Raw genomic sequence first — 57,278 nt, 5'->3', positions numbered from 1 at the left:
AATTTATATTTTTAACCAACAACTCGTATTTTACGCGTTTGGAACTGCGAGACCGCTTACTGAATATGGAAATAAAAGTTGATGAGAATTGTTTCTACACCTCGGCAATGGCCACTGCAAACTTTCTCAAGGTGCAAAGGCCGAATGGCTGCTCGGCTTATGTTATTGGCGGAAAAGGGATTTTTGAAGAACTTGAAAACGCGGATATTAAAATAACCTCTAAAAACCCCGATTATGTCATCATTGGGGAAACCGAGGAATATGATTATGCCAAAATAATCGAAGCAACGCTGCTGATTCAGGAAGGTGCGAAGTTCCTTGCCACCAATCCGGATTTAACCGGTCCCAGCCCGCGTGGTCCTGTACCGGCATGCGGTGCCCTGGTTGCTCCTATTGAAAAAGTTACCGGAGTTGCCCCTTATTTTTTGGGGAAACCCAATCCGGTCATGATGTTTTTAGCACGAAAAGAGTTAAAAGTGCATTCGGCAAACTGCTTTATGATTGGGGATAGAATGGATACGGACATTATGGGCGGTTTGGAATCCGGAATGACCACCTGCCTGGTATTATCCGGTGTAACGGATGGGACAACCATAAACCGTTTTCCCTATCAGCCGGATTATATATTTAATAATCTCGGGGAAATTGATCCGGACACCATTTTATCAAGAAGAGAGATGGTGGAAAAAGATGATATGTTTTCCCCTTTGAAATCAGCTGCTCAATTTCTTTAAAAGGGGGCTATCACTTTTTAATATGTTACAAGTTTCTGATTTGTGATCAAAAACAATGACTGCTTTCCCTGCTTTTATCTTTTCCATAACCTGTGCAACTCTGGTTTCAACAAGGATCTCTCTTTCCCCATAATCGGTTCCATCCCGGGTAACGAATTCTTCGATAACACCATGAAGAGCTTCAGGAGATAATTGCTCATATGGAATTTTAACAGCACTCATTGTTAATCCACCTCATCATTTGGATCATATATTTATATATTTGAATATTAAATCATTCAAAGGTCACCAGCATATCACCGAAATCTTTCCAGAGAGTCTTTTTTCTATCATCACCAGTCTAACGAAAAGCCGTGGGTCCCATTGTCAGCCTTTTCGTAATCTTGGCATGATTCTTTAACATACCCCCCTTGTAATTTTCTCTCTTTTAATTCATATCTGTCACGGCATTGTCCTTTTAAGCCATAAATATTCGAATTGCCGTGGAAAATATCATAAAATGAAAAGAATTAAAATCCATACCTGGCGAAGAGTTATTCAAACAGGTGTTGCTGGCCTTTTTATCATACTTCCCATACTGAATCAGGCCGGGTTCAATTTTATCTGGGGAAATTTTTTAAACATCCATATCGGATGTTTAACATTTTCAGATCCTCTGGCTGCTTTTCAGGTAATACTTAAAAATCATTACCTGCCCATTGGACTTTTGATCGGTGTCGGAATGGTTTTGGCCATTGCATTTTTCCTGGGAACTGTTTTTTGCTCCTGGATTTGTCCCTTTGGATTATTGTCAGAACTCATAAATTCTTTTTCTTCCAGGGTATGGCCTAAAAGATTTAGAAACAAAAGAATTCAAACAAGGGACTTTGCAGTAAAGGCAACTGTCTTTTGCACAGGTTTTCTGGTCTTCTGGTCTTTTTTCAACACACCCATTCTAAACCAGGTGTCAATGCCATTTCAATATTCAAATATTTTTCAATATCTTTTTATGCAAAAAGACCTGTCTCCTGTCATTTGGTTTATGGGCGTCATTTTATTGTTGGAATTTATATTTCAAACCCGTTTGTGGTGTCGTTGGATTTGTCCGCAATCTGTTCTTCTCTCCGTTGTCAAACGGTTCAATCCCTTTGGATTTAAAATTGTTTTTAAACAAAAAAGATGTATCTCAAACAAGGCACCATTCCCCTGCCAGCAGGCCTGTTCCCTAAATCTTGACCCCAAGCACATGGATGGCTGGAGCCTGGCCCAATGCACCAATTGTGGAGATTGTGTGGATGCCTGTGAAAAAACAGGTAAGGCCCTTGTCTACAAATTTTCTCTGGGAAATGAGATGTAGTCTGCCGGACAGTCTTTTGCAATTTAGTTTTGAACTAAATGATACCTAACTCAACTTTCGAGATTGACTGTTTATATAACCGGCACGGCCGGAGCGAGTTATGACTCCGGCCTCAACGAATGATGAAACGCCTTCATTGACAATGCTTTGGCGGGTGTTTCATATAAAATTGCCGGTTGCGATCCAGATTAAAAAGGTTGTCATTATGAAAATTCTCTATATAATCGGCCATCACCTTTACACGGACATACCAAATTATTCGACCTTATTTCTTGAATTAAATTCCATTGTATGTGATGAAATATGGAAGGCATCTGAATACCATACTGCAGCAAATGTTATTCAGAAAAAAGTTATTCTATTAAGGATATGAACTTTGAATTCGACTTCTAAGTGCCCCAAGTGCTCTTTTGTGGGGAACTCTCAATTCACCGAATGCCCCAATTGCGGAATAATAGTCTCTAAATTTATTCTTAAAGAAAGGAAAGATGCGGAAAATCGGTTTCACATAAACCAAATAAACCAGAGTCATGAACTGGCCGGACTTACTGACTGCCGCAAACTGTTTATCCGTCAACGGTTAGAAAGAGCCGAAGTTTGGTTAGGCCTTGAGACCCGGAATCGTTATTCAATCAATTTCAACCTTTTCGAAGCCGCTGAAATGAGCACTTCCATTGGAGCAATCCTGTCCAGGTTGTTTATTGGAAACTGGCGTCCTTTTTCAATGAAAATTCTTAATCGTGAAGGCATTACAGCCCTCACTCTGGAAAGACCTTTCAAGTTCTATTTCCACAAACTCGAAATTTTCCATGCCAATGGAGAACTTCTGGGAAGTGTCCAGCGTTGTTTTAGAATCCTAAGAAGGCAGTATATTGTTTATGATGCCTTTGATCAGGAAGTATTTACTCTTATAGGCCCAATTCTGCATCCTTGGACATTTAAAATTTTCCAGAATGGCATTGAAGATGGCAAAATCACAAAAAAATGGAGCGGACTTTTCAAGGAAACCTTCAGCAAAGCTGATGATTTCGGAGTTGAGTTCCCGGTTAAGGCTGACACCACACAAAAAACCTTGCTGATGGGCGCGGTTTTTTTAATTGATTTTGTCCATTTTGAAAGACCTAACAATTAAAAAAATATAATTTAAGCCAAATGACCTATAAGTCCACCTGGAGAACGCCAGCACAAATGAAAGGGGGCATGGGTTATTTCGAATAAAAAAAACATCTGCTCCTAAACGAGCTATAAGCTTGTTAAGCTCCTAAAACTGTTGCAGATAAGTCAATTTTACCATTATAGAAAAGCCTGTTCAAAAGGGCCAGGAATTGCGCATGAACGATGGAACGTTACGTCCTGTATATCGGACATTAATAAAAATATTGATTGTTAATTATGTCATCACTGTGTTGATGGGCTCCCAGTATATATTCCACTCATCCGGGATTAACAGCTTCCTGAGCCATGGGTATCTGATAATCGCACTTTTGTCCAATTCAGCCATGCAGTATCTGGTCCTTGCAGCCCTGCTCTATACTCTCTTTTTTGTGGTACGCGGCAGAAACGCTTTTTCTATTGTCTCGGCGCTTGTTTTTTCCCTGTTTCATCTCCTCTGCTATACGGACATATCCATCTACAGGATTTTCAAATTCCATATCAACAGCATGGTTCTTAACCTTGTGTTTACCGAAGGTACAGGCGATTCTCTTCACTTTGGTCCCACCATCTTTCTGATGTTCGGTGCTTTGATCCTGGCTGTGATCTCATTCGAGTTCTTTCTTGCCAGATGGCTCTATCAAACCAGTGGCGAAAAGACCCTCTCCAGACGAAGAATGGCCATTGTCTCCCTGGCTGTTTTTTCCCTGATCTTGGCGGACAAGTCGCTCTATGCGGTTGCGGACCTTTACAATGTCAGGAGCGTAACACGGTTTATCAAGGTGTTTCCCCTCTATCAACCCCTGACAATCAAGAAAACCATGAAAAAGCGATTCAATTTCACTGTGGATAACGAAGATCGTATCACGTTCAATACAGAATTCTCCTCAATCCGTTACCCGGCTTCGAAACTGGAACGGAAAAAATTGAAAAGTTACCCCAATGTTGTATGGATTCTGCTGGATGCATGGCGTTATGACATGCTTTCAAAAGAGCTTACCCCCAATATTTACGCATTTTCAAAAAAATCTCAGGTGTTTGGCAACCATTACAGCGGCGGAAATTGTACACGGTTTGGTGTATTTTCCCTCTTCTACGGTATTTATGGATCATACTGGCATCAATTCTTAAGTGAACGGCAGGGCCCGGTGCTTATCGATGAACTCAAGGATCTGGATTACGACTTTAAGATTGTCACCAGTGCCAACTGTTCCAATCCTGAGTTCAGAAAAACCGCCTTTGTGAAAATCCCCGAATCTGTGTCCGATCGCCACCAGGGCCAAAATGCCGAAGTCAAGGATCCGAAGGTAACAGCGGTTTTTCTCGACTGGTTGAACACCCGGGATAGCAGCAAGCCATTCTTCTCTTTTCTTTTTTATGATGCGCCCCACGGTCCATACAGTTATCCGGCAGATTTTGAAAAATTCATGCCCTCAAACAAATCTCCCAACTACCTGACCGTTGGGGAAAAAGATGCGGCAACGCTTAAAAACAGCTACAAAAATGCCATTATGTTTGATGATTTCCAGGTGGGCAGGGTCCTTGATGCGATCAGGCAAAGAGGACTGCTTGAAAACACCATCGTAATGATATCCGCAGACCACGGAGAAGAGTTCTATGAAAGCGGCTATCTGGGCCACAACAGCGCCTTTACCGACGAGCAGACCCGGGTTCCGCTGGTGATGTATCTTCCAGATGCAGGACCCGGGAAAATCGACTATATGACAAGTCATCTGGATGTGGTTCCAACCCTGATGAAGAGGCTTGGCTATACAAGCGACACAGGGCTCTACTCCCAGGGTGAAGACCTTTTTGACGGACGAGGCCACGACAATGTTGTGGTGGCAAGCTGGGATACCTGCTCAGTGACTGGGAATGATAAAAGCTACACAGTCTTCTCACTGGAAACATACAATGCAGGATCCTTTGAAGTAAGGAAAAGGGGATACCATATTGTGGATGACGACAAGGACCTTATGAAAGCCAAAAAACCCGCGTTGATGGCCGTCTTAAAAGGCCTTCGACTGTTTTTAAATTAAAAATGGGGGCTACTCTCAAGCTAAAGACAACCCGATTTCCAGGCTTGAAACTCTGACAGTTTTAGTCTGGACCTGACGATATTCCCCCCATGCAATTGACTAAAGGGCCCTTTGACGCTTCTCTGCTACAATCTTCTCCAGAATCAATGAGCGGTCATTCGTAATTGCTTCAACTTCAATATCATTGACAGAATAACAAAAGCAGTAACAAATCAATTCGTTTTTATCCTGGCTGGTCGGCATATTAATCGGTCTTCCTCAAAAATTTATCCAGGGCCTCTATCATAACCCCGGTCACGGTTGATCCATTTTCTTTGACATACCGTTTGTTAAGATGCGAATACTCTAACGCCTACCCCCCAAATCGTTCGCAAAATACTATAACGCTATGATTAGGGCAGCCCGCCGCAAATACCCCGCCAAATAGAAAATAAATCATACCCCGCTTACCCCGCCGCTTTTACGACAAAATCAATTTTTAGGGCTATATTTTCATCCAGATTTAAATTTGGAGAAAATATAATGGCAAAAAGTTCAAGTGGAAAACGCCCCTGCTGTATTTGCCGCAAATGGTTTAAGCCGGATGTCCGCCAAAAAGGACGACAGACAACATGTGGAAGGTCTGCCTGCAAAACTGAACAGCACCGAAGAAACTGTCAAAAATGGAACAAAAAAAACGGTGAATATTTTAAAAATAACTATCTGGGTAAAAAATTAGAAAAGATTGAGGAAGAATCTTCTAAGGAATTTAAATCCAGCATACCTCCCCATGAACACCCCCCGCCCAACTGCCTGGCAAAGCCCGTATTGCCATATGAAATTTTAGAAAACGAGTATGGAACAAGAAATATGATCGTCATCCAATATGTAGCTTGGCAGATTCTGAATCAGTCATACGATTCAAAAACTGCGTTCAGATAGGGGGGGGGTGTTTATGGATAAAAACCTCGACTAATCGAATCGGAGTTTCAAGACGCATCATAGACTTAACCAACTGTAATTCATTGATATCCCAACAAAGTAATCGACTTAGGGTTTTAAGACGCATCATTAACCTAAACCTCTGTAAATAAAGGAGATACGAACAGACTAATACATAAGGGTGTTTAAGACACAACAGACAAGGATGGGGCTATTATAGTAGTTTAAAAATAGGATTTTTACACCTTGCCTTGAGCTTAAGGCAAAGTGCCTTGATAACCCCGACAAATGTGAGGACTCATGCCAAAAAAATTTTCATCCCAAGAGTTGTTTGAATTAAGAAATTTTATCCCTGTGGAGATGTTGATAAGGGAGCAACTGGAAATGCCATCAAAAATCAGTGAAGGCTTTTTCCGTTTTCTGTGCCCGATCTGTAATGAATTCCAGACAGCCATAAACCCAGCCACCAACCTGGCCCGGTGCTTTCGATGTGAAAAAAACTTCAACACCATCGATCTTGTGATGACTGTTCAGAGAATCGGGTTTAAAGAGAGCGTTCTGTTCTTAAAACGCCTGATGGTCAAAGTTCCGAATCAGAACAAAGATGCCAGACAGGGGTTGCAAAATTTTATCGGAGGCATCGGCCAGACCATGCCGGGAGGATTAGGATAATGGAACAGGATCGGTTGACCCGTCTGGAGAATCTTATTGCCCGTAATCAGAGTCGTTTCCATGAAATAGGCAAAGCTCTGAAAGAGATAAAAGATACCCGGCTGTATAAACTCAATCTTTTCAGTAGTTTTGAAACTTATGCCAGAGTGCGCTGGGATATGGGCAGAGCCCAAGCTTATCGCCTGATAGAATCCTATAAGGTTATCAACAATCTGTCTCCAATTGGAGACATTCTTCCCAACAATGAATCCCAGGTGCGCCCCCTGGCCCCATTGGATCCCATCGAACAGCGTAAAATATGGAAGGCATTTTTAAAAACCGCCATGGAGATAACCGCACCAAACATCAAACAGTTCATTGATTCCGCAAAAGAAAACGACACCGGCAGTAAAGACGAACCTGTGGATTTAACCGATCAGGTCAGCAAAGCCTATATGGATGCTGTCCAGGCAATGCTTGACCAGGTTCGACTGGCCCAACAGGATCACTGGCAAAAGACATCTCGCCAGGCTGGGCTATTGTGGAACCGGGTCATTCGGGAAAAAATATTGACAAGGGAGAACGGCAATGGACACGGATAACCTGAAGGTCATACCTACTCTGACGCTTGATGACCGTTTCAATCTTTTGCTCCATAAAAAGATCATGAACAAAAAAGGCTCGGCCAAACGAGCAAGTAAAAAATATTACAAAGATCAATATCAAAAAACCGGCATTATTCCGGGGCCACTCCTACTTGTGGAAAAGAAGGTTATGGAAGGCCGCAAGTGCAGTGGACGTCCCCGTTCTTTCTCCGAACAGGTCCGCAGACGTTTTATAGAAATGGTAAAAGAGTCGTGTGATCCGTCAAGCCAACGGTTCATCTTTATTACCCATAAGGCAAGAACCATTAAAAATTATCACCACTGGCTTGAGAAAGAGTTCAAAAAGAGGATCTCCATCCATGCCCTCAGGCACTGTGTTTACCGTGAAAACCTCAAATCATATTTGAATAAACCAGATTTCGAGGACGATATTCCGGTCAAAAATAGTTTTAAACCAGAACCGGTGTTTGATCTGATCCAGATGGATGGCTGTATTTTTAGATATTTTAAGATCAGAAACGACAAGGGTCATTGGCAAAAGCCCCAGGTCATAGAATTTTATGATACGGGCTCTCGTTATATGTTTGTCCTGGATGCGTATTTTTCCGAAAGCAGTTGGAACTCCGTGAACCTGTTCACCAAATTTTTACTGGATAGGCCATTTCCCCAAAAAAAGATTCGTATCCGGCCGGATAATGCCAAGGGCTTTTTAAATCTTAAGCGCCCCATCAACGACTTGAATTTGAAACATTCCACCCCGAACGGGTTTTATATGGAACCTGATTTCTCAAGGATCCATGCTCCCAAGGATAAGGCTCACCTGGAATCATCCCACCGCAGCCTTCATAATTTTGAAATCCGAATCATCAAGGCGTTTGAAAAAAGGATCGTAAAGACAGAGCCCGGGTACATCTTCAAAAAAGGAAAACAAGAAAAAATCACCGTTACCCTCCTTGATATAAATTTGGATGAGTTAAAAACAAGCTCACTTATGGAGGAATATCGCCATGAACACAACTGTACACGCCACTATTTCTCTGAAAAAGGAAAAGTCAGTGCCTGGGTGCCGGATAAAAAGCTCACAGACTTTTTTAAAACATTTACCAGCACACTGACCTTTTGTACTGATCAGGTCAAGGAGCACATGAAATATGGATTTAGAAAAACAAAAGCCACGGTATCAAAGCAGAAGACCATCAGATTTGAAAATCAGGATTACTATGTGACCATGGGTGCAGACAAGTTCAGCTCCCATAAAAGTACACCCGTTCAGATATCCAGATACAATGACAAGCTTTTCCTTTTTGAGCCCAGGGAGGATGGTATTTTTTGGGGAGAAGCCCTTGCCCGAAAGCCCTTTGAAAAGCCGTTAAAAGTATTGACCATATTGCCGGACAAAAATGAGCTGGATCAGATCATCGCCTTTTTGGAGCACAACAGCATGGTCGTCGATCGGCCCCTCCTGATTAAAAATTATAAAAAAGGTCTTTCCATGCCCATGGCAAAGCAAATCCTTCAGCATAACCAGAAAAGATACACCACCTATATAAAAAAGATGCAGCAACCCACGAATATAAAAGGGGCAGTGCTGTTCAATGCTTTTATTCTCGATTGTGAAAGCCATTATCGAAGAATCCATGTGGCACCGTATGCGTTTTCTGGAGAAATATGACATGAAACGAAAAGAAGATTTTATAAATGACAAACGCCGCATTTCTTATCTGGGGGCCACATATAACCGAATCTATCGTAGGCAGAGCGTCTTGATCGAGGGTGATTATGGCGTGGGTAAAACCCGTTTCTTGAAATTGCTGCAACCGAAAAAACTTCATGCCGTCTGGGTGGAGTCACTGTTCAACATACATGAAACCCTGGCATCGATTTTAAAGAAGCTAAATTACGACACAATCGCCACCTACCGGCGAACCCCTCAATATTTGGAAATGATATGCAGTCTGTCCAACTGCTTTATTTTAATCGACGAGGCAAACGATCTTGATCCCCGGGTCTGGCCCTACCTCAAAAGGGTTATCGATGCCGGTGTTCCCATTGTATTTGCAGGATTACCAAAGGTGAGGACCTTTTTAACCCGCGAGCATCCAGACATCCTCAGCCGCTTGAAAACGCTTATTCTATACCCGATTGTGGTAGAAGATTTCATTGTCGAGTACAAGGATATTGAACAGGAGGCCATTGAACAGATTTATATGACGACCAAAGGCGATATGAGAAAATTCAGAGAAATTTGTACAGACTGCAGGGACAGAGCAAAGGAGTTGAAATACACCTTTGTTGACATCAATCTTGCCTTGGAATTTCTCTCTGATCTTCCTCCTCAATAACGAACATAAGGCACATGGAAAAATTTCACCAAGAAATAATGTGAGGCCAGAAAGGACTGATTTTGCTGTTCTAAAACTTTAGATCGTCCAGATTAGATACCTCGGACAAGATAATTAAATCAGGATAGACCATTACGCTTTTTTAGCGAATGGTCTATTTTTGTTTACAACTTCTCAAACTTCATTGACTGATTTTTGAAATACACATTCCGTGCAACACTGCTATAAAATAGCATTAACCTACTGTAAAAAATGATATTTATTTGAAGCGTTAGAGTATTTTGCGAAAACACGATTAGGGCCAATGCTATGCAAGTAGCTGATTATAAATGTTATTGAGGCCTTTTTTATAAAAACAGGGCAGATAAAAAGCGTTAGAGTATTTGCATCTTATCAACCGTTCAATCCGCTCAGCAAGGACACAAGGCATCTCAATGGTTAGGCTCTGGGTTGGATCTGCACATTCTTTTACAACGGCTGTGGGTATTAAGCAGTCTCAAATAAAATTGCTTTCCTAAGCCATAGCAGAACAAGCTTGAGGTGGAAACCCGCACATACCCCTTGTGATAGGTTAGATGTTCCCTTTCTCCGGGGGATGTCGATTCCCGGTTCATTCCGTCCTCGCTATATCCTTCCGTGCTGTTAGAGTTCATCAAAAACCGATTAACTGGCAATTTACAGCAAAGAGAGGACCACATGGATCAAAAAACCCACAGACTCATAAATCACGTCATCAACGACATGGCGCTTGAGGTGATGGATCAGGGATCAGAAACAGGAGACATGGTCGTGAGAGATGCCCTCAGGGGTATCAATAATATGCAGATCAGTTACCGCCCTCCCCGTGTGATCCTTGAACAGAAAATCATGGAGACCCCGGATAACTGCATAGGCTGTCACACTGAGTTGCTCAAGATAAATAGACAGTTGGAACAGGGAGCCTTTGCCCTTGACCACACAGGAACCAAGCTCTATTTCCGGGATACCCTGGAGATCGACAACCTGGATAAAAATGAACTTGAAGCCTCGCTGAACGGGGTGAGTCTTGCCCTGATGGAATTCGGGGATCGGCTTATTGAGATGCACAATACCAACCATAAAGAGGACATCAATGCATAAGCGATTATTCAGAATAGGCGAATCAAATATCAATTCCGTCATGGACCAGTTGGAAGACCCCATAAAAATGACCGAACAGGGCATACGGGATCTGGAAAAAGATCTTACCGCAGCCATGGTGAACCTGGACAGGTCAAGGCTATTGCCATCCAAACCCGAAAGGATGCAAAGGCAAAATACCAGATGGCAGCAGACTATGAAAACAAGGCAAAGAAATTGCTCTATTCCATATATCTGCAATCGGATAAACATTGGTGTTGAGTTGAATTTTTGCAACTATCTGCTATTATAAAAAAGATACATTTGCGAAAAGGAGTTCAAATGCCAGAAACAAGCCGTTTTTTTTAGAATTATAATCAGAATGTTTTATGATGATCATAGCCCCCTCATATCCATGCAGAGTATCAGGGCAGTAAAGCAACGTTTGATTTCCATGGAAATATTCATAACGATGATCTCAACTCAAGAACAGCAATAAAACTAGTTCGAGAATGGATCGATTTACATGTTCAAGAGCTCGAACAAGCCTGGGAGGATGCAATAAATTTCAGGAAAATTAGCAAAATCCCTCCTCTAAATTAGGGAGAATAATTATGAGGGATATGAACGAAGTCATCTCAATAAAATATCTAAAAGGATATACTTATCATATTTCCTTTGACGATCACATTTCAGATGAAATTGATTTTTCTGGTTATTTTGATAAAGGACCTATTTTCTCACCATTAAAAGACATTCAGCTGTTCAAAAAAGCTTTTATAGAGGGAGGAACGATTGCTTGGCCAAATGGTGCAGACATCGCTCCAGAAACCCTATATGAAAAATGCAAAAGCAATCTCTCCGTTGAAATGGTTTAAGCACTATGTTGTCTTTGGAAACATTTGACCTTGACGGGCACAATTTGGGTTTATAGATCATATCAAGCGTTAAAAGCTACGCTACGCTTTAAATATGATGAAACTTGACTGTTTTTGACTTATTTTGCATGTTATTTGTTGACCTTTTTTTGAGGGGTATTCTATGCCAAAGGCCCATTTAACAAAACGATTCATTGACAAGACCCCGTTTGCAACTGGAAAAACACCCACTATTATTTTGGGATACTGAGCTGAAAGGGTGTGCTCTTAAGGTGACAACAACACGAAAAACCTTTTTCGCACAAGCCCGTGTCAATCAAAAACTCCGTCGTGTCACCCTGGGGGCCTATGGTGCGTTAACGCCAACTCAAGCTCGAGAGATAGCTAAGGACGAACTCTTCAAGCCTTCAGGGTCTTTCGGGCATGGTGGAATTATGCCAGATCCGAATACAGGGACCCGGCAAACGATGAACCCATATTTACAGAGAACCCGGTTTCTATTTTATCTGAACAAAACTTGTGGAGAAAGGCTAAGCCCCGGGACGGGAAAATTCCTATGAAAAATATATCCAACATACTGATTTACCAAACTACAGATGGTAATGTAAAAATTGATGTCAAGCTTGACGATGAAACGGTATGGCTCACCCAGGAACAGATGGCCAGGCTTTTCGGCAAGGCCAGAACCACAATAACCGGTCACATTGGAAATATCTTTAAAGAAGGGGAACTGATGGAACCAATGGTATGTCGGGATTTCCGACATACCACTCAGCATGGTGCCATAGCGGATAAAACACAGTCCCAATCGGTGAGATATTACAACCTTGATGTAATTATCTCCGTGGGGTATCGGGTAAAATCCATCCAGGGTACCCAATTTAGGATCTGGGCCACTCAACGACTGAAAGACTATCTGGTTCAGGGGTATGCCATCAATAGGCAACGGTTCGTGCAGAACGCCGCCGAACTGCAGCAGGCCCTGGCACTCATTCAAAAGACAGCACACTCACCTGCCCTGGCAACGGATATGGGCAGGGGCCTGGTGGATATCATGGGCCGTTACACCCAGACCTTTCTCTGGCTCCAGCAATACGACGAAGGGTTGCTGGATACTCCGAAAGGACAGGCAGGGGGGAATTTGACACCACACGAAAATGCAATGGCATCCCTGGTAGAACTGAAAAAGCAATTGATGGACCGGGGAGAAGCCTCTGACCTGTTTGCCCGCCCATCCCGGGCGGACAGTCTGGCAGGCATATTCGGCAACCTGGATCAAAGCGCTTTTGGGGAACCGGCTTATCCCACCATTGAGAGTAAAGCGGCCCATCTGCTTTATTTTGTCGTAAAGAACCATCCGTTCATTGACGGCAACAAGCGCAGTGGTGCATTTTTATTTGTGGATTTTCTTCATCGAAATGACCGATTACTGAATCCGGACGGGCAACCCGTGATTAATGAAACCGGCCTGGCTGCCTTGACATTGCTGGTGGCCGAATCCGCCCCCAATCAGAAAGAGACCCTGATCAAACTGACAATGAACCTGTTGTGCGAACCCGGCCATAGAGAGGATTCCAATGTTTAGCCAAATCAGTTAATAGACATCCTAGGCTTTCCATGGGGATAGAACCGGCTTAATTACCCGGGTCGATAAGGTGGTAATCCAGAGCCGCTTTTCCCATGGTTTTTCAATCAGGGATTACCTTACAGGGGAGCAGGAAACTTACCTAAATTCTCAGACAGACGCAATTTTAGACACAATCGTGAAACTCCCAACTAAAAAGGCTTCCAGCGAAAACCGCTAAAAGCCTTTATTATCAATGGTGCCGGAGGAGAGACTTGAACTCTCAAGGGCCGAAGCCCGGAGGATTTTGAGTTCCTTTTGTACAAATCTTTAATTCTCTATTTTTTCAACCCTTAACTGACGCGGCTCTCAGAGCCTTACTTTTGGTTTCATAAGGTTGTCTTTGGAAACGTTTGACCTTGACGGGCACAATTTGGGCACAGTAGGACATCCTATAATCAGAGGACATGATGCCCTCTGGGTTATTTCACCCTGATAATTGAACCCTTCCCAAGCCCGCCTGGAAAACGCGGCACAAATGGAAGGGAGACAAAAAACAAATTGGGTCGCTGCTCTCAAGCTATATACAACCCGATTTCCAGGCTCGAAACTCTGACAGTTTCAGTCGGTACCTGACGATATTCCCCTCATGCAATTGACTTAAAACTTCCATGGCCATTTTTCTGAAGCTTTCTCTATCATGCCCAGGCACCAGTTTCTCGGCAAGTTGCAGAATTTTTTGATCAGATGGTGCTTTGATGCCCCGGACAATCGCCTGCACAACCTGGATCAATGCCTCCCGATAACGTATACGCAAAGGATCCGGCACTCCCATGCTTTTGGTGATGGCAAGATAACGCTGACATGATCTTTCATAGGCCCAGGTAAAGACATCACGAAGAAGATCAATCTTATTTAATTCGTAGACTCCCAGAGTTCCATCAATATAGGATTTTTCAGGAACATCTATAAATGAAAGGGGGCATAGGTTGTTCCGAAAGAGAGGAATATTTGCTCCTAAACGAGATACACGCTTGTTAACATCCTCAAACGGTTGCAGATAAGGCAATTGTACCATTATAAAAAAAGCCTGTTCGAAAGGGTCAGGAATTGCGGACGCTTTCTGCAGCAGCATGCGAAAACAATCTTCCAGGACCTGGGGCATTGCCAGGGGAAGAAAGGTTGAGCCGGAAATATCAACGGGTCTGCGGCGTAACCGCCCACACGCTTCATCGTTTGGAAGCAGGTTTTCTGAGAGTATGGCATGAAGGTTAAAAAACTCAACTTTCGGAGTTTAGTCACTCTAAATTTTAAAAATACAACAATTTGAAATAACTATTAATATTGACGAGATTCACTACCTATGATACGTGTTCTTTACCCCTAAAAAACAACAATCAAAGATAGGAATCTCATCAAAATGCATATTACCTCGACAGAATATCAAAATCAAACCATAAATCCTGAAAAGCTCGGAATTTTTGGTAATTATTTTTCCAAATTAAAAGTTGGAAGCATGCTCAACAATTCAGGTATAGTCAAAACCAAAGGTGCTTCTCCCCTGGAATTGTTCACTATCGTTTTCAATCTGGCGTTTATTGGCAAAAACTTCTTCCAAGGCGTAGTGCGGAATAAAAAAGTGGGAGTCGGAAAAGATGCCGTGTATGACTTTTTAAATTCGCCCACCTATAACTGGAGACGGTTTACAACTCTTCTTAGCAGCCGAATTTATTGTATAATTAAGGGTCTTCTGGATAATTCTTCTGAAGAGGTTCTTATCTTTGATGACTCGCCATACGACAGAAGCCGTTCCAAAAAAGTGGAACTTCTTTCCCGTGTATATGATCATGCAACTCACAAATATCTAAAAGGCTTCAGGCTGCTTACTCTTGGCTGGTCAGATGGTAACAGTTTTCTCGGGATTGATTTTGCCTTGTTATCATCAGCAAACAAAAAGAATCGATACAATGAAATCAATCCAGATATTGATAAAAGAACGTGCGGTTATCAACGCCGCAAAGAAGCGATAACAAAATCCACAATGCATCTGGAACCAATGGTAAAAAAGGCCCTCAAGATTGGTATCAGGGCGAAGTATCTTGTAATGGATAGTTGGTTTTCAATGCCTTCGGTGATTTCGAGCCTTCGCAAGCATATCCACATTATCTGCATGCTTAAGGATCATCCAAAATGGTTTTACGAGTACAATGGAAAGAGACTCAGGTTAAGTGACCTTTATGGAAAATTAAAGAAAAAAAGAGGGAAGGCCAAAGTTAAGGCCAGTGTCCTTGTTCGGTTACCTGACGGGAACAAAGCCAGAGTCATATTTGTCCCCTGTGATAAAAAACGAGGATGGCTCGCCCTTTTATCAACAGATATTACCATAGCAGATGATGAAATAATAAGGCTGTACGGTAAACGCTGGGATATCGAAGTATTTTTTAAAATGTGCAAACAGCATCTAAAACTGGTTAAAGAGATCCAAATCCGGAACTATGATGGTTTGATCGGACACACTTCCCTGGTAATGGCCAGATACAATATTCTGAGTCTGTTCCAAAGGAAAAGCGTTGATCAACGATCATTTGGAGATTTATTCAGAGCCTGCAATGAAGAATTGGCCAACATAACTTTCCTTGATGCACTAACGAGGATAATGCAATTAGCCATGGCTACGTTACGAAAGGTTCATAACTTGTCTGAGAAGATCATAAATTCCATGCTCGACCTGATAATGGGTGAAGCACTTGTATATTTCGGCCTTTCCAATCGGTAAACGCCCCTATTGGAAGGGGAATAGAGATGAATTTACTTCTCAGAAAGTTGAGTTAAAAAAGGTGAACATATCGAACCCTACTTGATCAGCCTCTTCAACAAGCATCTCAATAGCGGCCTTGTGATTCAGGATCATTTGGGTTTCCTGTATGTCTTTACCGACTGCCGCTTGACCGAATTCGATCAAGTTTTGGGTGTCCAGACGATTATAGGTATTCCCTTCAAGACGCGAAGAAGCCCATGAAAGATCAATCAATACCCGGTCTAGAATTTCTCTTGCATAGGTGCCGGCAGGACGTTCGCCTGAAGGCGTACGTCCCATCTCATGAAACTGGGAACGTAGGGACTCGGAGAGATAAAAAGTAACCCCTGGTTTGTATTCCTCCAGAAATAAACGTTGATAACCAATCGGTCTTCTTCGGATCAGTGGTTGCGCAACAGTATCACGGATAACACCTCCCTCAGTAGACACAGGGACGTACAACTCTGCGTCACCTCTGCTTGAGGAATCTATAACCTTGTCTTTGCCCATGGAGTGCTTGTAAACAAGAGCGATACTCTCGCCCTCTGTCACAATTCGTTTTTCTTCTATTAGGGCTTTCAAACGGCGCTGCAAGGTACGACGATTGATGGGGTTGGATAAATATTGCCCCAGCGCTTTTTCAAGCGCTGATATTCCGATCCCCTCGGTGTGCTCGGAAACCACCTGTTCGATCAGGTCTATTTCCTTTGCGGACACTATGCGTGACATGATCCTTTCCTCTATTCCTTCTGAAATACATCATTATGCGCTGTCGCGTGGTAGCGTGACATAATAGCGTGACATAATATGTCATTGTTTTGTGTCGTGCGTCAACACAAAACGATTTGTTGCCATTCTTTTTCGGGGCAAAAGAACACTTTTTATGAATGGGGGCTGGGTGGGGACTGGAAGATTTTTTTATATCAAGAACAACAAAAGGCTTTCAGCCAGAAACGCTGAAAGCCTTTATTATCAATGGTGACGGAGGAGAGACTTGAACTCTCAAGGGCCGAAGCCCGGAGGATTTTGAGTTCCTTTTGTATAAATCTTTAATTCTCTATTTTTTCAACCCTTAACTGACGCGGCTCTCAGAGCCTTACTTTTGGTTTCGGTTGGTTCCTTTAGGAAATTTTTGACCTTGACGGGCACAAATTAGTCACAGCAGGCACAGATAATGGCCAGGAGAGAAACACCCCCCTTGGCCTATTTTACAATGAAATTTTTGCCCTTCCCCAACACATCATTCACCACCTGTCAAACATCCGAAATACATCACCGACCTTTGGGAGTCTTACCGGTGCAATTACATCCCCTACCCTCTTTTCGGAAATAATCTTTTCCAGAATCAATAAAAGATATTTATTTTTTACCGTTGGACTGTGATCCCAGTAAAACTTGACCGGAGTAACCATAGGTGTTACCTTTGAATTATGATTACAACGTTTCGACATAAATGGCTTCAGAGCTTTTTTATCGACGACGTAAATCATAAAAAAATACCTGCTTCAATCCGAGATGTTCTTTTTAGAAAGCTACAAGTCATTGATGATGCAACATGTGATATGGATTTGCGGAGCCCCCCAAGCAACCATTTTGAAAAACTAACCGGGACTTTAAAAGGAAAACATTCCATACGGATTAACAAGCAATGGAGATTAATATTTAAATGGAACGACATACGGGGCGAAGCTGAACATATTTATCTGGACAACCATGATTACAAATCATGAGGTATAAAATGATAACTACAAAAAGAAAACCGGTAAGTGTAGGGGAAATCATAACCGAAGAATATCTTAAACCATTGAAAATCACCCAGGCACAACTTAGCCAGGCAATGGGGGTAAGCCGCAAAACCGTCAATGAGCTATGTACTGGAAAAAGGGCAATAACCGTTGATACCGCACTAATGCTGGCACGAGTATTTGAAAACACACCAGAATTCTGGCTGAACTTACAAAGACGTATCGACATATGGAACGTCTTACACAATCCGGAACGAAAAGCGAGAATAGAAAAAGCCCGCCCCCTCAGAAACGCCTTTGCCTGATTTAAGACTAAAAAGGCTTCCAGCGAAAACCGCTGAAAGCCTTTATTATCAATGGTGCCGGAGGAGAGACTTGAAATCTCAAGGGCCGAAGCCCGGAGGATTTTGAGTTCCTTTTGTACAAATCTTTAATTCTCTGTTTTTTCAAACCCTTAACTGACGAGGCTTTCAGAGCCTTACTTTGGGTTTCGTTTGGAAATCTTTGGGAACTTTTGACCTTGACGGGCACAAATTAGGCACAGCAGGCAGAGATAATAGTCAGGAGAATCAATATAAGAGTCGCAGCATCTTTTTACCGTTTTGACGATGTATTCGCCTGCCTCGAGTCATTGGGTGTAGTCGGAAAAGCCCTGCGCAAACGTCCCTGTTCAACCAATGGATTGAGCTGACTTTGGCGCAAATAATTTTCAGACCTGTCAAGCAGGGCAGCAAGAACCTTAAGTCTCACATTCGACACCCCCAACAGAAAAAAAGGACTATTTTTTGATGACTGTTTTTCTACATGATAAAAGTAAGTTATTCAAATCGCCCTAAGATAAATAATTTTTATTTACTGAATGTAATTTACCCTAGATTTTTCTAATTTGTTTTATTATAATTTGCCAAAATGAAAAACAATACATTGAGGCAATGCATGAAAGAATTACCAGAAATAGATGGGTTTACCGTTCAACATCTTCCAATCATTTCTTCATATGCCCGGAAAATAGGGATAATTGATATAATAAACACCCTGGTCCCCACTGAAATGGGGATTGATGCCGGGACAGTTATTCTTGGAATGGTACTCGATACCTTGACCGGAAGAAGCCCCTTGTACAGACTGAATACATTTTTTAAAAATCAGGACACCGAGCTTCTTTTGGGAAAAAAGACAGACCCCCGAAAATTTTCTGATTATACCGTTGGACGTGTATTGGACAGGATATACGAATACGGTGCAATGAAGGTTTTTTCAGAGATTTCCCTACGAGCCTTAGATTATTTCAACATAGACCGTAGCCATGTAAGTTTTGATACAACCTCGGTAACTGTCCAGGGGGACTACCCTTTGTATTCCAAAGATGCCGATAACAGTAAGACCATGACGATCACCTACGGCCACAGCAAGGACCACAGGCCTGATTTGAAGCAGTTCTTGGTTAAAATGCTCTGTGTTGATCGCACCATTCCGGTATTTGGTCAAACTGAAGATGGAAATGCATCAGACAAAACCATCAACAACGAGGTGCTTTCATCCATATCAAAATACATGGCGGAAAATGGAATCAAGAAAGAAGGATTTATTTACATTGCTGATTCCGCAATGGTTACCCGAAAAAACATGGAAAAGATCGGAGACGGAATTCGGTTTATCAGCCGTCTGCCTGCAACCTACAAGGAGTGTTCCCGCCTGATCCAAAAAAGCATCGTTGAGGACAATTGGACTGATCTTGGGAAATTGTCTGATACCACGGAAACCCAAAACCGACCGGCCGCTGTGTATAAAGCATGTGAATCGGAAGCGATCTTGTATGGTCGATCATACAGGGCGGTTGTGGTTCATTCAAGCGCCCACGATAAAAGACGGCAAAATCGAATTGATCGAGAGCTGAAGAATGAGCATACAGAACTTTCGAAAAGAATCAAAATCTTGTCAAAGCAGGAGTTCTTCTGCCATGCGGATGCTGAGAAAGCTGCTATAGAGATGAGCGAAGCAAAACATGTTTTTTATAAACCCGTCACCCAGGTTGTTGAAATCCCGAAATATAAACGGGGACGGCCCAAAAAAGACGGCTCCCGGGCATTGGACAAAATGATGTACAGTATCTCTTGTGAATTGGCCGAGACCGATGCTGTGGAAAATCTCAAAAAAGAAACTGGATGTTTTGTCCTGTTGTGCAATGTGGACAGGGACGGCCAGAAAGGATACAGTTCCTACGATATCCTCCGGACGTACAAAGATCAATATGGGATCGAGCAAAACTTTGGTTTCATAAAGAACACACCGATCGTGAATTCGATTTTTCTAAAAAAAGCTGAACGTATAGAGGTGCTGGCCCTTGTTCTTCTCCTGTCTCTTTTGATCTGGCGTCTTATCGAATATAACATGAGACGATATGCGAAAAAAGAGAACAAGGATCTTCCCGGCTGGAATAAAAGAAGAACTTTCAAACCCACCTCGTTTATGCTGATGATAAGTTTTCAGTATCTGATGATTTTAAAAATCGGGAATCACAGACGACTGAACAGACCCTTATCCACGAAGCAATTAGAATATTTAAAGGCGTTGGGCCTGAAGTCTCAAATATTCACAACTCCCGGCGGATAATCAATACCCCAAAAAAATGGTGGAGATTTATACTCTATGGTGCGGAATGTGAGTTAAGTCCTAAATAGTGCCCATTACAAAGGCTGCAAATCAAGTCAGACATCTCTTGTTTCTGTAACTTACGAGAGGCCTTTGCTGGCCCTGCTATTTCTTCAAGCTCATTTCGCAATTGAGTTTTCAATCCATCGAACACATGAAGAATGCGATACTCCAAGCCTTCATACTCCAAACCTTCGGAGCTCTCTGGCAAACCTTCGGAGCTTTTTACCAAACCTTCGGAGCTCAGGTCCGAAGGTTTCAACGTCTCAAGCATTGCGTCGCCCGCAAACACTTCATCCGGGGTTGGCAACTCGACCCCTGGGATATGGTAAACTGTACCTCTGTTCTGACCATCAGAGATAGTTAACATTACCGGAACAACGGGATCTGGATTATCATGATAGTCCCGACCCCGGTACCATGTACCCTGTTTATTCGTTGAGTAAAAACCTATACAGGTTTACATTAAAATTAAAGTCTGATATATTTTTCTTTATGGGTGATAAAAGAAAGATTAAACTAACATTCAAAAAAGTTGTTTCAGAGCAATTCCCAATAAACTCAAAAAGAGGTGGGGGAATTATCAAGATTGATGCATGGGAAAATGAAAAGGGAGAAGTTGTAAAGTACAGTCTTGCATATATCAATCATTTGGTATTATCTGATGATAACGGGAGAGTCCTAGGATACGACAACACTCATAATTTTCATCATAAACATTATTTTGGTGAAATATCAGCAGTAGATGACTTTAAAAGCTATCAGGACCTTGTTGATCGTTTTCAAATTGAAATCAAGGAGTTTATAAAATGACCGTCGAACTAAAAACAGGATCCCTTAAAAATTTTTTTGCATCTGCAAAAGAAACAGCCAAAGAAATTGATGAGGGACAAAGACTAACACCCAAAAAGTCCATATGGGTCGAACCGTCAGACCTAATGCTCATTTTGAAGCCCGAACGAACAAAATTGGTTCAATATTTAAGAAAAAACAGAACAGTCATTTACTCAGAGCTTATGTCAGCAATGAATCGCACCCCTGTTAGTTTAAATAATGATCTGAAGATACTGTCAAAATATCAACTGATAAAAATATTGAAAAAACCAAACCCAGGGCATGGAATGCATAAAATAATTGAAACGACATTCGGAAATGAAAAAATTGAATTTAAAGCAATCATTTAATCTGCGGTCTTTACACAAGCCGGAACGAAAAGCGAGAATAGAAAAAGCCCTCCCTCAGAAGCGCCTTTGCCTGATTTGAAGCAAAAAAGGCCTCCAACGAAAACCGCTGAAAGCCTTTATTATCAATGGTGCCGGAGGAGAGACTTGAACTCTCAAGGGCCGAAGCCCGGAGGCTTTTGAGTTCCTTTTGTACAAAATTTAAATTTCTTGTATTTTCAAATCCTTAACGGACGCGGCGCTCAGAGCCTTACTTTTGGTTTCGGCTGGTTTCTTTAGGATTTTTTTGACCTTGACGGGCACAAATTGGGCACACACAATGGCACATGCAATGTCCAAAAAAACTCTCTATATATCTGCAATCGGATAAAAATTGGTGTTGAGTTGAATTTTTGCAACTATCTGCTATTATAAAAAAGATACATTTGCGAAAAGGAGTTCAAATGCCAGAGATAAGCCGTTTTTTTGGAATTATAATCAGAATGTTTTATGATGATCATAGCCCCCCTCATATCCATGCAGAGTATCAGGGCAATAAAGCAACGTTTGATTTCCATGGAAATATTCACAACGGTGACCTCAACTCAAGAACAGCAATAAAGCTAGTTCGAGAATGGATCGATTTACATGTTAAAGAACTCGAGCAAGCCTGGGAAGATGCAATAAATTTCAGGAAAATTAGCAAAATTCCTCCTCTAAATTAAGGAGAATAATTATGTGGAATATGAACGAAGTCATCTCAATAAAATATTTAAAAGGATATACTTATCATATTTCCTTTGACGATCACGTTTCGGGTGAAATTGATTTTTCTGGTTATTTTGATAAAGGGCCTATTTTCTCACCATTAAAAGATATTCAGCTGTTCAAAAAAGCGTTTATAGAGGGCGGAACGATTGCTTGGCCAAATGGTGCAGACATCGCTCCAGAAACCCTATATGAAAAATGCAAAAGCAATCTCTCCGTTGAAATGGTTTAAGCACTATGTTGTCTTTGGAAACATTTGACCTTGACGGACACAATTTGGGTTTATAGATCATATCAAGCTTTAAAAGCTACATTTTAAATATGATGTAATTATCTCCGTGGGATATCGGGTAAAATCCATCCAGGGTACCCAATTTAGGTCCAGAGCCGCTTTTCCCATGGTTTTTCAATCAGGGATTGCCTTACAGGAAAGCAGGAAACTTACCTAAATTCTCAGGCAGGCACAATTTTAGACACAATCGTGAAACTCCCAGCTAAAAAGGCTTCCAGCGAAAACCGCTGAAAGCCTTTATTATCAATGGTGCCGGAGGAGAGACTTGAACTCTCAAGGGCCGAAGCCCGGAGGATTTTGAGTCCTCTGCGTCTACCAATTCCACCACTCCGGCAATGCGATGTTATATAAAGGATTGGAGATGGTTTGTCAATGACGTTTTTAGATGATTACAGGTGGAAACCGGCAGATGTTTTAACTGCCAGTTCCGGTGTGCCGAAAAATTTTCCATCTGGAAACATGGATGTTTCATACGCATTATTGGCGTAGCTGTAAAAGGCAATCCCCCATTGTTCTTCATCTCCAAAGTAGCGAAGCCGAAATAGATAAATCGGGGTATTTCTCATACGTTCAATATGCTCTTCCCTGGTTTCTGAAAAATTAGCAGGCCAATCTTCAATAACATCCGGTTCGTCATAGGCATCAACATAACAAAATTTATCGTGAAATCGGATATCAAGCCTTGTGTATCGACCGGCAAAATTTATTTCAACATATTTGAGGATGCGTTGTTTCATCCGACTCTTCACACTGTCGGGAATTTCCTCCCCGCCACTATCCGGATCCTGTTGCCGGGTATTTGACATTTTCAATCTTCCTTTATTTTTAATTTGCAATTTTCCAAAACCCCATGGATCTCTGCACCGGGGATCTCTCCTTCCCGCAATACCAGTACCTGCTGGCCTGTGACATCAACCACGGTGGACCCCTTGCCCCCCTTTAACCGGCCTGCATCCAGGATAAGGTCGACCCGGTCAACCAGGACCGGGGGCAGGTCCTGGATGCGGCTGATCCCTTCTGCTCCCGAAAGGTTGGCACTGGTGCCGGTGATGGGCTTTCCCAATCCCCGGGTCAAAGCCTTTGCAACCGGGTGCTGGGGCATGCGGATACCGATCTTTCCCGTATGGGCGGTGAGAATGCCGGGCAAGCGATCAAGGGCCTCAAACACAATGGTGATATCCCCTGGCCAGAATCGGTCCATGAGGATCCGGGCCGTTTTTGGCACCTTTTTCACCAGACCTTCCAGATCAGATCGGTCATTGATAAGCACCAGAATGGGGTTCTTCCGGGGGCGTTGCTTTATCCCGAAAACCCGGGAGATGGCTTCAGGATTAAAGGCGTCCACAGCAATGCCGTAAAGGCATTTTGCCGGAAAGATGACAATCCCTCCAGCCCTAAGGATATCACAGGCCCTTGAGATGAAATCCCCTTGGGGTTCAAGGGGATCAACATCCAGAACGGTTTGATCACAGGGCAAGATCATCGGCGGAGTTATCAACCTTGGCGGCCATTACCTGTTTATACTGCGCAAGCTTTTCGGCAATTTCAGGATCTGAGACCCCGAGAATCTGGGCCGCAAGAACGCCTGCATTTACGGCACCGGGCTTTCCAACGGCCAGGGTTGCCACGGGAACGCCAGGAGGCATCTGCACCGTTGAAAGCAGGGAATCAAGGCCCATGAGCGCTGAAGAATCAATGGGAACCCCGAGCACGGGCAGGGTGGTATGGGCAGCCATGGCACCTGCAAGATGGGCCGCATGGCCGGCACCGGCAATGATGACGGATATTCCCCTTTCCCTTGCCGTTGCGGCAAAGGCCTCGGCTCTAGCCGGGGTTCTATGGGCAGAAGCAATGGTCACCTCATAGGGGATTTCCAGTTTTTTTAAAATATTCAGGGTGCCCTCCATTACGGAAAGATCAGAGGCGCTGCCCATGATCACACCCACCCTGGGCTTGATGGCAAGACGGGCAATGGCCTTGGCTCCGATGTCTTTTCGATAAAAAGCAGCATCCCAGCTGATCTTTGCACAGGCGGCATAGGCGCGTTCCTGTGCCTGGTGCACGGTGTCACCAAGGGCGGTCACCCCAAGTACCCTGCCCCCTGCTGCAACCACATCCTTGCCCTTTAAAGCGGTTCCGGCATGGAAGACCTTGGTGTCAGCCGTTTCAGCCTGATCAATGCCGGTAATCACGCCTCCCTTTCCATAGTCGCCGGGATACCCCTGGGCTGCCATGACAACACAGAGGGTGCTTCTGGGATCAATTTCTGCCTTGTAGCGATCAAGACCGCCATCCACGCAGGCCTCCATCAAAGGCACCAGATCACTCTTGAGTCGCATGAGGATGGGCTGGGTTTCAGGGTCACCCATTCTTGCATTAAATTCAAGGACCTTGATCTGATCCTTATGGATCATGAGGCCGGCATAGAGGACGCCCTTAAACAGACACCCTTCAGCAGCCATCCCCTGTACGGCCGGGACCATCACCTCGTCCATGGCTTTCTGCCGGAGCATGAAATCAAGCACCGGAGCCGGGGAATAGGCCCCCATTCCGCCGGTGTTCGGTCCCTCGTCATTGTCAAAGATACGTTTATGGTCCTGGGATGAGGGAAGGGCAAGAACAGTCTTTCCATCGGTAAGGGCGATAAAAGAAGCTTCTTCACCCTGGAGGCACTCTTCCACAACCACGAGGGTACCGGCATCCCCAAAAAGATTCTCGTTGATCAGGGAATCCAGGGCCTGGTTGGCCTCGGCCTCTGTGGCACAGACAAACACCCCCTTGCCTGCTGCAAGCCCGTCGGCCTTGACCACAACGGGCGCGCCAATCTGCTTGACATAATTCTTTGCCTTGTCAATGTTGTTGAACGACCGTCCCTGGGCCGTGGGAATATTGTATTTATTCATGAGGTTCTTGGCAAAAATCTTGCTTGCCTCAAGCTGGGCCGCCTTTTTATTGGGTCCAAAGGCCCTGAGCCCCATGGATTCAAAATGATCCACAATACCCATGGAAAGGGGGACTTCCGGCCCGACAACGGTGAGGTCTACCCCGTTTTCCTTTGCAAACAGACCCAGGGCCTCGATATCGTCGGCTTTGATGGCAAGGTTTTCCGCGTACTGGGTTGTACCTGCATTGCCGGGAGCGCAATAAATCTTATCCACCATGGTACTCTGGGAAATCTTCCAGGTCAGGGCATGCTCCCTGCCACCGCTTCCCACAACAAGAATCTTCATTATCGTTTATCTCTCCATTCTTTTGTTTTAAAAAAGTCCTGCCAATACATTTCAATCGGCAAAAATTTCATTATTGGCTGCCTCATTCCGGCGGGGCCGGTTATGACTCAAGGTTACAGATCTGAGACACGGTTTAAACGGCCGTCATTTTTCCATGGCAAGCTCGATCAGTCGGTCAAGCAGCTGGGAGAACGAATATCCCGCAACCTTTGCCGCCCGGGGAAGAAGACTGGTTTCAGTCATCCCTGGAATGGTATTGGTCTCCAGAACCGTTACCCCCCTGTCTGAAAGAATCATATCCGTTCGGCTGTAGCCCTTCAAGAAAAGAGCCTTGTGGGCCTCAATGGCATGGGCCTGGACCGTCTTTCGAACCGATTCTTCGATCCTTGCCGGACAGATCTCCTGGGTACGACCGGCAACATACTTGGCATCATAGTCAAAGAATTCATGGCCTTCCCCGGGAAGAATCTCAATCACAGGCATGGCCTCGATCTCCTGGTTACCGACCACAGCGCAGGTGAGTTCGAGCCCCTTAACATAGGCCTCGAGCAGAACAGCTTCATCCTGTTCAAAACCCTTTTCCAATGCAGCCCCAAGATTCTTCTCCTGCTTGACAATACTCATACCCACGCTTGAGCCGGCAGATACGGGTTTGACCACAATGGGCAGGCCCAGCCGTTCTACACAGGCATGGAGATCCACCTTATCCGTCCTTGAAAAACTAAGGAATTCCGGCGTTGGAATTCCGGCCTGCAGGTAAAGCCGTTTTGATACAAGCTTGTTCATGGCAATAGCACTGCCAAGCACACCGGCCCCCTGGTAGGGAATATCCAGAAGATCCAGAAGTCCCTGAACCGTGCCGTCCTCACCAAAGGGGCCGTGGAGAATCAACAGCGCCACATCAATGGTTTCAGCATCGTTCACAAGGGTTGCCAGGTCCGTGGCAGGATCGTATCGAACAATGTCGTATCGTTCCTTGTCCAGTGCTTCATACACCTGAAACCCGCCGTTCAGGGAAACCTCCCGTTCCGACGAAATGCCGCCAGACAACAATGCCAGTTTTATTTTTACCATATTTCCCCCCCTGTATTTGGGACAAGGTTGCCGCCTGTCCCCATGGGTTAAATTTATTTTCTCAAATTTTATGAAACGTTCCCCGACCCATTACAACCAGAGGCGTGTATCATTCGTTGTAATCAGAATAGAACCATGGGCCGGCCATGCCGGTTAATCAAGAAGGATTCGCCGCTTGGCAATGTCAAACTCCTCCTTGGTGATCAGCTCGTCCTCATAGAGCCTGGCAAGATCTGCAAGCCGCTGCTCTATTCCCTCTTCCGGGGCTGCAAGCTTTAATTGCCCACCGCCACCATCGCCCTGGAAGCCGTCCTGGCCAAGGAGGGGGGTGTTGATGCCCTTGGATTCCCCAATGGAAAAAGTGGCCATTCCCCCCAGAAGTTTTATTTCTACAGCCCTGCCCCTGAACTCGGGAAAGGAGAGCACATCCTTAATCTCCCGGCTGCTCTTTTTCATCCGAAGATAAAAAATCCAGAACAGAGCAAGGATGAGCACAGCCAGACCTGCCATGATCCAGGGAAGATAGTGGTACACCCCCCGGAACAGGACAACTGTGATGCCCGTTCCGGCAAGAAGAAACACATGGAGAAGAAGAACAAAATAGGCGGCAAAGAGACTTTTAAAAATCCCCTCTTTATCTTTATTTTTAAATTTCATGGAATTTACGACATCCTGTTTATAATGGAGTTCCTGTATTCAGCAGGAATTGAAATTGTTTTCCTGGTAGTTTTAGTCATGCCCAGCCGGGTCATGAGAAGGTTCAGTTTTTTTCGGATACGCTCCTGTTCACCACTGCCTGGTTCAACGGCATCAAGGAGCTGTTCCATGGCGGAGATATCTCGTCTGAGTTCCACCTCAGGGGGAAGAAAACCAGCATTCTTCAATATCTTGTGGGCAAGCCTCAGCTCGTTTGAGAAATCAATCTCCTCATTGGGCAACGGCTGCCCCTGCCCGGGCAGGTTATCCAGCTCCCCGTTTTCCTGTGCCTGTTTGATTCTTTGTTCAACAATGGCTTCAAATCCCGGAATCATGGGTCAACAAGCCTCCTCAACCTGGTCCGAATTATCTGTCAACATTATTCGACAAACAGGGGATTTGCAAGGAAAATTCAAGGCTTTAATACCAGAAAGAACAAATTGCCCGGGTGCTTCATGTGCCCGGCACCAAACTCGGCATACCTGCCGTTACCGTAAAACAGGTCGCAGCGGCCGGCTCCTTTTATGGCTCCGCCCGTATCCTGGTTCATAACAAAACCGGAAAAAGATTGCCATGACTCGGGCTGTTCAAGCGTATCCGGGTCTGGGATTTTTGTTTGAATAAAACAGACAGCACCCTTGGGAAAAAGCGTCCGGTCCGTTGCAATGGAACGTAGGGGGGTCAGTTCAACATTGATACTGCCAAAGGGGCCACCCTGCTCCTGCTGGAAAAAGACAAAGCTGGGGTTATAGTTGAAAAGCGCATCCTGGCGTGAAGGATTGTTCTCAATCCAACGCCTGATGGCCTGCATTGACATATCCTCCCGGGCAATTTCGCCCTGGTCAATAAGATAGCGTCCCACAGCCTTATAGGGATGCCCGTTTTTGGTGCTGTAGTGGACATTCATCTCACCGCCCTGCTTGAGAAAAAGCCGTCCAGACCCCTGGATTTCAAGGAAAAACCGATCCGTGCGGTCTTTAACCCAGGCAAGGGGTTTGGCCCGCAGTTCAAAATCTTTAATCCCGTTGATCTCCTGGCGGGTATAATAGGGAACGACCCGATGGTTGTCGACCCTTGCCGTCAGCTTTGAAAAACCCTTGAAACGATCGGAAAATGCAGCAAGGTCAATGGTCAAAAGATCGTCGGGCACGGAAAACAGGGGGTATTGGTAGTCTTTATCCCGGACAAGGCTTGCCGCCATTGACGGTTCGTAATATCCGGTAAAAAGGACACCTTTTTCCATATTCGCCCTTGAGCCATAGACCCGATAATTGTCCCGAATGAACCGGTTCAGGGCATCAGTATCCGGACCGGTTGCAAAAAATTCAAGGAATCGCTGGACAGACTGCCTGAGATGAACGACATCGAACACATCAGGTCCGAATTGAAAAGACCTGGAATCGGGGATCCGGTTAAAATAGACAAGGCTGGCCTGAAGAGCGCGTTCAAGACCCTCCTTTCCAAGGGTGTCGGAAAAATCAGGATAATCCTTCAAGGCAAGGGGTTCAAGGCTGGTGTACTGTGTTACCGGGACGGGTGGTTTGGGCCCGCACGCTGGAAAAAAGGATAGTGCCATGGTAAACATGGCTAACCCGACAACCAGCCACACTGACCTGCCGCTTATTTGCCCAGGTCGTTCCATGGACCCAGCCCCTGTTCTGAACACTTCCATTTTTATTGTTTCTCCTCAACTGCCATGTTTCGAATGCCCGTGGTCACCGAATGGACCTCGGGGATATTTCTATCCTCGGCAATGCCGAGGTTTGATAATTTTTTGGCAGAAACCATTACCCGTCGCTCAATGGTCCCCACGGTTTTATTGTAGGTTGAAGCTGCCCGCTCTATATCCTTGCCCAGCAGGTTCATGGATTCAGCCATCAGGGAGATCCGCTGGAAAAGCTCACTCCCCAGCCGGGTGATCTCCTTGGCATTTTCATGGCTCTTTGCCTGGCTCCACCCGTAGGAGACCGATTTTAACAGGGAAATCAGGGTGGCAGGCGTTGCCAGGATGACCCCTTTCTGGATGGCGGTCTCAATAAGATCGGGCTTCTGGGCAAGGGCTGCGCTGAAAAAGTTTTCCCCGGGTATAAACAACACCACAAACTCGGGTGTAGGTGTAAATTGCCGCCAGTATTCCTTGGCCGAAAGGGCGTTGATGTGGGCCAGGACCTGGCGGGCATGGTTTAACAGGCCGGCCTTGCGCGCCTCCTTTGTCGTGGATTCAAGGGCGTCAAGATAGGCCGCAAGCGGCACCTTGGAATCCACCACAATATTTCGATCCCCGGGCAGATGAACCACCATGTCCGGACGAAGGGCACCCTTGCCCGACCCTTTCTGGAGCTGTTCTGTAAAATCACACTGTTCAGCCATGCCGGCCAGTTCAGCCACTTTTCTCAGGGTGATCTCCCCCCATCGGCCCCGGACATGGGGCAGGCGCAACGATTTGACAAGGTTGCCGGTCTCCCGCTGGAGACTCTCCTGGGTCCTTGCCATCTCCACCAGCTGGGCCGTCAACGAACCAAAGGCCCTTTCGCGCTCAAGCTCCATCTGACCCAGGCGGTTTTCATAACGATCCAGGGCCTGGCGCACGGGGTCCACGCTGCGGATCATCTCATCACCCTTAATATCAAGCTCCTTTCTGGCTTCTTTGATATAACCTGCAAAATAGTGATCCGCAAGGTCAAGGAACTGGGTGGAATTGGCCTGGAGGGCCTGGGCTGAGATACTTGCCAGACGGCGGGTCACCATGGAGAGGCCCAGGCGCTGGAAAACCAGGCAAACCACGACCCCCACAAGAAAACCGGCGCCAAGGAAGATCAGGTTCTCATGGGTGACCATACCTGTCTGCCAAAAAGGTGCCACTCTTCCCCCCTGTCTTACTCTTGAGATGAATGTCGGAAATGATCATGCCCTTGTCATAGGATTTGCACATGTCATAGATGGTCAGGGCGGCAACAGATACTGCGGTCAGGGCCTCCATCTCCACCCCGGTCCTGCCGGCAAGGGAGGCTTCAGCCTCAATTTCAATACGGTTGTGCCCAGGGTCTGGAAAGAAATCCACCCGCACATGGGTAAGGTTCAACGGATGGCACATGGGAATAAGGTCTGCCGTCCGCTTGGCAGCCATTACCCCTGCGATTCTTGCGGCTTCAAGGACATTTCCCTTTTTCACGTTCCGGCCGAAAATTCGATCCAGAGTATCCGCGGTCATGTCGATCCTGCCCCGGGCAATGGCGACCCGTCGTGTCACATCTTTGCCGGCCACATCAACCATCCTGACCCTTCCCTGGTCGTCCAAATGGGTAAAATCCGTCATCAATTTTCCTTTTTTTTATATGAAACGCCCACCAATGCATTGCAAACTGAGGCGTTTCATTGTTCGTTGTGGCCAGAGCCGATACTTCGCTCCGGCCGTGCCGGTTTATAAGAAACACTCACCGAAGCATTGCAAACAGGGGCGTTTCATTGTTCGTTGTGGCTGGAGCCATACCACGCTCCGGCCGTGCCGGTTATATGAAACACTCGCCAAAGCATTGCCAATGAAGGTGTTTCAAAATTCGTTGAGGCCGGAGCCATACCTCGCTCCGGCCGTGCCGGTTATTTGAAGAACTGCTGTTTGCTTGTAATCTTTGTCTTGACCTGTTCAAGGGTATCTGTGAGGGTTTCGATCACCCGTTCCCTGATGTCCCCTGCCACCACAATGGCCATGATATCCTGGCCAACGGCAAGGTCCTGATCTGCTGCAATCTCAACCAGCACCTCAACAATGCCCTGTTTTTTCTTCTGGGCCGTTACAAGGGAATCAAGGCCCTCCTGATCCACGCTAACCCTTAGACCTGTCACCTCCTGTCCTTCCCGGGTGGTTTTGCGAACCACACCGTTGTGGCAGAGTATCATGCCCACCTGGTCGTAATCAGGAAGGGCTTTTACCTGTTCAAACATTTTATTTATATCCATTGAATTCTCCTTTTTTCACAGCAATGGCCCTTGCCCGTTCAAGGTCCTCGGGCGTGTTAATGTTAAAGAACGAATCGATTTCAGGATCAATGGCCTGTATCTTGTCCATGGGAATCCTTCTGACCCGTTTTTCTCGAAAAAATCGATTGATCTTAAAGATATGATTTTTAAGGTTTGTTTCGATCAGCGGCAGACAATGCTTTGAATACGTGGCGCACAGGGGTTCAAGTCCGGCATCTGTCTCGGGGATCACAACGTCAATGCCGGGACCTGCCTGGGAGAGGATATACTCGGCCAGACGCCTTTCCAGGAAAGGGGTGTCACAGGCAGAGACAAACACCCTGGGAGTGGATGCGTAAAAGAGCCCTGCATGGATTCCGGCAAGGGGACATCTATGGGGATAGATGTCTGACACAATGGTGGCATCCCATTCACCAAAGGCCGCCGGATCATTTGCCACAATGATCACCCTGTCAAACAGATCGGTAAAAAGTGAATGAATGACCTCCATGATCATCCGGCCCCTTATCTCACGAAAGGTTTTTTTTATTCCAGGGAGCCGTTTATTCACCCCCCCCGCCAGGATAACCCCGGTGCAATCATAGGTCATGTTATCTGTTCCAGTCCGTCAGGTTAATCTATTGCCCAGTAGAAAAAAAGATGATAACAGTTTACCGGTAAATTTAAAATCAAAATCCGGCATGGTATGTATGACGGAATAACGGCGGGTACACTGCACCATTGGAACAGCAGGGGTCAGATATGAAAAAACGACGAACCATTCTCAATGCCGAAGACATGGAAAGGGTGATTACCCGAATGGCCTATGAGATCATTGAAACCCACAGGGGCGTAAAAGATGTTGCCCTGGCCGGGATCATGACCCGGGGAGACTTTCTTGCCCATCGGCTCCAGGAAAAAATACTCAAAATCGAAGGGGTCAAAGTGCCAGTGGGGGCCATGGACATTAACCTCTACCGGGACGACTGGACACAGATCAGCCACTACCCCGTTGTAAGGGCCTCTAAAATTTCTTTCTCCGTTGACAATCAAAATATCATCCTTGTGGATGACGTGCTCTTTACGGGCCGTACCATACGGGCTGCCATGGACGCCATCATGGATTTCGGCAGACCGGCAAGGATCGAACTTGCCGTGCTGGTGGACCGGGGTCACAGGGAACTGCCCCTCCAGGCGGACTATAAAGGAACCACCCTTGCCACCCTTCACTCGGACATGGTCAACGTCTGCCTCAGCGAACACGACGGCAAAGACACCGTGTTCATCGAACAGGAGGCGTAAAATGGGAACCTTGCAGCACAAGAGTAAAGACCCGGGCAAACTGAGGGTGGCCGTCATCTCGGTATCCACCACACGAGACCTCAGCCAGGACAAAAGCGGGACCTGGATAAAGCAACAGGCAAAAAAAGAAGGCCATGAGGTCGTTGTCCACCACGTGGTGACCGACGAGATTGCAGCCATACGGAATATGGTCGAACATGTGGTCACACAGATCACCCCCAACGCCATTCTCCTCACCGGTGGAACGGGCATCAGCCCAAGGGATGTCACCATTGAGGCGGTAACCCCGCTTTTTACAAAGAAACTTACGGCCTTTGCCACTCTTTTTGCCATGCTCAGCTTTGAGGAGATCGACTCTGCAGCCCTGCTTTCAAGGGCCAGGGCAGGCATCATCAACTCCGTGGCTGTCTTTTGCATGCCAGGCAGCCTCAAGGCGTGCAAACTTGCCTGCAACCAGCTGATATTCCCAGAACTTGGTCACATTGTCACCCACATGTCAGAGGCACCCTAACACCCTGCCCCGCCATGGAAAATAATATGAACCACAACAACCCCATGGGGAGGGATTTAAAAACCGCTCCTCGAAAATAAAAAGGAGAATCATGAAAGAGATAGATGCGTTTCTTGATGACTGGAAAGACAACGACACTAGAACCAAACAAGCATTTATAGAATTCAGGGACCATATTCTGACAATGGAAGATGTAACCTGTGAATTCATAGCAAGACCCGGGGTGAGTTACTCCCTTCGCCCCCGGCACAAAAACCAGACGGGCCGGGACCTTTTTGCCATGGCCGACATCATTGATGATGACCCTTCGAACCGATGGCTCTCGGTCTGCTTCTATGAAGACATGATCACAGATCCCGACGAAGAAGGAGATCTCATTCCCGAGGGGCTTCCAGGTGGCGCTGATGGCTACTGCTTTGACCTTGACGAATACGACGAAAAAGCCGTCAATTACATCAAAGAACGACTCAACGATGCATATCGGTCCGCAAAAGGATAGGTGGACAGGCCGCCCGTTTACTTTTAACAAAATAGCTGATAGCAATGTGTATTCTAAAAACAATAGTACGATTCTAAAAAGATTATCTTTGTTCAAACATGCGCATGAAAAGGAGAGGCTATTTTGAGTAAAAAGCAACCGGTTTATTTCACAGATGTTGAACAATGCGTTGACGATCTTATCGGCCAGGTGGGGAAAGAAATCATCCTTGCAGCCCCCCTGGCCCTTGCCAAACCCACCCAGCTCATCAATGCCATTTACCGGCGCCTCAAAACCGATCCAGAACTTCATTTCACCCTTGTAACAGCCGTCGCCCTTGAGAAGCCCACCTGGTCAAGTGAACTTGAACACCGGTTTCTCGGCCCCCTGGTCGAACGGATCTGGGGCGGTTTCATCGATTTTGACTATGTCCTGGACATGCGAAAGGGTCAGATACCGCCCAATTTTGAACTGGTGGAATTTTTCAACAAGGCCGGCGGATGGATGACCAACGCCCATGCCGCCCAGAACTACCTTGGCTCAAACTATACCCATGCCGTTCGGGACGCCGTGATCAACCGGTGCAACGTCCTATCCCAGCTGGTGGCCAAACAAGAGATCAACGGAAAAATCCTCTTCAGTATGAGCTCCAATCCAGACACTCACCTGGAAGGTGCAAAGGTTATGCGCGACATGAGGGCCAAAGGCGAAAAGGTAGCCATCATTGCCCAGGTGAACACCAATCTGCCATTCATGTATGGCAAAGCAGTGGTTGAGCCCGGGTTTTACGACATGGTCATTGATTCCCCGGACCTTGATTTCACCCTTTTCGGGGCACCCAAGGAACCAATAAACAATGTGGACTGGATGATCGGACTCCACGCCTCCACCCTGGTCCGGGACGGGGGAACAATCCAGGTGGGCATCGGATCCCTCGGAGACGCCATTGTGGCAGGCCTTGATATGCGCCACAGGGAAAATAAGGCCTATTGCGATTTTCTTACCCAGGCCGACATCCTTTCAAAGTTCAATCCTTTGATTCAAACCATCGGTGGAACCGATGTTTTTAAAACCGGGCTTTTGGGCTCATCTGAAATGTTTGTGGACAGCCTTCTTGAACTCATCAAGGCCGGCATCATCAAGCGCAAGGTCTATGAAGATGTCAGACTCCAGAAACTGCTCAACCAGAAAAGATTTGAAGACACCCAGATCGAAGATATCTTCAGGGAGTTTGTGGCGCAACGGATGCTCCACCCGGTGATCAAAGAAAGTGAGGTTGGTTTTCTCAAGCATTTTGGCATTTTCCACCCGGATGTGACCTATGTAGACCGTTCCATCCGGCTTGGCCAGACAGAATATTCCCTGGATATGCGAATCGCAAAAAATGTGGAAGCCGTGGCCCTCAACTGCCTTGGCCCCTGCCTGAAAAACGGCGTGGTACTGTATGCCAGCTTTTTCATCGGTCCCCAGGCTTTCTACACGGAACTTCGGGAGATGGACGACGATCAACTCAAGCTGATTGACATGCGCGGGGTGGACTATGTGAACCAGCTCTACGGCAATGAAGCGCTCAAACGCCTCCAGAGGGTCCACGGCAGATTCATCAATGCCGGTATCATGGTGACCCTGTCAGGCGCCGTATGCGCCGGCGGACTGGAAGACAACAAAATCATCTCAGGACCCGGGGGCCAGTACAACTTTGTCGCCATGGCCCACGCCCTGGACGACGGCCGGGCAGTAACCATGATCCGCAGCACCCGGGAAGCCGGGAGCAAAACCACATCAAACGTGGTGTGGCAGTATGGGCACATCACCATTCCACGACATTTAAGGGATATTGTGGTCACTGAATACGGAATTGCCGATCTCCGGGGGGCCAGGGACCGGGAAGCCATGACCCGGCTCATCTGCATTGCCGATTCAAGATTCCAGGAAGAGCTGCTGGATAAGGCCAAGGCCGCCGGAAAGATCCCCCGGGACTGGCAGATTCCAGAACCATTCACAAACAACACCCCCCAGGCCCTTGAAGAAAAACTTGCAGCCTTCCGGAAAAAGGGATTTTTTAAAAGTTTTCCCTTTGGCACCGACTTCACCGACGAGGAGATCGTCCTTGGCAGGGCACTCAGACAGTTCAAACAAAAGGCTGAGGAAAACAAATTTGCCATCATGCCCGGCCTTATCGGCCAGGGCCTGTCCTCAATTCCTAAAACTGCCAGACCCTACCTTGAGCGCATGGGCCTTGAAGACCCCGAGACCATGCAGGAAAAGCTCATGCAGAAGATTGTTCTTTTTGCCCTTAAATCCAGCGGGGCCATATAAGCAATTGGCCTGTGCAGCTATCTTTTTTACATGAAACTTGTATAAGTCCGGCGAACTTTATTTTTTGTCGTGCCAGTCTGAAAGCGAACCGCACAGGCCAAACAATTTCAGCCATGAATGGAGAAATGGGAGTTAAAATCCCCGGTGCCGACAACTGCCAATGCATCGCCAACAGAAAGCCAGTTTTCAATGGAATAGGTAAGACCCGGAATCTTGGAAAAAAGTTGATACCGGGTTTCAAGGTATTCAGCCGCCAGGGCTTTATGGGCAGTGCGGTACTCAAAAATCGAAAACGCCCGGGCATCCTCTCCAGATTCATCGTAGACATAGGTCTCCTTGATCTTCACCTCTTTTGGGGCCTGGGGCAGACGGGTGTAGCAATCGGCAACCTGATCGGCCATTTCCTGGGGAAAACGAATAAAACCAATCTTTATCATGACATCTCCTGTTTGAATCTCAAATCATTTGGATCTCAAAACAACTGAACGTCTACCGAATTTGCAGCCATCTTTACACAGGAACCCGCATAGGTCAACTTGAATCCAGGGTCAGTTCCCCAGGCTGAAAATCAGGCGGCTGCCTCTATCTGCCGGATAATATCGGTGAAGATAAAATAGTGAAAGGGAAGCATGGCATACCAGTAAATTTTTCCCCACATTCCCCTGGGATGGAAATAGGCTGTCACCGTTAAGAGATGCCGCCCCCTGGAGGGCTCGACCGTAAACTCCAGCCAGGCAAAACCCGGCACCTGCATCTCAGCCCTCAGGAGCAGATGCGCGTCATAAATGATGCGTTCCACCCGCCAGAAGTCAATTACATCGTTGACCTTGAGGCCCACGGAGTGCTTTCGACCCCTTGCCGTTCCCACCCCGAACATCATCCTGTCGGCCATACCCCTGAGCTTCCACAAAAGGTTGCTGTGAAACCACCCCCGCTCCCCTCCGATGCCACAGACAGAACGAAATATTGCCTGGGCCGTCTTGGTGCTCTCAATGCTGCAGGTGCTGGTATAGAGGGGTGGCCTAGGCAACTGGTCGAGCCTTACGGCCAGGGAGTAATCCCGGGGATAGGCATCGGACCAACGTGTGGTAACGGTGTTGAGATCCTCCATGGCAAGGGCCCTTTTCACTGACTCTTCATAGGAGAGAAGATCAAACCACAGACTCTGTCTGATGCGGTTCTCCCGGCAGACCACCTCGTTGACGATACCCTCAAAAAGCGCCCGGGTGATGGTTGCCGGCACCGGGGTGATCAGACTCACCAGATAGGCATTCACACTGACACTCTGAATGGGAGAAGGCATGAACCACGGTTTTTTATTGAGAATTCTTGCCATGGTCCGGATCATTTCGCCATAGGTCAATATATCGGGTCCCCCGATATCAAAGGAACGGCCTGCTGTATCAGGAATTTCAAGCACGCCCACCAGGTATTTGACAACGTCCCGAATGGCAATGGGCTGACAGCGTGTCCGACTCCATGCAGGCAGGGGAAGAATGGGGGCATCCACCACAAGGGATTTGATGATCTCATGGGACACGGATCCCGAGCCCATGATGATGGCGGCCCTGAGTTCAGTGACCGCCACCCTGCCCCCTTTAAGGGTAGCCCCCACCTGGTTCCGATTCCTTAAATGGGGAGACAGGGAATCCCGGGAATCGCCCAGACCGCCAAGGTAGATAATCCGTTCGACCCCCTGGCTTTCAGCCGCTTTCCTGAAATTCACGGCAGCCATGATATCCACGGTTTCAAACTCATCCTGGCCCAGGAGCATCGAATGAATCAGATAATAGGCCCCATGGACCCCTTTAAATGCATCCGTGAGACAGGGAACACTCAAGGCGTCGCCGGTAACAATCTCAGCACCCGGCCACCGCTCCTGGTGGTCGGGAGAAGCGACCCTGACCATGATACGAACCCGATACCCCCGGGCCAGAAGCTCGGTGACAAGCCGCCCGCCGATGTATCCTGTGGCACCGGTGACAAGGATAATACCCATGGTGGGATCGGGTTTAGTGGGAAGATCGTGGCAAAAGAGCCTTTTATCATACCTGTTCATGGGTTCATTCAACCCCCCAGTTATCTACACCTTGAACCGGATATTGAGAATATCACCGTCAACCACAGGATAGTCTTTTCCCTGGACGTAAAACTTCCCCGCTTTTTTAACGGCATCCTCAGACCCAAGTTCCATGAGATCGTCATACTTCAACACCTCGGCCCTGATAAACCCCCGTTCCAGATCTGAATGAATCACTCCCGCAGCCCTGGGTGCCGCTGCCCCCTTGCGTACAAGCCACTGCCTTACCTCATCCTGACCAACGGTAAAAAATGAAATCAATCCCAGGGCCTTGAGACAGAGTCGGGTCAACACCCCAAGGGCTGCTTCACCAATGCCCAGATCTTCCAGAAACGCCGCTCGTTCCTCCTCGCTGTCCAGCAGGGCAATCTCGGATTCCACCTTTGCCGAAACGACCATGGCCTCCATGCTCTGGGAGGTACAAAGCGTATTGAACCGGTCAAGGATAGTATCGTCGCCCAGGTCGTCCTCACCCACATTAATGGCCAGGATCATCTGCTTGCGGGTGATGAACGGATAGCTTCTTATAAGCACTTCATCGTCGGAGGAAATCTCCATGAGGCGTAAAGGCTTCTCCTCCTCCAGATGGGCAAGCATCCGCTCCATCAGGGCAAGCTCCTTGACCTGGTCCTCGTCCTTGATTTTTTTAATCATCTCCCTGATGCGTGCGATCCTTTTTTCAACAAAGATCTGGTCGTGGAGAAGAAGTTCCTGATTAACGATTTCAGCATCCCTCAACGGGTCCACCGAACCTTCGGCGTGGTAGACGGCCTCGTCTTCAAATGCCCTGACCACATGGCAGATGGCGTCCATGTCAACAATATCCCGGAACAGATCACCCCTTGCAATGGTCTCCTTTTCGATCTTGGGAAGCAACACAAGGTCCACCCTTGCCCTTGCCTCTTTTTTGGGCTGATACATGGAGACCAGGCGGTCAAACCGCCGGTCAAGGATCTCTGCCGTTCCCGGCACAGCCTTTGGCGTCCCGGACCGCTCTTTTACCTCGCTGCCCGTGAGAATTTGAAACAGGGTTTTTTTGCCTGTCTGGGGAAGCCCGATTACTCCTACCTTCATATTGATTCATCCTTTTCTGATTGATGTAATACCCTTGGGAAACTTGTAACAACCCTGATCACAAAGGTCAAGAAATGGACAAATATCATGGGAACGGTGAAAAAATTACCCGGAAAGGCAGGAAAAAGTTTTCTGCACTCGTAAAAACCCGGCAACAATCCTTTAGAACGGGCATAATCGATTTTCTAAACAAGATAAAAAATATCTTGCAGCTCGCCTGCATAGCTGCAATAATTACGATTGGCATCTTCTATTATCAGGCCCACACTTTTTTACAGGACGGCCCGAGCGCCATTATAGAATTAACTCAACTTTCGGGATTGGCTGTTTACATGGGGTCAGGCTACTGCCTGCAAAAAAGGACTAATAATGAATCGTTTAAGGGATCTACCTCTTCTTTTAAAGTTCTTGTTTACCGGGATAGGCGTTATGGCTGTTCTCACTGGTGTTCTCTTTTTTCTCTACTACAAGAGCGACAAACGGACGACCATTGAATCCTTTGTGGAAAAAGCCCGGGCTATCTGCCTCATTTCCGAGTCTACAAGGGAGGAGATGGAAGAAAAGTGGAACATGGGACTCTTTTCCGTGGAAATGGTAAAATCCTTAGCAGAAAAAAACGAGACAGACAAACTTCTGGCATCCATTCCCGTTGTCACGGCCTGGAAGGCCACCATGCGAAAGGCACAGGCCGGAGGATACACCTTCCGGACACCCAAGTTCAATCCCAGAAACCCAAACAATGAGCCGGATTACGGTTTGCCAGAAAAAATAGAGGGACCTGCCCTTGAAAAAATCAAACACGAAAACCTGAATGAATATTATGTAATTGACACACAAGCAAACGCCGTTCGCTATTTTCTGCCCGTACGTTTGACCCAGGGGTGTCTCATCTGCCATGGAGACCCAGAACAGTCCACCACCCTGTGGGGGCGTAACGATGGAAAGGACCCCACCGGAGGTACAATCGAAAACTGGAAAGCCGGAGAAATCCATGGTGCTTTTGAGGTGATCCAATCCCTGGATGGTGCGGATGCAGTCCTCAGGGCCAGGATGCTCAAGGCCGCACTTTTTGTGCTTGCTGGTTTTTTCATTTCCGGCATGGTTTTCTTCTTCGTGGCAAGATCCATTACCCGACCGATCACCCAGGGGGTTAAATTTGCCAAACGCATGGCAACCGGAGACCTCTCCCATAATTTCGAAATCAGCCAAAAAGATGAAGTCGGGGCACTGGCAAACGCCATGAACGAAATGACTGCCAATCTTCGAACCATGTTCCTGGATGTCATAAAAAATGCCGACCGATTAACGATTTCATCGACAAACCTAAAGGATGTGGCAGATGTCATGTCAAGGGAGTCAGAAGAGACCTCAAACCTGGCAAATGGGGTTGCTGCGGCCGCAGAAGAGATGAGCAGTAATATGAATACCGTTGCTGCAGCCGTGGAAGAAACTTCGACCAATGTTAGCATGGTGGCTGCGGCCGCAGAAGAGATGAGCGCCACCATCAGCGAGATTGCTGCAAAATCAAAAAAATCCCGCAAAATTACAAATGACGCTGTTTCCAGGGCTGAAAAAACCTCCATGAAGATGGCAAGTCTGGATGAGGCAGCCAATCAAATAGGCCATGTCACCGGCACCATTTCCGAAATCTCAGAACAAACCAATCTCTTGGCCCTGAACGCTACCATTGAAGCGGCCCGGGCTGGGGAGGCCGGAAAGGGATTTGCCGTGGTTGCCAATGAAATCAAGGCCCTTGCCAATCAGACATCCGAAGCCACAAATGAAATCCGTTCAAAAATCGACCATATGCAGACCTCAACCCGGGAGTCCATCGACGACATCAGGGAAATCACCAACGTCATCAATAACGTGAACGAAATTGTGTCGTCCATTACCGCAGCTGTTGAAGAGCAATCTACGGCAACAAGAGAAATAGCTGAAAATGTTTCCCAGGCATCCATGGGCATTGCAGATGTCACGGAAAACGTTGCCCAGACATCCCAGGTTGCAGGAGATGTTGCAAGGGATATTGCCGTTGTAAGCGGGTCAGCAGGAGAGATCTCCACCCGCAGCTCCCAGGTCAGGGAGAGTTCCTCAGAGCTGTCCGGTCTTGCCAACCAGTTAAATGCCATGGTTCAGCGGTTCACCCTCAAGTAAAAACCAGAAACCAGGGAAAATCAGCTTTTAACCCAAAGATAAGGACTGTAAGTAATAGGCTGTATCTCCCTCATATCTGTTACCACGAAGAGAAAATAAAGGGGAAAATCCCAGGAGTGAACGGGTGGACAACTGAGTACATGGGGATTTCAGGTTTGTGCAGCAACGCTGCAGATGGGTGAGTTTTCGTTCAAACACTATTTAAACAGGCCCCGGCTTTGGAGAAACCACTGCCGGGGCTTTTGTTTTTGATCTGGCCGGTTATGCCAGAATATGTTCCCGTGTACCAGGGGTAACCAAAACCTTTTTATCAACAGGCTCCATTGATTGAGTTGCTATTTCTTCAAGCTCGGTCTGGAGTTTCAGATATTCCATGGTGGGGACTGTTCCCGCTTCAAGGTCGGCTTGGAATTTGAGGTCCTTTACAAGGAAATAACCGGCTCCCAGCATGATGAACATAAGGGGGAAAGCGGTGAGGACTGCCACGGCCTGCAATGGTTTAAGGCCGCCCAGAAGCATCAGGCTGATGGCTGCGACCCCGTTGATAACAGACCAGAACATTCGGTTCCACCTGGCCGGTTCTGTACCAATGGGAAGTTCCTTGGTGCTCACCGTGGCCAGGACATAGGAGGCAGAATCCAGGGTGGTGGCACAGAAGATGAACATAAGTACGATGAATAACGGAAGCATTATCTGCCCCAGGGGAAGTGCCGCAATCATCGTTGCAATGGTTTTGGCTGGCCCCATGGCTGCCATCATGGTAGTCATGGATTGTTCCCCAAACAGCTCAGTGTGCAGGGAATATCCACCGAAAACGCCAAAAAAGATGGCGCAGCCCAATGGACCCCATACCAGGGGTGCAATGGCCATTTGCCTCAAGGTCCTGCCTTTGGATATTTTGGCCAGAAAAACCCCTACAAAAGGAGCTGCACCCAGCCACCAGGCCCAGAAAAAGATGGTCCAGTCCTGGGGCCAGCCCGTGGCTCCAACGGTGTCGGTGTTAAAGCACATGCGGATGGTATTCTGGAAAACCAGGCCCAGACTGTTCATAAAGGTGTTGAGAATGAAACTGGTAGGTCCCACGGACAGCACCAGGACCATGACGGCCAGAGCCAGCACCAGGTTGAGGTTGGAGAGCAGCTTGATTCCCTTTTTAAGACCAAAATAACACGAACAGCAGAAAAGGATGGTCCAGATAGCCACCACGGTAAGGTCCAGGTGAAAGCTAGGCTCAATTCCGATAAATTTAGCGATGGTTGCGGAAAGCATGGGAGTTCCGAGCCCCAGAACCGTGACCACGTTGCCCAGGATGGCGAGCATGACAAGAAGATCCACCACGGTGGTAAACCAGGTGTGTTTGCCTAGATGACCGTCAAAGGCGGCACCAATGCTGAGTCTGGGAGTTTTTCGTACATAATAGGAATAGGCGATGGGAATTCCGAATCCACAGGTAATTGCCCAGGGGACATATCCCCAGTGGAAGATACCGTAGGCTGCGGCCCACTCCTTGGCTTCCACGGTGCCGGGCGCAATGCCAAAGGGTGGGGACTGGAGGTAATAGATGGGCTCGATAAAGGCCCAATAGATGAGGCCAGTGCCGATACCGCAGCAAAAAAGCATGGCAATCCAGCTGATCGTTGAAAATTCGGGCTCTTCGTCTTTCCCACCCAATTTCACATTTCGGTAGGGACCGAAGATCATCCATACGAGGAAAAGGACACTACTGACGCCGAAGAGCAGGAACATCCAGCCCAGAGGGCCTGTAAAGAATTTACGAATTTCAATTAAAACGGTGAGGGCTTTGTCTTGGTAAAGAATAATGGGAATACAGGTCACTAGAATAAGTGCCAGTGCTGAGAAAAAGAGAACTGGTTCAGTTTTCAGGGTTGAATCTGGTTTTGGGTCTAGCATCGTCTTCTCCAATTGAAATGATTAAAAATTTATGATTTTTCGTACTTGGATTCTCAAAATGGATTAGTCCAGGACATGTTGGCAGCCCGGAATGCTGGGTTATATTATTTTGTTTTTTACAAAAGCGGCAAGTTCTGCTTCCGCATCTGGATTCAGGGTGGTTTCTGGACAGGATGACAGTATTTCCTGGACCTTTTCTGCGGCAACCTGGACCACTTCTTTTTTTCCATTCTTGGCCCAGTGGTCATAATTTCCCCAATCCGACACCATTGGACGCCAGGCATTCCGGCATTTCTGCAGGGTGCTGGGATGGGTAAGAAAGGAACCCCTGGGCCCCACCGCCCGGATAACCTCCACGGAAAGTTCCTCCTGGGAGGTGTCCATCCCTTCCATGAATCTCAGAATCCGGCTGATCATTTCCTCATCCAGAATGAATTTCTCATAGCAGTTTGTCATGATGGAGTCTAACACCCCCAGGCATTCGTTGATGATACTGACCCCGCCAAGCATACATTGAAAAAGATTCTGCATGGTTTCCAGGCCTGCCTGGGTGTCAACGGTCTTGGCATCGGTAAGACCAGCCATGGTCCGGGTGGGAAGCCTGTACATTTCCCGGGCGAGCTGGATATTGGCAAGGTTGATCAGATTTGATTCAGGAGATCCGGTGACATACTGGGCATTCTGCATATTGGGAACTGCCGTTGCCGGTGCATAAATAAAAGGGGCACCAGGCCTGATTATCTGGGTCAGGACAAGCCCAGCCAGGATTTCGGCATTCTGGAGAACAGCAGCTCCCATGAGTCCCATGGGGGCTGAAACTCCGGCCATGGCACAGGAGAGAACAGTTATCGGCTGGTTGTGTTCTGCATAGGTGATGATTGTTTCCAGGGGAACGTCGTCATAGGCCAGGGGGCTCAGCGGGTTAACGCTGGCGTAAATGGAGGGGTGCTCCCTAAGGTAGCCCTTAACCCCCTTGGCAATTTCGAACATGGCAAATGTGGTTTCAATTTCTTTTCGGGTGGCCACGTTCCTTTTGATTGGTTTGTCCGTGTGCCGGAGAGTCTCCTGAAAAATTGTCAGGTGGGCATTCTGGGGATCTATATCGCTGGGTTCAACCGGGATACCGCCGCTGATATCGCAAATCTTACTTGCCTGGGCCAGTTTGTAAAAATCGATGAGGTCGGACAGGGAAGCAAGGCGTCTTCCCCGTTGGAGATCCAGGGTATAAATATTGCCGTTACTGGGCTCCACATGGGTTCGGGTCTGTCCTTCCCCGATGGTGAGGGATTTTTTTTCATCCCGTGCAAAAAGAGTAAATGACGCCGGTGCGGACTCGATGGCCGCTTCCACCAGTTTTCCCGGAATCATGACCCTGCTGCCGTTTACCGTGGCCCCTGCTGCATGGAAAAGCGAAAGGGCTTGTTTATTTTTCATCTCCACTCCCACGGTCTCCAGAACCTCCAGGGTGCTGCTGTGGATTCGATTTAAGTCCTTCGGGTCAAGGACCTGGATTAGCGTATGCAATGCCATTGTTTGATTCCTTTCGGGTTTGAGTTGCCTCCCCACGGGAGGATATCTTAAAACTAAAGAACAGCCGTAATGCATATGACATACCATGGGTATAAAATTGAAAATAATGAGTAAACACGGGGTTTTTGAAGAGAAATGGGGTGGGAATATATTGAAAAAATCTTAAAACATGAAAATTTTTTAACGCTATGGGAGAGTTCTTTTCGATCTGGAGAAGCTCGATCACTTCTACCTGATTTTCTGCCCGAACGTTTGACCCAGGGGGTTAAATTTGCCAAACCCATAACAACCGGCGACCTTTCCCATAATTTCGAAATCAGTCAAAAAGATGAAGTCAAAGCACTGGCAAATTTATCCATAGCTATAAGATATTGCGGATTATATCGTACTCACTGTCCACAGCAGATTTAAACCCTGCAATATGCATCGCTTTCAGTACCGGTGAATTTTTATCCAGTGCCAGTATTGCTGACTTGATTGCCGCTTTAACAGGACCGGGCATTGCCCTGTTTACAGAAATGGCCCAATTGGGTAACCACTCGCAGGGGGTCATCACCACGACACTCCCGGGCTGGATGTACTGGTCTGCAATATGAAGGGCAGACTCTCTTATGAAACCCGCGTCCGCATCACCAATGCTGACGGAGATAATCACATTTTCCTGTTTATTATTGGCAGCCTCTTCAATATCACAATCTTTTTCAACCAAAATGCCATTTTTGGCCAGGGATAATTTCTGTGAAAGGAATCCCCCGGCTGAGGTTTTTCCAACAATTATTATTTTTTTATGTCGCAGGTCACTAAATAATTGAATATTACTATCTGGGCGTGTGATGATAATACCCCTAAATTGATTCCCTCCCTTTTCTTGTATTGCCATGGCCAGGACTTCATGTTTTTGTGAGACCTTTGTATATACCAGTGGATTTTCAAAGCCGATTTCGATTTCACCGTTTTTTAATTGGTTTTCATATTCTGTAAAATCTTTGGTGAGGACAGCAGTTATTGTTGCACCAATTTCCTTAGAGAGATATTCGGCCAGTGGAACGATCATCTCTTTAATTTTTTTAGGGTAATACCTTGGTAACATGGATAATTTATATTTATCTCCCGCAATACAATTGGCAGGAGAAATAAAGATCCAGCATAATAAAAAACACAGGGAAACGTTTATTTTCTTCATTGTTATCTCGATTGATTACTTTTTTGGGTTATCGGCCTGTTCAGGCAGCGTCTTTTTTCTCCTGTGCAAAGTTGCTCTATTTACTTCGCAACTCATCCATGGCCGTCTTGATGGAAAACCGCATACGCTCGAGGGATTTAGCCAGTTCACCAATTTCCCCTCCGCTGTTGATTTCGATAGGGAGATCCATTTCCCTTCGGCTGATTTTTTCGGCGACCTGGGTTAGTGCTTTTATGGGAGTGGAGATTGTTCGTGCAACCAGGTAAAAACAAAAGCTCCCGATCAGTACAATTGCAATAAAAAAGGCAAAAAACGGTATCAAATATTGTTTCACAGCCTTCTGCGTGTCTGTGGTAAACATACCGATATGTGCTTCACCTCCTGTATCTCCAATCATAACCGCCACGTCATGAATTTTTTGCCCCCCCACGCTGAAATCCAATGTGCTTTTTTTCAACCCAATGGGGATTCTATTCCGTGACGAGATCTCAACTGGAAACCCCTTTCCTTGAACCCGCTCTCTAAATTTTGCATCAAAAAGCTCATTGTCACTGAGTACCCCCGCAATCACAATACCCCTTTTATTCAAAACTGAAACATAGGCCACCCCGGGAAGACTCACAGTGGAAGCTGCCGTTTGATTTACCAGTAAATAATTTTTAATCAAAAGGGGTTGTTGAATTGCCCCGCTAAATGACTGTGAGATAGAATAGGTTCGAAGGTTGATCTGCTCATACACCAGGGAAGAAACAACGTTTATGTATACAAGGGTAAGAATCCCCCCTGCAGTCAGCATAAAGGATACAAATAAAAACAACAGCTTTTTCCCGATTGTCAATCCCGCTGGGTTTTGATTTCTTTTGACAGAATCCGGTTTGACGTTCTGATCTTCATCCAGAGAATTATCTGGGATACGGATTGTCGGATCCATGGCCCGGAAATCTTCAGACGCCACCTTATTACCCGCAAAAGGGGTAGAGGGTTCAGGCGATTGCGGGGATTTTTTGGGCTTTTGCACCTCAATCACGCGTTTGCAATTTGGGCAAATGCAGCGCAACTGATCTTCAACAAACTTGCTGTCATCAATTTTTAATCTTTTTTTACACCCTTCACATTGGATAATCATAGATTATCTCTCCCGAACGCATCACATGCGCAAATAATTATTATTGACCCATTAGCGATTAAAATATTTTTTTATGATGGATTTTTATAGTATAAAAAAGTCTACATAATAAATATTTAAGTTACTTATGCAAGATGTATACCCACAAGGCAAGAGATATGCTTTATTAAATCAATTGGCTCCATTTTCAAAGGGGATTGTGATGAACATTGGGAAACAAGGGGGAGATCAGGTTTTCGGGTAAGGCAAACCCCATCAGGCCGCAAACGATTTAAAGAAGCTGGCAACTATGTTTTTCCGCCATGGAGTTGACAAAAAATGATATGACCTTTTACAAAAATTGTTGTTTTACAGAGGAAACAGGACAAAGTTCTGGGAGTGGCCCTTGACCCAAAAGAAACCGTTGCTGCAATGGCAGGCACCATGAACTGGATGAACGACAAAATTTCGTTTAAGGCAAAAATGGGGAACGGTGATCAGACCATGCCGTCGGCATCCATCCAAAACGGAAAGTTGCGCCTGTATTCCTGAAGAACATCATGGGAAAGGGTGATGGTGTGGGTCACAGGTCCCGGGGTGTGGTGGAACAGCACCTCCCCCCCGGGATCCACCACGGTGGAATCGCCACTGTATACCATGGCGTTGCCGTCGGTTCCCACACGGTTGACACCCACAACATAGGCCTGGTTTTCAATGGCCCTTGCAACCAGCAGCGACCGCCAGTGGGCACGCCTTGATGCAGGCCAGTTGGCAACAAACAGTGCAATATCGTAATCATTGTTCACATTCCGGGTCCAGCAGGGGAACCGCAGGTCATAGCAGACGAAGGGAGAGACCTTCCAACCGTCAATCTCAACAATGAGCCGCTCGGTTCCAGGGGTGAAATACCTGTCTTCTCCGGCATATCGGAACAGGTGATGTTTGTCGTACCAGTAAATTTTACCGTTGGTACAGGCCCAGACGAGGCGATTAAACAGCCCACCTTTCTCCCGGATCAAGAGAGAACCGACCAGATCCGCCCCCTTTTCTCGTGCCCTTTTCACCATCCAGGCAACAGCACTGCCGTCCATGGTCTGGGCAAGGGCCGGGGCGTCAAGGGAAAATCCCGTGGTGAACATCTCCGGCAAAACGATCAAACGGGTCGGTTGTGTAATTGTCTTGAGGATAGCGTCAAAAACGTAAAGATTTTGGTCAATGTCCTCCCACACAAGGTCTGCCTGAACAAGAGTAATGGATAGGGGGTTATCCAAGGTATTCTATAAAACGCTGCATGGCAGTGACCTCATCCAGGCCGGAAAGTTCCCTTCGAAGGCGGATCGTTTCTTCGTATTCCTGGTCGTCAAGAAGAAGGTCCTCCTTGCGGGTTCCGGACTGATTGATGTTGATGGCGGGCCACACCCGCTGCTCGGCACAGGCCCTTGAAAGCATCAGGTCCATGTTACCCGTTCCCTTGAACTCCTGGAAAATGATGTCGTCCATCCGGCTTCCCGTGTCAACAAGAATGGTAGCCAGAATTGTCAACGACCCACCACTCTCAAGATTTCTGGCCGCACCAAAAATCTTCCTTGGAAAGGCCATGGCATTTGCCCCGAGCCCGCCGGTCATTGTTTTACCATGGCTGTTGGTCTCGATGTTAAAAGCCCGGGTCATGCGGGTCAAAGAATCGATGAACACCACGGCGTCCTGGCCTGTTTCGGCACACCGGATGGCCGTATGCATGGCAAGCCGTGTCATTCGCATGTGGTGGGAGATCTGCTGATCTGCCGACGAATAGAACACCTGTGCTTCCCTGAGCCCCCGCCTGAAATCCGTCACCTCTTCAGGCCGCTCATCCACCAGGAGAACAAACACCTTGGATTTTGGATGGTTGAGGATAATCGAGTTTGCCATGTGCCTCAATATGGTGGTCTTACCCGATTTTGGCGGCGAAATAATCAATCCACGCTGGCCCTTGCCAATGGGAACAATCAGATCAAGGGCCTTACCCGTGGTGTCATCAGGCCCCTGGCATATGGTGTAACGCTCCATGGGGTTAATGCTGGTCTGTTCCTGAAGCAGGGAGATCTTAGTGTATTCATCAAGGGAAAGGCCGTTGACCGTATGAACCCTTATCAGTGCAAGATTTTTGTTTTTGGCCCCCTTGCTTTCCCCCTCACCCACAATAAAACTACCCTCCCTGAGATCAAACCGGTTGATCAACGGGATAGAGACATAGGGATCTTCGGGCTCCGGCTGATAATTTTTTTCAATGGAGCGTAGAAATCCAAAGCCCCTGTCCATTATTTCAAGATATCCCTGTATAGGTTCCAACGTCAAACTCCCAAATAAATAATTCGATAAACAAGTGATAGATTTTTTTATATGAAATTCCCACCGAAGCATTGCAAACAGAGGAGTCTCATCATTCGTAGTTGCCGAAAGCGATACCTTGCTCCGGCCATGCCGGTTATATGAAACACCCACCAAAGCATTTTCAATGAAGGCGTTTCAAACTTCGTTGTGGTTTAGAGCAGATACCTCGCTCCGACCATGACGGTTGTAATGATTCGGATGGCTGTCCATGATAGAGAACGACAGCTAATTTTCCATGTTACGTAAAAAACGAGCAGATTACAAGGGATAAACAGATTTTTATTCCACCTTGCACCGGCCTACTTATTTGTTTCCCCCACCCCCCGGAGGGTAACCCCTGCCAGACCCGAAAGAAAAAGCGAAACCAGGGATGGAGAGACAGGATGATCAAACACCTTTCCATCGGCAGAGATCCCCTGGATACAACCATGTTCAAGGAAATCCGCCACCAGAAGCTTCCCCGCCTCCCTGCGGTTGGAAGGATCGACCCTGGATCTCCTGCTGCCCTTCGATCCAGAGGTGGGCAGATCCCCCTCATCTTTGAGGGATTTCATAAAATTGAGCAGTCGGGCAAGCCTGAGCAGGGTTGCCGCCTCAATCCGCGTGGTGGTATCGGAGATGGGAAAGGCTGTGGATCGCATCTGTTCAAAATTAACGGGAAGAAGCCCCTTTTGTCTGCACACCATAAAATCATGGCTGCCCGGTGCCGGATAAAAAATGGAGAGTCCCACCAGGGTCCGCCTGGCCCCAAGGTAAACAAGATCCCTTACCGACTGGCGGGGATCCTGGCCCGGTGCTGCGGCAATCAGATAGGATACCGCCTCAAGGCCAAGTGTTTCGGCACTTTCAAGGCATCGGTCAAGGGCCAGGCTAACGTCCGGTCGTTTGAACCGGGCCAGCTGCTCCTTACAGGTAGAACCCAGGGAGAGGTTCAAGGTCCTGAAACCTGCCTGCTTCATGGCGGAGATCACCCCATGATCCAGGGACGGTGCATAAAGTCCGTTCATGGCCCGAAGTTCAAGGTCCCGGGAGCCGTACCTGGCTGAAATCCCATCCAGGAGAGAGAGGAACCAGCCCCGGTCAAGGCTCAAATTCTCATCTTCAAAATCGATAAACCCCACATCCTGGCTGTCCATCTGAACCTCAAGTTCGGCCATGACCGAGGCCACCGACCGCCGACGAAAGGGGGCATGGGCCGATGAGGCCCCAAGACAGCAGTAGGTGCAGTGCATGGGACACCCCCTTGCCGTGACAACACTGATGCTGCCGCGTTTTTTCCGCTGGTAAAACGACTGATCCACCAGTTGGGTGGCAGGCAGGGGCGTACTGTCAAGGTCATCTATCCAGGCAGGTTCACCAACATAAAGGCCAGCGCCAGGCCGACGAAAAACGATCCCCGGCACCCCTTCAAGGCCTGTATTTTTTTTAAGGGCAAGGGCAAGCAGGGCCATGGACCCTTCCCCTTCCCCCCTGAGCACAAAATCCACTGCCTCACACGCCATGGTCTCCCTTGGAAACACCGTGGGATGGTGACCGCCCATGACCACTCGACAGTGCGGCCAGAAACGCTTGACAGCACGTGCGGTTTCCATGGCTTCACCAGCATAGGCCGTGAAAAGCGAGGAAATTCCCACAAGGAAAGGCTGTTGTTCCCTTACCCGGGCACCAATATGCTCAAAGCTGTAGCCATAGTGTCGAAAGTGGTGAAACAGGGCAAAGGGAGACAGGTCTTCCCGGCCATAAAAGGCGCCAAGATCTCCCAGGGCGGCGGGGGGATCAATAATCCGGGACTTTTTAACGGCAAGGCCATCCACAATGGAAACTGAAAAACCATTTTGCACCAGGACAGCGGCAATACAGGCAAGGCCGTAGGGAACGGTTCTTTTGGCCGTAAGATAGAACTCCTCCATGGGTGGCTGCACCAGGAGCACATCACACACGGCCGCTTTGCCCGAAGACAGACTCAATACCAGCTCCCCCGGATACGTTCAACCGTTGCGGTATCGGCTGAAAAGGGAAGCTCAGGTCGCTGGGGAAGGCAGATGGCGTGGGTTTTTGCAAAGGGGGTCTGACCAAGCTTCAGGTTGTAGGCCTTTACCATGAGGGTCTCAAGATTAACCACATCCTCAATATTGTAGGCCAGAAGGGTTTCCAGGACCCTGCGATCTTTGTTGCGCATATAATCGTTCCAGAGCAGGATGGCAAAATAGCCGTCCACCCCGTCAAGGTCCCCACGGTCCAGGCCCAGCATGCGTTCACACCCTTTAAGGCCGCCCCTGAACCCGAGGCTCTTCAGGATATAGCGAAGATCGATGTGAACCTGGTCAAGGCGGATGCCGAACTCATGCTCAATAAAGGGCACGTCAAAACATTTGCCATTATAGGTGACAATGGCCTTATATTGGGAAATTTCCTCTGGAAAACGGTCAAGGTTTTCACCCTTGACGTAGTAACGGATAGTGATGCCGTCGTACAGGGCGATTGTGGTGATGCTCTCATAACTGGGTTCAAGGCCCGTGGTCTCAATGTCCAGGTAAACCATGGAATGCCGGAACTCGGGGAAAAACCGCCAGTGATAGGCAGGGGGCAGCCGTTCTGAAAAATAGCTGTAATTGCCCCGTTCCATCTCCTGTCTGGATTGATCCACATGGCGGGTCAGGGTTTCAAGCCGTCGGGGAGAAAGGTTCAGCCCGGTTGGATTGTTCAGCCGGTCCCAGTGGTCAAGCCCTGCGTCCCAGAGCTGCTGCTCGGTCTTCAACCCGATGCCCGGGATGTGGTGAAAGGTGTTGTTAAGCATGGTTCTCCTGTTACGGTTTATGGCAGCCCCTACCCGATGTCATTCAGGGGGGATTAAAATTGTTTCAACAGGGCCAGAACTTCGTCAATGTCCGATTCCGTATGGGCTGCATTGATCTGGAAACGTATGGTCTCGTCTCCCTTTGGCACCACGGGAAAGGTGAGCCCCACGACCAGTACCCCGTTACAAAAAAGCGTTTCAACCAGTTCCCGGGTTTTGCGGGTGTCCCGCACCATCAGGGGAACCACGGGATGGGGGCCGTCAATGGTTTCCATGCCAAGGTCACAAAGTCCCGAACGAAACTGCTGGGTTCTTCGTCCAAGGTTAGAGAGAAGTTTAAGACCCTCGGCACTGTCACAGACATCCAGGGCAGAGGTTGCAGCGGCACAGTCGGCAACACTCAAAGGGTTGGTATAGATGTAGGTGTCGGCCTTCTGCCGCACGGCTTCGACCAGGGTGGCACTGCCGGCAATAAACCCGCCGTTCACGCCAAAGGCCTTACCAAAGGTACCGACAATGATGTCTGGCTGCCGGCCGCAAAATTCAGGGGTTCCCCGGCCGCTCTTTCCATAGGCCCCGATACCGTGGGAATCGTCCACCACGGTGATCACCCCGTCCCTGAATCGTGGAACATAGGGGTCAACAACGGCCTGGATGCGATCAATGGGCGCATTGTCCCCCCGCATGCTGAAGATGCCGTCAAAGACCACCACCACCCTTTCCACACCCGGATCCACCTGGTCAAGGCAGCGCCGGAGATCGTCCATATCATTGTGGTGAAAGATCCCCTTGTTGGCCGAGGGCACATTGGCGATGCGCATGGCCCGGATAATGCTATTGTGGTTAAGCTGATCCCCGATCCAGTGGGTGGCGGGCGTTGAAAGGGTCAGGGCAAGTCCACAGTTGGCCGTGTAGGCCGAGTTAAAGATCTTTGCCCCAGGTTTGTCCACAAAATCGGCCACCCGGGATTCAAGGGCCTGATGGTAAACAAAGGTCCCGTCAATGAAACGCACAGCCCCCGGCCCCACGCCAAAATCGTGTGTGGCCTTGTCTGCGGCCTGGATCAGTTTCGGGTGGTTTGAAAGGGAAAGATATGAGTTGGAGTTCATACGGATGAACTGTTTGTCCATGCCGGCCAGGCAGTATCTGGGTCCTTTACTGCCCAAGGGTGGGAGATAACGTGTGATCACCCGTTCTTCAGCCTTTGCCCGTCCCTGGGCCGCAAGATCGTCAATCTCAGCCTCAAGGGCCCTATCCAGTTTTTCAATCGACATGGTCTTCTCCTTAATTCAAGGGGTCCATCCCCGGTCCTGGCATTTTTTCACATAATTTTCCTTGAGTTCCCGGATAAACGTCTCCATGGACGTTCGGCACTGCTCCTGGGTGGATCCGGGATCCAGAAGAATAGTATCATACTCGTTTTTAGCCGTCAGGTCATCAATGATCTCAAGTTCAATGCTTTCCTTGTCTGGAATGGGCATTTGCTTTTCCGCAAGCTCGCACCCGACAATGTGGGCCTGCCTTGCCACGGCAGATCGTGCCGTGCCGACCTGGCCCTTGTCCATGAGGGCCTGGAGCAGCATTTCATACCTGTCGATGGGGTTCCGCTGACGTCCAGAGGTTGCCGGATCGGCAGACCAGCGCTCAATCTGCCGTTCGCCCCTCTGGAACAGGGCAGTCAGGGTCGACTTGCCAAGGTAGTGAATACAGGCGGAAAAGAAAGCCCAGGTTTCTCCAGGTGGGGTTGTCGGTTCTCGGTCCATTCGGTCCTCGCTTTTAAAATTAAACCAGGGTCTCCCTCTGGGTGTCAGACTCAAAGTCTGCTTCATACCGGCGAATCAACGCCATGGCCTGGTCCAGGGTTTCAATCCCGGTAAGCTCCCTTCTAAAAACCGAAGCACCGGCAAACCCCTTGACAAACCAGGCAAGCCTGCTTCGCATCATCCTGCAGGCCGGTCTTTCCCCAAGGTAGGCCACATGGGACTCCACCATTTCCTCCATGATTTGAAAGATTTCCATGGGGGATGGTTCATTCCAGGCCTCACCCCTGAGAAGGGCCTCAATGCCGCCAAAGATAAAGGGATTGCCCATGGCAGCCCGGCCGACCATGACGCCGTCACACCCGGTCTCCTGAATCATTGCAACCCCTTGCTCAGGGGTTGTGATATCCCCGTTTCCGATCACGGGAATGGTGAGCATCTCCTTTAACCGCGCGATCATCGACCAGTCTGCCCTGCCCCTGAACCCCTGGGCTGCAGTCCTGGGATGGATAGCAATGGCATCAACCCCGTTATCCTCTGCCATGCGGGCAATGTCAAAGGCCTGGGAGGCCGAACTGTCCCAACCCGAACGAATTTTAATGGTAAAGGGCATGGATACGGCCCTGCGCACGGCCCGGATAATGGCCCGGGCATTATCCATATCCTTCATCAGAGCCACACCGGCCCCGGTCCTGGCCACCTTTTTAACACTGCAGCCAAAGTTGATATCAATGATATCAGCCACGTTTCTCTCCGCTATCCACCGGGCCGCATTGGCCATGGACAAGGCCTCGGCACCAAAAATCTGGACAGACACGGGCCGTTCACACGCATCGGTCCGGAGAAGTTGAACCGTCTTTTCTGAGTTAAACTCAAGTCCTTTGGCACTGACCATCTCAGAGCAGACCAGGGTGCAGCCACAGCCTTTTGCAATGATCCTGAAGGGAAGGTTGGTAATACCGGCAAGGGGTGCAAGAACAGTTCTCCCCCTGATCTCAAGATCTCCTATTTTCATGGGATGATTTCCTTTACAAAGACCAGTCCATGGCAGGCGTTGCTCCCGGACTCAGGATTTTGAGCTTTTTTTATTTCTGGCACGCACATCGGCAAGGGAGATCACTTTTCCACGGCTCTCCTTGGGAATCTCTCCAGACGGGTCCTCTTTCGAGGCTTCAACGTCTGTGTCATGGGCCTCTTCAACTGCCACCTCCCCGGGAGATTCGACCACTTCGATCTTCATGCGTTTTCCCCCCATGAAAAAATCCTCACCGTTGATGTAAAGATCCTTCAACGTCCAAGTCACAGTCTGGAGGGGGATCTGGAGCATGAGCAGGGTGATATGATACCAGTCCTTTTTCACGTCCGGTTCAATGGACTCCACCCTGGCAAACGAAACCGGGTCATCCTCCAGATAAATCAAAACAACATCATTTTCCCTGGCCATATTTTTTCCTTTTGTAAAATTCAGGTGCTATTTTAGATCCTCCCTTTATACCACATTCTCCCCTGGCCATAAAGGGAAAGGTGACGCCCCATACCCTGGGGACTCCATGGAAGCGGTTGGGTCATCCATGCAGGAATTCTTAAATTTTGAGGTTCCCTGGATGATAATCACCCCGTTTTTCTGGGTTTGGACTTGACAGGAGGGGGGCTGTCCGGCTAAGAGAATTCAGAAGATTGCCACCTGGCACTTGTTCTGCTTTTCAACCTGCAGGAAAAAAAGGCTATGTATGGATAAAATCAGCATTTTATTTGATCTGGATGGAACACTCACAGACCCATACCAGGGTATCACAAGATCTATCTGCCATGCCATGGCTTCCCTGGGCCGGCCCTTACCGCCCCAGACTGATTTACGGTGGTGCATTGGACCACCCTTGAAAGAAAGCTTTTCCATCCTGCTTGAATCCGACGATGACAGCCTTGTGGAAAATGCCCTGGTCATCTATCGGGAACGGTTCGGTTCGATTGGCCTGTTTGAAAACAAGCTCTATGCGGGTATTCCCCAGGCACTCAAAAAACTTCAAGAGGCTTGCCATCCTCTCTTTGTTGCCACCTCAAAGCCCTGGGTTTACGCCCAGCGGATTGTCGACCACTTTGGCCTGGGCCAATATTTCAACCACATCCATGGAAGTGAACTCGATGGCACCCGAACCGATAAAACAAGTTTAGTCTCCTACATTTTAAACCGTGAGTCCCTTGATCCATCCCGAGCCGTCATGGTCGGGGACCGCAGGCATGATATGATTGGTGCAACAGCCAACAAGGTACGCGGGATTGGTGTTCTCTGGGGATTTGGAACCCAGAAAGAACTGACGGATTCGGGGGCATCGGCCTGTATTCAAAGCCCCCCGGGCCTGGTTACCGCATTCAGTAAAAAAAATTCCGACAAATAAATCTGTTGAATCAACCAGAAACCCTGATTGAGACCCTTTCCAGGCCCATGGCAATCATGCGGCCCGGGTGAACATGAACATCAGGGCAATTTATATTTCCCGATGCGATCGTTATGCAAACTGCCAAGATAGAGGAACCCGTTATATTCCCGGGCCGACGTGATGGCACCCAGGTGTTCCCCCGTGGAGTCATGTAAACTTTGGGTGATATTTCCCTGTTCATCCAGGGCCAGCACCAGGCCGTAGGGTTTTGGCAGGGGCCACAGGTTTTGGGGCAGTTTGGCCATTTGAGCTTTGACAAAGGGATAGGACTGAAGTCTGTCCACGGCTTTGTTTCGGACGGTAAAAAGAGCCAGCCAGAAGGTACCCTTATGGTTGGTTGAAATATTATCCGGAAATCCCGGCAGATTATCAATAAAGATCTCCCATGTCCCGGCCCCGGGTCCCTTCAGCCAGTACCTGAGGACCCTGTAGCGGTAGGTCTCATTGATTAAAACAAAATCTTCCTGGCTGGACAATGCCACCCCATTGGCAAAATACAGATCATTCAATAAAACCTTGACCTGGCCGCTGTCTGGGTCGTAGCGCATGAACCGGCCATGGGGCTTTGA

Annotated in this window: 58 protein-coding genes, 1 tRNA gene and 1 pseudogene (2 of these 60 running past the window's edge); 28 read left to right on the top strand and 32 right to left on the bottom strand. The window is 47.4% G+C overall.

Annotation, left to right across the window (positions count from 1 at the left end; translation table 11 throughout):
* Window positions 1–734, top strand: partial view of an HAD-IIA family hydrolase gene (locus HRM2_RS04710; RefSeq protein WP_015902858.1) — the 3' portion only. Its footprint begins 124 nt before the window's first position; the window shows 734 of its 858 coding nt (coding positions 125–858); the start codon falls outside the window, past its left edge; it ends in the stop codon at window positions 732–734.
* On the opposite strand, the gene HRM2_RS04705 is transcribed toward HRM2_RS04710, so the two are convergent.
* On the bottom strand, window positions 714–956 hold the full coding sequence (locus tag HRM2_RS04705) for a YheU family protein (protein ID WP_015902857.1): 243 nt from the start codon (window positions 954–956) through the stop codon (window positions 714–716). The two genes, HRM2_RS04710 and HRM2_RS04705, sit on opposite strands and share 21 nt — an antisense overlap.
* A gap of 277 nt (window positions 957–1,233) precedes the next feature.
* Here HRM2_RS04705 and HRM2_RS28280 point away from each other — a divergent pair, with 277 nt between their 5' ends.
* The 13 genes from HRM2_RS28280 (at window position 1,234) to rhuM (ending at window position 13,341) form a co-directional block, all read left to right on the top strand.
* Window positions 1,234–2,070, top strand: a complete 837-nt coding sequence (locus HRM2_RS28280; RefSeq protein WP_015902856.1) for a 4Fe-4S binding protein — start codon at window positions 1,234–1,236, stop codon at window positions 2,068–2,070.
* A gap of 412 nt (window positions 2,071–2,482) precedes the next feature.
* Window positions 2,483–3,202, top strand: a complete 720-nt coding sequence (locus HRM2_RS04690) for a phospholipid scramblase-related protein (RefSeq protein WP_049770402.1) — start codon at window positions 2,483–2,485, stop codon at window positions 3,200–3,202.
* A gap of 199 nt (window positions 3,203–3,401) precedes the next feature.
* Window positions 3,402–5,261: a DUF3413 domain-containing protein gene (locus HRM2_RS04685; RefSeq protein WP_015902854.1), complete on the top strand. Its 1,860-nt coding sequence runs from the start codon at window positions 3,402–3,404 to the stop codon at window positions 5,259–5,261.
* 522 nt (window positions 5,262–5,783) lie between these two features.
* Window positions 5,784–6,182: a hypothetical protein gene (locus tag HRM2_RS04680; protein WP_012663014.1), complete on the top strand. Its 399-nt coding sequence runs from the start codon at window positions 5,784–5,786 to the stop codon at window positions 6,180–6,182.
* 300 nt (window positions 6,183–6,482) lie between these two features.
* Entirely contained in the window at window positions 6,483–6,854 is a 372-nt protein-coding gene (locus tag HRM2_RS04675) for a CHC2 zinc finger domain-containing protein (protein WP_012663013.1), read from the top strand.
* Window positions 6,854–7,435 carry a hypothetical protein gene (locus HRM2_RS04670; protein WP_012663012.1) on the top strand — a complete coding sequence of 194 codons (582 nt, stop codon included), beginning with the start codon at window positions 6,854–6,856 and terminating at the stop codon, window positions 7,433–7,435. Before HRM2_RS04675 ends, HRM2_RS04670 begins: the two co-directional genes overlap by 1 nt.
* Window positions 7,422–9,110: an integrase gene (locus HRM2_RS04665; protein WP_012663011.1), complete on the top strand. Its 1,689-nt coding sequence runs from the start codon at window positions 7,422–7,424 to the stop codon at window positions 9,108–9,110. Before HRM2_RS04670 ends, HRM2_RS04665 begins: the two co-directional genes overlap by 14 nt.
* Window position 9,111: 1 nt before the next feature.
* Complete coding sequence (locus HRM2_RS04660; protein ID WP_041273016.1) at window positions 9,112–9,780, top strand: ATP-binding protein; 669 nt, start codon at window positions 9,112–9,114, stop codon at window positions 9,778–9,780.
* Window positions 9,781–10,476: 696 nt separating this feature from the next.
* Window positions 10,477–10,899, top strand: a complete 423-nt coding sequence (locus tag HRM2_RS04655) for a type III secretion system chaperone family protein (RefSeq protein WP_015902853.1) — start codon at window positions 10,477–10,479, stop codon at window positions 10,897–10,899.
* Complete coding sequence (locus tag HRM2_RS04650) at window positions 10,892–11,191, top strand: PspA/IM30 family protein (RefSeq protein ID WP_041273050.1); 300 nt, start codon at window positions 10,892–10,894, stop codon at window positions 11,189–11,191. The genes HRM2_RS04655 and HRM2_RS04650 overlap by 8 nt, the downstream gene beginning before the upstream one ends.
* A gap of 98 nt (window positions 11,192–11,289) precedes the next feature.
* Entirely contained in the window at window positions 11,290–11,481 is a 192-nt protein-coding gene (locus HRM2_RS28275) for a DUF4160 domain-containing protein (protein ID WP_202944707.1), read from the top strand.
* A gap of 20 nt (window positions 11,482–11,501) precedes the next feature.
* Window positions 11,502–11,756: a DUF2442 domain-containing protein gene (locus HRM2_RS04645; protein WP_232364198.1), complete on the top strand. Its 255-nt coding sequence runs from the start codon at window positions 11,502–11,504 to the stop codon at window positions 11,754–11,756.
* 556 nt (window positions 11,757–12,312) lie between these two features.
* Entirely contained in the window at window positions 12,313–13,341 is a 1,029-nt protein-coding gene (rhuM, locus tag HRM2_RS04640) for a virulence protein RhuM/Fic/DOC family protein (RefSeq protein ID WP_015902851.1), read from the top strand.
* A gap of 559 nt (window positions 13,342–13,900) precedes the next feature.
* On the opposite strand, the pseudogene HRM2_RS04635 reads toward rhuM, so the two are convergent.
* A pseudogene (locus tag HRM2_RS04635) lies at window positions 13,901–14,590 on the bottom strand (Fic family protein); the annotation flags it as partial.
* Window positions 14,591–14,740: 150 nt separating this feature from the next.
* Here HRM2_RS04635 and HRM2_RS04630 point away from each other — a divergent pair.
* A complete protein-coding gene (locus HRM2_RS04630) occupies window positions 14,741–16,096 on the top strand; it encodes an IS4 family transposase (RefSeq protein WP_012663192.1) in 1,356 nt (451 codons plus the stop codon).
* 39 nt (window positions 16,097–16,135) lie between these two features.
* Here HRM2_RS04630 and HRM2_RS04625 read toward each other — a convergent pair whose 3' ends face one another.
* Complete coding sequence (locus tag HRM2_RS04625; protein ID WP_015902849.1) at window positions 16,136–16,846, bottom strand: Fic family protein; 711 nt, start codon at window positions 16,844–16,846, stop codon at window positions 16,136–16,138.
* A 701-nt stretch (window positions 16,847–17,547) separates the two neighbouring features.
* Here HRM2_RS04625 and HRM2_RS04620 point away from each other — a divergent pair.
* From HRM2_RS04620 to HRM2_RS04610, 3 genes are all read left to right on the top strand, one after another.
* Entirely contained in the window at window positions 17,548–17,847 is a 300-nt protein-coding gene (locus HRM2_RS04620) for a type II toxin-antitoxin system RelE/ParE family toxin (RefSeq protein ID WP_015902848.1), read from the top strand.
* 8 nt (window positions 17,848–17,855) lie between these two features.
* Window positions 17,856–18,167 (top strand): HigA family addiction module antitoxin, encoded by a 312-nt coding sequence (locus HRM2_RS04615; protein ID WP_015902847.1) that lies wholly within the window; start codon window positions 17,856–17,858, stop codon window positions 18,165–18,167.
* Window positions 18,168–18,798: 631 nt separating this feature from the next.
* Entirely contained in the window at window positions 18,799–20,475 is a 1,677-nt protein-coding gene (locus HRM2_RS04610; RefSeq protein WP_015902846.1) for an IS1634 family transposase, read from the top strand.
* A gap of 34 nt (window positions 20,476–20,509) precedes the next feature.
* Here the strand turns inward: HRM2_RS04610 and HRM2_RS04605 are convergent, their stop codons facing one another.
* Window positions 20,510–20,824, bottom strand: coding sequence for a hypothetical protein (locus HRM2_RS04605; protein WP_015902845.1), 315 nt, complete (start codon window positions 20,822–20,824; stop codon window positions 20,510–20,512).
* Window positions 20,825–21,009: 185 nt separating this feature from the next.
* Between HRM2_RS04605 and HRM2_RS04600 the strand changes: the two genes are divergently transcribed.
* The 4 genes from HRM2_RS04600 (at window position 21,010) to HRM2_RS04585 (ending at window position 22,674) form a co-directional block, all read left to right on the top strand.
* Entirely contained in the window at window positions 21,010–21,327 is a 318-nt protein-coding gene (locus HRM2_RS04600; RefSeq protein ID WP_012663289.1) for a toxin-antitoxin system TumE family protein, read from the top strand.
* The gene (locus HRM2_RS04595) at window positions 21,324–21,698 is read left to right on the top strand and encodes an HTH domain-containing protein (protein ID WP_012663288.1); all 375 of its coding nucleotides are present in this window, start codon (window positions 21,324–21,326) and stop codon (window positions 21,696–21,698) included. The genes HRM2_RS04600 and HRM2_RS04595 overlap by 4 nt, the downstream gene beginning before the upstream one ends.
* Before the next feature lie 440 nt (window positions 21,699–22,138).
* Entirely contained in the window at window positions 22,139–22,399 is a 261-nt protein-coding gene (locus HRM2_RS04590; RefSeq protein WP_041273049.1) for a DUF4160 domain-containing protein, read from the top strand.
* Window positions 22,400–22,410: 11 nt separating this feature from the next.
* Window positions 22,411–22,674 carry a DUF2442 domain-containing protein gene (locus tag HRM2_RS04585; RefSeq protein WP_012663287.1) on the top strand — a complete coding sequence of 88 codons (264 nt, stop codon included), beginning with the start codon at window positions 22,411–22,413 and terminating at the stop codon, window positions 22,672–22,674.
* Between the two features lie 307 nt (window positions 22,675–22,981).
* On the opposite strand, the gene HRM2_RS04580 is transcribed toward HRM2_RS04585, so the two are convergent.
* The 12 genes from HRM2_RS04580 to mobA form a co-directional block, all read right to left on the bottom strand.
* Window positions 22,982–23,068, bottom strand: a tRNA-Leu gene (locus HRM2_RS04580).
* A 55-nt stretch (window positions 23,069–23,123) separates the two neighbouring features.
* Entirely contained in the window at window positions 23,124–23,540 is a 417-nt protein-coding gene (locus tag HRM2_RS04575; RefSeq protein ID WP_012663285.1) for a hypothetical protein, read from the bottom strand.
* 2 nt (window positions 23,541–23,542) lie between these two features.
* Window positions 23,543–24,217, bottom strand: a complete 675-nt coding sequence (locus HRM2_RS04570; protein WP_012663284.1) for an L-threonylcarbamoyladenylate synthase — start codon at window positions 24,215–24,217, stop codon at window positions 23,543–23,545.
* Window positions 24,201–25,964, bottom strand: coding sequence for a phosphoribosylamine--glycine ligase (gene purD, locus HRM2_RS04565; RefSeq protein ID WP_012663283.1), 1,764 nt, complete (start codon window positions 25,962–25,964; stop codon window positions 24,201–24,203). The genes HRM2_RS04570 and purD overlap by 17 nt, the downstream gene beginning before the upstream one ends.
* A gap of 144 nt (window positions 25,965–26,108) precedes the next feature.
* Window positions 26,109–27,038 carry a D-alanine--D-alanine ligase family protein gene (locus HRM2_RS04560; protein WP_012663282.1) on the bottom strand — a complete coding sequence of 310 codons (930 nt, stop codon included), beginning with the start codon at window positions 27,036–27,038 and terminating at the stop codon, window positions 26,109–26,111.
* A 153-nt stretch (window positions 27,039–27,191) separates the two neighbouring features.
* Window positions 27,192–27,695: an SHOCT domain-containing protein gene (locus HRM2_RS04555; RefSeq protein WP_012663281.1), complete on the bottom strand. Its 504-nt coding sequence runs from the start codon at window positions 27,693–27,695 to the stop codon at window positions 27,192–27,194.
* 5 nt (window positions 27,696–27,700) lie between these two features.
* Window positions 27,701–28,069, bottom strand: coding sequence for a DnaJ family domain-containing protein (locus tag HRM2_RS04550; protein ID WP_012663280.1), 369 nt, complete (start codon window positions 28,067–28,069; stop codon window positions 27,701–27,703).
* Between the two features lie 77 nt (window positions 28,070–28,146).
* Window positions 28,147–29,406 carry a murein transglycosylase A gene (gene mltA, locus HRM2_RS04545; protein ID WP_232364197.1) on the bottom strand — a complete coding sequence of 420 codons (1,260 nt, stop codon included), beginning with the start codon at window positions 29,404–29,406 and terminating at the stop codon, window positions 28,147–28,149.
* Between the two features lie 2 nt (window positions 29,407–29,408).
* Window positions 29,409–30,596 carry a DNA recombination protein RmuC gene (locus tag HRM2_RS04540; protein WP_012663278.1) on the bottom strand — a complete coding sequence of 396 codons (1,188 nt, stop codon included), beginning with the start codon at window positions 30,594–30,596 and terminating at the stop codon, window positions 29,409–29,411.
* Entirely contained in the window at window positions 30,559–31,050 is a 492-nt protein-coding gene (gene moaC / locus HRM2_RS04535) for a cyclic pyranopterin monophosphate synthase MoaC (RefSeq protein WP_012663277.1), read from the bottom strand. The genes HRM2_RS04540 and moaC overlap by 38 nt, the downstream gene beginning before the upstream one ends.
* 281 nt (window positions 31,051–31,331) lie before the next feature.
* Window positions 31,332–31,691 carry a molybdenum cofactor biosynthesis protein MoaE gene (locus HRM2_RS04530; protein WP_012663276.1) on the bottom strand — a complete coding sequence of 120 codons (360 nt, stop codon included), beginning with the start codon at window positions 31,689–31,691 and terminating at the stop codon, window positions 31,332–31,334.
* Entirely contained in the window at window positions 31,678–32,301 is a 624-nt protein-coding gene (gene mobA, locus HRM2_RS04525) for a molybdenum cofactor guanylyltransferase (RefSeq protein ID WP_012663275.1), read from the bottom strand. The genes HRM2_RS04530 and mobA overlap by 14 nt, the downstream gene beginning before the upstream one ends.
* A gap of 152 nt (window positions 32,302–32,453) precedes the next feature.
* Between mobA and pyrR the strand changes: the two genes are divergently transcribed.
* The 4 genes from pyrR to HRM2_RS04505 all read left to right on the top strand — a co-directional run bounded on the left by pyrR (window position 32,454) and on the right by HRM2_RS04505 (window position 36,301).
* Entirely contained in the window at window positions 32,454–32,993 is a 540-nt protein-coding gene (pyrR, locus tag HRM2_RS04520) for a bifunctional pyr operon transcriptional regulator/uracil phosphoribosyltransferase PyrR (RefSeq protein WP_012663274.1), read from the top strand.
* Window position 32,994: 1 nt separating this feature from the next.
* Entirely contained in the window at window positions 32,995–33,504 is a 510-nt protein-coding gene (locus tag HRM2_RS04515; protein WP_012663273.1) for a MogA/MoaB family molybdenum cofactor biosynthesis protein, read from the top strand.
* A gap of 91 nt (window positions 33,505–33,595) precedes the next feature.
* The gene (locus HRM2_RS04510) at window positions 33,596–34,003 is read left to right on the top strand and encodes a hypothetical protein (RefSeq protein ID WP_012663272.1); all 408 of its coding nucleotides are present in this window, start codon (window positions 33,596–33,598) and stop codon (window positions 34,001–34,003) included.
* 123 nt (window positions 34,004–34,126) lie between these two features.
* Window positions 34,127–36,301, top strand: coding sequence for an acetyl-CoA hydrolase/transferase C-terminal domain-containing protein (locus HRM2_RS04505; RefSeq protein ID WP_012663271.1), 2,175 nt, complete (start codon window positions 34,127–34,129; stop codon window positions 36,299–36,301).
* Window positions 36,302–36,408: 107 nt separating this feature from the next.
* Here HRM2_RS04505 and HRM2_RS04500 read toward each other — a convergent pair whose 3' ends face one another.
* From HRM2_RS04500 to ychF, 3 genes are all read right to left on the bottom strand, one after another.
* Window positions 36,409–36,738, bottom strand: coding sequence for a hypothetical protein (locus HRM2_RS04500; protein ID WP_012663270.1), 330 nt, complete (start codon window positions 36,736–36,738; stop codon window positions 36,409–36,411).
* Between the two features lie 131 nt (window positions 36,739–36,869).
* Window positions 36,870–38,360 carry an SDR family oxidoreductase gene (locus HRM2_RS04495; RefSeq protein ID WP_012663269.1) on the bottom strand — a complete coding sequence of 497 codons (1,491 nt, stop codon included), beginning with the start codon at window positions 38,358–38,360 and terminating at the stop codon, window positions 36,870–36,872.
* Window positions 38,361–38,384: 24 nt separating this feature from the next.
* Complete coding sequence (ychF, locus tag HRM2_RS04490; RefSeq protein WP_012663268.1) at window positions 38,385–39,455, bottom strand: redox-regulated ATPase YchF; 1,071 nt, start codon at window positions 39,453–39,455, stop codon at window positions 38,385–38,387.
* Between the two features lie 369 nt (window positions 39,456–39,824).
* Here ychF and HRM2_RS04485 point away from each other — a divergent pair, with 369 nt between their 5' ends.
* Complete coding sequence (locus HRM2_RS04485; RefSeq protein WP_012663267.1) at window positions 39,825–41,612, top strand: methyl-accepting chemotaxis protein; 1,788 nt, start codon at window positions 39,825–39,827, stop codon at window positions 41,610–41,612.
* Window positions 41,613–41,873: 261 nt separating this feature from the next.
* Here the strand turns inward: HRM2_RS04485 and HRM2_RS04480 are convergent, their stop codons facing one another.
* From HRM2_RS04480 to HRM2_RS04425, 12 genes are all read right to left on the bottom strand, one after another.
* A complete protein-coding gene (locus tag HRM2_RS04480) occupies window positions 41,874–43,523 on the bottom strand; it encodes a BCCT family transporter (protein ID WP_012663266.1) in 1,650 nt (549 codons plus the stop codon).
* Between the two features lie 99 nt (window positions 43,524–43,622).
* Window positions 43,623–45,053, bottom strand: coding sequence for a trimethylamine methyltransferase family protein (locus HRM2_RS04475; protein WP_012663265.1), 1,431 nt, complete (start codon window positions 45,051–45,053; stop codon window positions 43,623–43,625).
* Between the two features lie 361 nt (window positions 45,054–45,414).
* A complete protein-coding gene (locus HRM2_RS04470; protein WP_012663263.1) occupies window positions 45,415–46,236 on the bottom strand; it encodes a phosphate/phosphite/phosphonate ABC transporter substrate-binding protein in 822 nt (273 codons plus the stop codon).
* Between the two features lie 76 nt (window positions 46,237–46,312).
* On the bottom strand, window positions 46,313–47,362 hold the full coding sequence (locus HRM2_RS04465) for a HAMP domain-containing protein (protein WP_012663262.1): 1,050 nt from the start codon (window positions 47,360–47,362) through the stop codon (window positions 46,313–46,315).
* 476 nt (window positions 47,363–47,838) lie between these two features.
* Window positions 47,839–48,612, bottom strand: coding sequence for an amidohydrolase (locus tag HRM2_RS04460; RefSeq protein ID WP_012663261.1), 774 nt, complete (start codon window positions 48,610–48,612; stop codon window positions 47,839–47,841).
* Window positions 48,605–49,672 (bottom strand): transcription termination factor Rho, encoded by a 1,068-nt coding sequence (gene rho / locus HRM2_RS04455; RefSeq protein WP_012663260.1) that lies wholly within the window; start codon window positions 49,670–49,672, stop codon window positions 48,605–48,607. The genes HRM2_RS04460 and rho overlap by 8 nt, the downstream gene beginning before the upstream one ends.
* Window positions 49,673–50,013: 341 nt before the next feature.
* The gene (locus tag HRM2_RS04450) at window positions 50,014–51,681 is read right to left on the bottom strand and encodes a B12-binding domain-containing radical SAM protein (RefSeq protein ID WP_012663259.1); all 1,668 of its coding nucleotides are present in this window, start codon (window positions 51,679–51,681) and stop codon (window positions 50,014–50,016) included.
* On the bottom strand, window positions 51,678–52,511 hold the full coding sequence (locus HRM2_RS04445; RefSeq protein WP_012663258.1) for a ribonuclease H-like domain-containing protein: 834 nt from the start codon (window positions 52,509–52,511) through the stop codon (window positions 51,678–51,680). The genes HRM2_RS04450 and HRM2_RS04445 overlap by 4 nt, the downstream gene beginning before the upstream one ends.
* A 53-nt stretch (window positions 52,512–52,564) precedes the next feature.
* A complete protein-coding gene (locus HRM2_RS04440; protein WP_012663257.1) occupies window positions 52,565–53,785 on the bottom strand; it encodes an aminotransferase class I/II-fold pyridoxal phosphate-dependent enzyme in 1,221 nt (406 codons plus the stop codon).
* Between the two features lie 15 nt (window positions 53,786–53,800).
* The gene (locus tag HRM2_RS04435) at window positions 53,801–54,274 is read right to left on the bottom strand and encodes a hypothetical protein (RefSeq protein ID WP_012663256.1); all 474 of its coding nucleotides are present in this window, start codon (window positions 54,272–54,274) and stop codon (window positions 53,801–53,803) included.
* Between the two features lie 19 nt (window positions 54,275–54,293).
* Complete coding sequence (gene dusB / locus HRM2_RS04430; RefSeq protein ID WP_012663255.1) at window positions 54,294–55,286, bottom strand: tRNA dihydrouridine synthase DusB; 993 nt, start codon at window positions 55,284–55,286, stop codon at window positions 54,294–54,296.
* A gap of 51 nt (window positions 55,287–55,337) precedes the next feature.
* The gene (locus tag HRM2_RS04425) at window positions 55,338–55,715 is read right to left on the bottom strand and encodes a hypothetical protein (protein WP_012663254.1); all 378 of its coding nucleotides are present in this window, start codon (window positions 55,713–55,715) and stop codon (window positions 55,338–55,340) included.
* A 286-nt stretch (window positions 55,716–56,001) separates the two neighbouring features.
* On the opposite strand from HRM2_RS04425, the gene HRM2_RS04420 reads away from it, so the two are divergent.
* Window positions 56,002–56,667 carry an HAD family hydrolase gene (locus HRM2_RS04420; RefSeq protein WP_012663253.1) on the top strand — a complete coding sequence of 222 codons (666 nt, stop codon included), beginning with the start codon at window positions 56,002–56,004 and terminating at the stop codon, window positions 56,665–56,667.
* Window positions 56,668–56,747: 80 nt separating this feature from the next.
* Here HRM2_RS04420 and HRM2_RS04415 read toward each other — a convergent pair whose 3' ends face one another.
* Window positions 56,748–57,278: the final stretch of an SMP-30/gluconolactonase/LRE family protein gene (locus HRM2_RS04415; RefSeq protein ID WP_012663252.1), read on the bottom strand. Its footprint extends 531 nt past the window's final position; 531 of the gene's 1,062 nt are visible here — the last part of the coding sequence; the start codon falls outside the window, past its right edge; its stop codon occupies window positions 56,748–56,750.

The sequence above is a fragment of the Desulforapulum autotrophicum HRM2 genome (assembly GCF_000020365.1).
Taxonomy (GTDB): domain Bacteria; phylum Desulfobacterota; class Desulfobacteria; order Desulfobacterales; family Desulfobacteraceae; genus Desulforapulum; species Desulforapulum autotrophicum.
This window is presented reverse-complemented; position numbering and strand designations above follow the sequence as displayed.

What these genes read in the sequence shown, in the direction of transcription:
- HRM2_RS04705 (WP_015902857.1), bottom strand. Translation starts at nt 956, where the DNA reads ATGAGTGCTGTTAAAATTCCATATGAGCAATTATCTCCTGAAGCTCTT.
- HRM2_RS28280 (WP_015902856.1), top strand. Translation starts at nt 1,234, where the DNA reads ATGAAAAGAATTAAAATCCATACCTGGCGAAGAGTTATTCAAACAGGT.
- HRM2_RS04685 (WP_015902854.1), top strand. Translation starts at nt 3,402, where the DNA reads ATGAACGATGGAACGTTACGTCCTGTATATCGGACATTAATAAAAATA.
- HRM2_RS04680 (WP_012663014.1), top strand. Translation starts at nt 5,784, where the DNA reads ATGGCAAAAAGTTCAAGTGGAAAACGCCCCTGCTGTATTTGCCGCAAA.
- HRM2_RS04675 (WP_012663013.1), top strand. Translation starts at nt 6,483, where the DNA reads ATGCCAAAAAAATTTTCATCCCAAGAGTTGTTTGAATTAAGAAATTTT.
- HRM2_RS04670 (WP_012663012.1), top strand. Translation starts at nt 6,854, where the DNA reads ATGGAACAGGATCGGTTGACCCGTCTGGAGAATCTTATTGCCCGTAAT.
- HRM2_RS04665 (WP_012663011.1), top strand. Translation starts at nt 7,422, where the DNA reads ATGGACACGGATAACCTGAAGGTCATACCTACTCTGACGCTTGATGAC.
- HRM2_RS04660 (WP_041273016.1), top strand. Translation starts at nt 9,112, where the DNA reads ATGAAACGAAAAGAAGATTTTATAAATGACAAACGCCGCATTTCTTAT.
- HRM2_RS04655 (WP_015902853.1), top strand. Translation starts at nt 10,477, where the DNA reads ATGGATCAAAAAACCCACAGACTCATAAATCACGTCATCAACGACATG.
- HRM2_RS04650 (WP_041273050.1), top strand. Translation starts at nt 10,892, where the DNA reads ATGCATAAGCGATTATTCAGAATAGGCGAATCAAATATCAATTCCGTC.
- HRM2_RS04645 (WP_232364198.1), top strand. Translation starts at nt 11,502, where the DNA reads ATGAACGAAGTCATCTCAATAAAATATCTAAAAGGATATACTTATCAT.
- rhuM (WP_015902851.1), top strand. Translation starts at nt 12,313, where the DNA reads ATGAAAAATATATCCAACATACTGATTTACCAAACTACAGATGGTAAT.
- HRM2_RS04630 (WP_012663192.1), top strand. Translation starts at nt 14,741, where the DNA reads ATGCATATTACCTCGACAGAATATCAAAATCAAACCATAAATCCTGAA.
- HRM2_RS04625 (WP_015902849.1), bottom strand. Translation starts at nt 16,846, where the DNA reads ATGTCACGCATAGTGTCCGCAAAGGAAATAGACCTGATCGAACAGGTG.
- HRM2_RS04620 (WP_015902848.1), top strand. Translation starts at nt 17,548, where the DNA reads ATGATTACAACGTTTCGACATAAATGGCTTCAGAGCTTTTTTATCGAC.
- HRM2_RS04615 (WP_015902847.1), top strand. Translation starts at nt 17,856, where the DNA reads ATGATAACTACAAAAAGAAAACCGGTAAGTGTAGGGGAAATCATAACC.
- HRM2_RS04610 (WP_015902846.1), top strand. Translation starts at nt 18,799, where the DNA reads ATGAAAGAATTACCAGAAATAGATGGGTTTACCGTTCAACATCTTCCA.
- HRM2_RS04600 (WP_012663289.1), top strand. Translation starts at nt 21,010, where the DNA reads ATGGGTGATAAAAGAAAGATTAAACTAACATTCAAAAAAGTTGTTTCA.
- HRM2_RS04595 (WP_012663288.1), top strand. Translation starts at nt 21,324, where the DNA reads ATGACCGTCGAACTAAAAACAGGATCCCTTAAAAATTTTTTTGCATCT.
- HRM2_RS04590 (WP_041273049.1), top strand. Translation starts at nt 22,139, where the DNA reads ATGCCAGAGATAAGCCGTTTTTTTGGAATTATAATCAGAATGTTTTAT.
- HRM2_RS04585 (WP_012663287.1), top strand. Translation starts at nt 22,411, where the DNA reads ATGTGGAATATGAACGAAGTCATCTCAATAAAATATTTAAAAGGATAT.
- HRM2_RS04575 (WP_012663285.1), bottom strand. Translation starts at nt 23,540, where the DNA reads ATGTCAAATACCCGGCAACAGGATCCGGATAGTGGCGGGGAGGAAATT.
- HRM2_RS04570 (WP_012663284.1), bottom strand. Translation starts at nt 24,217, where the DNA reads ATGATCTTGCCCTGTGATCAAACCGTTCTGGATGTTGATCCCCTTGAA.
- purD (WP_012663283.1), bottom strand. Translation starts at nt 25,964, where the DNA reads ATGAAGATTCTTGTTGTGGGAAGCGGTGGCAGGGAGCATGCCCTGACC.
- HRM2_RS04560 (WP_012663282.1), bottom strand. Translation starts at nt 27,038, where the DNA reads ATGGTAAAAATAAAACTGGCATTGTTGTCTGGCGGCATTTCGTCGGAA.
- HRM2_RS04555 (WP_012663281.1), bottom strand. Translation starts at nt 27,695, where the DNA reads ATGAAATTTAAAAATAAAGATAAAGAGGGGATTTTTAAAAGTCTCTTT.
- HRM2_RS04550 (WP_012663280.1), bottom strand. Translation starts at nt 28,069, where the DNA reads ATGATTCCGGGATTTGAAGCCATTGTTGAACAAAGAATCAAACAGGCA.
- mltA (WP_232364197.1), bottom strand. Translation starts at nt 29,406, where the DNA reads ATGGAAGTGTTCAGAACAGGGGCTGGGTCCATGGAACGACCTGGGCAA.
- moaC (WP_012663277.1), bottom strand. Translation starts at nt 31,050, where the DNA reads ATGACGGATTTTACCCATTTGGACGACCAGGGAAGGGTCAGGATGGTT.
- HRM2_RS04530 (WP_012663276.1), bottom strand. Translation starts at nt 31,691, where the DNA reads ATGGATATAAATAAAATGTTTGAACAGGTAAAAGCCCTTCCTGATTAC.
- mobA (WP_012663275.1), bottom strand. Translation starts at nt 32,301, where the DNA reads ATGACCTATGATTGCACCGGGGTTATCCTGGCGGGGGGGGTGAATAAA.
- pyrR (WP_012663274.1), top strand. Translation starts at nt 32,454, where the DNA reads ATGAAAAAACGACGAACCATTCTCAATGCCGAAGACATGGAAAGGGTG.
- HRM2_RS04515 (WP_012663273.1), top strand. Translation starts at nt 32,995, where the DNA reads ATGGGAACCTTGCAGCACAAGAGTAAAGACCCGGGCAAACTGAGGGTG.
- HRM2_RS04510 (WP_012663272.1), top strand. Translation starts at nt 33,596, where the DNA reads ATGAAAGAGATAGATGCGTTTCTTGATGACTGGAAAGACAACGACACT.
- HRM2_RS04500 (WP_012663270.1), bottom strand. Translation starts at nt 36,738, where the DNA reads ATGATAAAGATTGGTTTTATTCGTTTTCCCCAGGAAATGGCCGATCAG.
- HRM2_RS04495 (WP_012663269.1), bottom strand. Translation starts at nt 38,360, where the DNA reads ATGAACAGGTATGATAAAAGGCTCTTTTGCCACGATCTTCCCACTAAA.
- ychF (WP_012663268.1), bottom strand. Translation starts at nt 39,455, where the DNA reads ATGAAGGTAGGAGTAATCGGGCTTCCCCAGACAGGCAAAAAAACCCTG.
- HRM2_RS04485 (WP_012663267.1), top strand. Translation starts at nt 39,825, where the DNA reads ATGAATCGTTTAAGGGATCTACCTCTTCTTTTAAAGTTCTTGTTTACC.
- HRM2_RS04480 (WP_012663266.1), bottom strand. Translation starts at nt 43,523, where the DNA reads ATGCTAGACCCAAAACCAGATTCAACCCTGAAAACTGAACCAGTTCTC.
- HRM2_RS04475 (WP_012663265.1), bottom strand. Translation starts at nt 45,053, where the DNA reads ATGGCATTGCATACGCTAATCCAGGTCCTTGACCCGAAGGACTTAAAT.
- HRM2_RS04470 (WP_012663263.1), bottom strand. Translation starts at nt 46,236, where the DNA reads ATGAAGAAAATAAACGTTTCCCTGTGTTTTTTATTATGCTGGATCTTT.
- HRM2_RS04465 (WP_012663262.1), bottom strand. Translation starts at nt 47,362, where the DNA reads ATGATTATCCAATGTGAAGGGTGTAAAAAAAGATTAAAAATTGATGAC.
- HRM2_RS04445 (WP_012663258.1), bottom strand. Translation starts at nt 52,511, where the DNA reads ATGCTTAACAACACCTTTCACCACATCCCGGGCATCGGGTTGAAGACC.
- HRM2_RS04440 (WP_012663257.1), bottom strand. Translation starts at nt 53,785, where the DNA reads ATGTCGATTGAAAAACTGGATAGGGCCCTTGAGGCTGAGATTGACGAT.
- HRM2_RS04435 (WP_012663256.1), bottom strand. Translation starts at nt 54,274, where the DNA reads ATGGACCGAGAACCGACAACCCCACCTGGAGAAACCTGGGCTTTCTTT.
- dusB (WP_012663255.1), bottom strand. Translation starts at nt 55,286, where the DNA reads ATGAAAATAGGAGATCTTGAGATCAGGGGGAGAACTGTTCTTGCACCC.
- HRM2_RS04425 (WP_012663254.1), bottom strand. Translation starts at nt 55,715, where the DNA reads ATGGCCAGGGAAAATGATGTTGTTTTGATTTATCTGGAGGATGACCCG.
- HRM2_RS04420 (WP_012663253.1), top strand. Translation starts at nt 56,002, where the DNA reads ATGGATAAAATCAGCATTTTATTTGATCTGGATGGAACACTCACAGAC.